Consider the following 57,671-nt stretch of genomic DNA (forward strand, 5'->3'; position numbering starts at 1 on the left):
CGCCGGTTGTCCGAGTCCGGGCACCATATTCAGAATAACCCGCCTATGGCGGGTTTTTCGCTTTCTGGGGTGCGGACTCTCCATCGAACTGCGTTCGATTATTCGGCCCAAAGGCCTCACCCTACGGGCCAGCGCTGAAGCGCTGTTCAACGCGGCGCCAGCGCCGGTTGTTCGAGTCCGGGCACCACTATTTAGAAGAACCCGCCTATGGCGGGTTTTTTGCTTTCTGGGATAAGGACTCTCCATCGAACTGCGTTCGATTATTCGGCCCAAAGGCCTCACCCTACGGGCCAGCGCTGAAGCGCTGTTCAACGCGGCGCCAGCGCCGGTTGTTCGAGTCCGGGCACCACTATTTAGAAGAACCCGCATATGACGTTTTTTTCTTTTAGGATTTACACTACCTGACCGTACAGGTTCTGATCGCTAAAACGACGCCTGCATTATTAGAATATTTTTCAGCCGGTAAATAGCGTGCAAAATTTCAGCTATATCTGCAAAGCCGGCGGCCAGAAAGGGGAATATTCCAGCATTAATTTGGACAATGCATTGCCCTACCCAGCGTGAATTTATCGGCGCCGAGCACCCTATTAATGACGTCCTTCAGACCGGAAAAGTGTTAACGGAATGCCGTAGGCAAGTTAATCAGGACAATAAAATTAATTGTTTGCAGATTAGTTGGCATACTAATAATCAAAAATAAATCCAACCACATTATCCTGTATCTTGTAATAATGAAGGAATTATGGCATTCCCTGGATTGCATGAGATTTTGGCGCTGGCAGCATAGCACGAGTTTCGATGTAATTTTACCGGGTGAGGTATTGAATGAGATGCTGATCCCCGCCAGATCTCTGCCACTACCATAAGCATTTCGACTTTCAAAAACGCAATCCTATTCATTCCTGTGATCCGGCAACTGTTTCGCCCTGGCTGAAGAGTAAGAATGCGTCGAATTAACTGAGGTATTTTTGTTGTCGTGGTCGGTTAACGTGCACCAAAATGATTGCCGGATAGGGCTTGCTCACTTCGCCGTCGTGGCCAGAATCTTTCATTTCCAGCTCAAAAAAACCCTCCTTTCCTGACAAACCTCGTCCCACGCAAGTTCAACAAACGGTAAACCAGGTAGTTAACGCAAATAATTCGCGTACATCGGTTTATGCCACTGAGGGTAAAATCTCACGGTGATCAACGGTAACAACACTGGGAAGCGTGCGCCCGCTCCGAAAAAACGGGTTTAACCCCTTCCGTAGAAAAGCGTCTAATACATTGAATAAATTAACAAAAAACAACTTAATCAACCGATTTCATAATTTCACTTCCGATTTCATCTTTGCAAAAAGCGCCCGGCTTTTAATATCACGTTATTTCACCTCCTCAGCGCCTATTTTAGGGTTATTCTAAGCAACGGAAACCCGATCCCGGAAATGCAAAACGAACGCAGGCTGGCACATACACCAGAAACCAGAAATCAGATGAGAACCCATACGATGAGTAGCCGCTTCAGGCGATCGTTTTCATGGCGTCGTGGCTCAGGGATATCGGATTTTTACTTAGGAATAGTCATTAAAACCACATGCAAGCTTTTATAGGGATTTTCATGGAAAGAAATTTGCCCGTAGCCTTTACCTGATGTGCTACCTAATTCTAAACGGGCATTTAAAAATTCGGTATTTCTGGCCCGTACACATTTTAATTCAATTTAATTCGTGAAGCTTACTTATAAGAAAAAGGCAGCCTGGTTGCTATAAGCCACCCTATCTGCAGCCGTATTTCTGGGTATTATTCTCATTATACTGGAGCTTATTAATGAATCAGCGTTTGGATATCATCGGTATTGGCCTTGGCCCGTCGAATCTTAGCCTGGCGGCCTTAGGCAGTGAAATAGAAGGGTTTACGGGGCAATTCCTGGAGCGCAAACCTCATTTCTCCTGGCACCCAGGGATGATCCTGGCGGATTGCAGCATGCAGACCAACTTTTTAAAAGACTTGGTGAGCGCGGTTGCTCCCACCAATCGCTACAGCTTTCTCAACTATCTGGTAAAAAACAGGAAGTTTTATCGTTTCCTGACGACGGAACAGCGCACCGCATCGCGTGAAGAGTTCGCCGATTACCTCACCTGGGCCGCCGGCGGGATGGGCTCGTTGGCATTCAACCAAGACGTTCAGCGGATTGAGTTCGATGATCGGCAGCGCCAGTTCGTGGTGACCACCTCGAATAAGGTCTTCCACGCCAGGCACGTAAGTATCGGTATTGGCAAGAAAATAAAGCTGCCTGATTGCGTGACGGCGCAAAGCGATCGCTGTTTCCACGCCAGCGAAATGATGCTGCGCAACCCCGATCTGACCGGCAAACGCGTGGCGATCGTCGGCGGCGGCCAGAGCGGTGCAGATCTGTTCCTGAATATTTTTAAAGGGGAATGGGGGCAACCGGAGCAGCTCGACTGGATATCGCGCCGCAACAACTACAATGCGCTCGATGAAGCGGCCTTTGCCAACGAATACTTCACGCCCGATTACGTCGAGAGCTTTTACTCACTGGATAGCGCGGCCAAACGGCATATGCTGGCCGAACAGAAGATGACCTCAGACGGTATCACCAGTGAGTCGCTGCTGGCGATTTATCGCGCCATGTACCACCGCTTCGACGTCCTGCGCGAGAAATTATGGGTGCGGCTGCTGCCCAGCCGTTCACTGACGGCCGTGAAACACACGCTGGATAACGCCTACCAACTCGAAACGCGTCATCATCTCGATCACGGCGAAGAAGCCTTCAAGGCGGACGTGGTGATCTTCGCCACCGGTTATCAGACGGCCACGCCAGAGTTCCTTGAGCCTCTGGCCCATCGCTTGCTGACCACTGCGGATGGCGAATACCGCATCGCCCCAGACTTTACCTTTGAGTGGGAAGGCCCGGCGGAGAACTGCTTATTCGCCATGAACGCCAGTATGCACAATCACGGCATTGCCGATCCGCAGTTAAGCCTGATGGCATGGCGGTCGGCCCGTATTCTTAATCGGGCGTTAGACCACAAGCCATTTGATCTTGGAACAACGCCGACGGCCATTCAATGGCGCAGTGAAAGCACGCCACCCGCGTTTTAAATACAAGAACGACTTAATCATTGTCACTACGCTTTGATGGAATTACGTATATGAAAAGACAAATCATTAAATTTATTACGAAGCAGCTGGCCGTATTGGCTCCCGAGTTCAAGGCCAGATTGCTCTACAAAAAAGCATTTGGCAAACCGTTAAACTTGCAGGCGCCGTCCACCTGGAATGAAAAGATCAATCACCTGAAACTGAATGGCTATAGTCACAATGCGTTGGTGAAGCAGTGCGCAGACAAATATGCGGTAAGGCAGTATATCAAAGATCAAGGGTGCGAAGAGATCCTTAATGAATTGTACTTTGCCTGTGATTCAGTAAACGATATTCCGTGGGACGCATTGCCGGATAAGTTTGTGATCAAAGGGAATCACGGTTCCGGGTATAACCTGATTTGCCAGAATAAAAAATTGCTGAATATCAAGAGCGCCAAAAAATTGATCGACGGTTGGATGAAAGACGATTATTGGAAAACTTATGTAGAGCTCAACTACAAAGGGATACAAAAAAAGATCATTGGGGAGAAGTATATCGAATCGGCCAATGGTCACGGGCCTGAAGACTATAAAATCTATTGTTTCCGCGGTGTGCCTTACTGCACGTTGCTGTGTGTCGGCAGAGATACCGGGTCGCCGAAGTATTACTTCTTTGACAAAGATTTCAAGTTTCTGTGCTACAGCGATGACTGTCTGGCATTGAACCAAGAGGAGATCGACGCCTTCGTGAAACCGCAGGGATACGATGAGCTGTTTGAGTACGCCTCACGCTTGTCCGCACCCTTCGAGTTTGTTCGCGTTGATTTCTACATCTCCAAAGGCCAGATCATATTCGGCGAATTGACCTTTACCCCCTCCGCCGGGCTGGATACGGATATCCTGCCGCCAACCGATGTTTTGCTTGGCGAGATGTTGACGTTGCAACAGCACTGATTTTCACCTGGCCCCACAGTGAAGATCGGCCGCGTCTGAGGAGAAATACCGGCCGGCACGTTTGCCGCCCGCCAGTCGGTATTGCCTTGAGGATTATCGGGCCGACGCTCTCGTCTGTTCTGCTGCCGTGACGGCAATATCCCCCGCCTCCCGCCCTTGGCAACCCGTACCAGCCCAAGGGCAATGCCTCAACAAAGGCTGCATAACCATTTGAAAAACAATGGCATTGAACGATTAATAAGAATCACTTACATATTTATAATAAAATGTTCTATATGTATAGGAAGCTATAATATAAGATACTGGAAAGTTTCCCTGGTGTTGTTGTGTGTCTTTGCCCTATTTTATAGGGCTTTTTTTGCTAAATATCGTTGATAACCGTATGTTTTCACCCTTCTTCGCAGTTTTCTCACCCACAAAAATCATAACCATTTCTAATTAATTGTAATCCTTGTTATTCCTGACTTATCAATAATAACAAGGGGTTGCTATTAACCCAACAAAGCAACCCGCAGCCTCTCCGGGATTCGGTCGTACTTCGCCGTCAGAATGCCCGCCGTAAAGGTAGGTTTTTGCCGGACCCGAACGAATGCTACTATCGGCCTTTTACAAAGATGTTGACCCGCATGTTATTGTCCAACCGGCATTTTATCTCTGCGATTCTGGCGCTCGCCATCGGCCTTTGGCTGCCGGGCTCCGTACTGGCCAGGCCCGATCTGGAACGCAAGATCGGCACTACCATAGCCGATAGCGATTCTGCAGATTACCACTTCAGCGATCTGCGCTTCACCTCCGCCGACGGCCAACGGCATTACCGCGTTCGCATCGCCCAGCCGCGCCAGGCCCCTGCACCTGAAGGCTATCCAACGGTTTATTTCCTCGACGGCAATGCAGTGCTGATGGGATTGAATCCCACCTTGTTGGCCAAATTGGCGGCGGCGAAACGACCGCCGGTGCTGGTGATGATCGGTTATGACAACGATCTGCGCATAGATGCCGCCGGCCGCGCCTACGACTATACGCTCCCTCTGCCGGTGGGCCTGAAGCAACCGCCGCGGGGCGGCGGGGGCGCGGATGCGTTCCTGCAATTGATTGAAACGCGGATCAAACCGGCGATCGCCGCCAAACTGGCGGTCGATCCGCAGCGGCAAACGCTATGGGGTCACTCCTACGGCGGGCTCTTCGTGCTGCACACGTTGTTCACCCATGCTACCGCCTTCCAACGCTACATCGCCGTGGAACCCTCGCTGTGGTGGGGCAACGGCATGATCCTGCAAGAAGCACAGCAGATGATGGGGCGGCGTCCGGTGCCGGTGGCGAAGCTGCAACTGTGGGTTGGCCTGGCGGAACGCGATCGTGCGGCCCCGCCCGGCGTGAAGCTCCCCACTCTGCCGGCGAACGCAACGCGTTTATTGGCCGAACACCTGGCACAGCTCGACGGTCTCGCCGTCGGCTATCGGGAGTGGCCCGCCTTAGGGCACGGCGCCATGCTGGATGCCACCATCGAGCCGGCGCTCAGCAGCGTCATAGCAGAGGACTAAATCAGCGGCTCGGAAGGTATCGGCCACATTTTCATCTGCGGCGCATATCTTCTGATGAGAAGAGTGTTTAATATCTGAGACAGCGAATGGCGGGCGCGGGTGGGTGCGTCAAAAAACAAAGTGGCTCCCCCGTCGGCAAGTGAGCTTGCTCTATCCGGTGGAGCCATACAGTACTGCAGTTTTCCCGGTGGGGCCCTGGTGAGGCGCAAGTAGGAAAAGATGGTGTAAGCAGGGCATTTCAGCGTTTTAATACCGCCTGTTTCACTATTTTCTTCTCCCTGTGGCACCTACTATAAGCGGCCTCTCACCTGGCGGAAAAGGGTGAAAACCACCCTTGAAATACATTAATGAAAGTGATATTAGAAGCGGTTAGGGCGAAAGCGCCTAGTTCAGTTTTGAATAATTAAATCAGGGAATTATATTAAAAATGAATATTAATATCACCGACAAACCCAACCCGCAGGATGAAGAGTTCGTTATCGACAGCCTCTGGGCTCACAACCATAAAACCCAGCCCGTAGACATTCACCCACTGTTCCTGACCGTCACCGACGACAACCAGCAGATCGTCGGCGGCCTGGTCGCACGCACCTGGTGGGGCGGCCTGGAAGTGCAGTATCTGTGGGTCGGCGATCAATGTCGCAAAAGCGGTTACGGCCGCCAGCTGATGCAACTGGCCGAAGAAGAAGCCCGCAAGCGCGGTTGCCATATGGCCTATGTCGATACTTTCGATTTCCAGGCCCGAGGCTTCTACGAAAAACTGGGCTACCGGGTCTACGGCGAGCTGGGCGACTACGCGCATCGCCACACCCGCCATTACCTGGCTAAAAGCCTGTAACGCGGCCTGAGCGGCGCAGAGGTAGGTATGGGTTCATCGCATAAAAATAATGAATCTTATTTTAAGGGCCTCATCACCATGATGGAGCACCTGAGCGAGCCCTGGGGCATCAAAGACCAGCTGTCCCGCCACCTTTATATGAATCGTGCCGCTTATCTCTATACCAATACGCCGCTGAATTTCGACGTCTCCGGCAAATATGACCACGAATTCCCCGCCGACTGGGCCGACTCAGCCGCCGACTTTATCGAGCATGACAAGATGACCGAAGCGGCGCGCGATCGGGTCACGGTCATAGAAACGCACTACTGGTACGGCAAAGACAGCCTGACGCCATTTATCAGCGAAAAGCTGCCGGTGTACAACGATGACAAACAGGTGATTGGCGTGATCTGGAACGCCAAGCCGATGAACAGCCTGTCACCGCTGAAATACATCAATCAGCAAAAACCCAGCGTATTGACCACCGAAGTCAATAACGAGCTGTTCACCCGTGCCGAACTCGATGTCATTTTTCTTATGCTTCAGCGATTTACGGTAAAAGAGATCGCAAAAATCTATAACGTCAGCAATAAGACCATCGAAAACCGCATTTATAACATTTACCAGAAGGCCAACGTGCATACTCAGCAGCAATTTGAGGAGTACTGCAAATACGCCAACCTGGATAACTACATTCCCGATCGCCTGATAACCAAAGGCATTCAGTTTATTTGAACCGCAAGGAAGATCTCACCGTGATAAAGATCGAAGATTATCCGCTCACCCGGGTGCCGCAGGATAAAAGAGTTTCGTTTTTAAGCGTGGCCATCGTGCATATGGGCATGTTGACCGCGCTGGACCAGTTCATGCTCGGCGCCGTGCTCGGCAACTCCATGACGCTGATTGACGCCTTCACCGCCATTTTTGTCGGCAGCCTGATCTTCGGCGTGGTGACCTACGGCCTGGGGCTGGCGGGCATGCGCGAAGGGATTTCCGGCAGCCCCAGGCCGCGCTGGTGCGGCTTCGGTCGCCTGGGCTCGGTGCTGATCGGCGTGGTGGTGGCCATCAGCCTGCTGGGTTGGTTCGGCATTCAAAACGCCATTTTCGCCAAGTCGCTCGATTTCGCGCTCGGCAATAAGCTGGGCTTCGGCCTGGCCGCCGGGCTCTCGGGCACGCTGTTGACCATCCTGGTGGCATTCGGCTTTAAGGCGCTGCGCATCGCCGCCCGTATCGCGGTGCCGATGTTCATCATGCTGGTGGCCTTTATTTCAGTGACCGCGCTTTCCGGGCATAACCTGCAGGAGATCATCCAGCTGGCGCCGCCGGGTGAACCGCTGACCATCAGCGCCGGCATCACCATCGTCGTCGGCGGCGCCATCGTGGCCAGCCTGATGACGCCCGACCTGACCCGTTACTCCAAAAACGGCAAGCACGTGCTCGGCGTCACGCTCTTCACCATCATCGCCGGCGAGTTTGTGGTGAACGGCCTGGCGATCCTGATCGCCAAAACCCTGGGCACCGCAGATGTGGTCACCATCATGTCGCAAGCGGCCGGCGGCGCCGGTTTGCTGGTCGTGGTGTTCTCCACCCTGCGCGTCAACGATCTCAACCTGTATTCCTCTTCGCTGGGCATCGTCAACGCGGTGGAAGGCATCACCGGCAAAAAGCTGAAGTACACCTACACCACCCTGGTGATCGGGATTCTGGGCACTACGCTGTCGGTGCTGGGCATTCTCGACCGCTTCGTCGACTTCCTGACGGTGCTTGGCGTGGTCTTCCCGCCAATTATCGGCATCATGCTGGTAGACTATTACCTGCTGCGCAGCCACCGCAAAATCCTGGACGAGAGCCGCCGAACGGGCCAGTTGCCGAGCGAAACCCCGACTATCGGCTGGGCGGCGATCGTCGCCAGCATCGCCGGCGGCGCCGTTGGCCAGGCGACCGAATGGGGCGTACCGACCATCAACTCTCTGGTGGCCGCCAGCCTGCTGTATTGGGTGCTCAAACTGGCCTTCAGCCGGGCACAAAAACCCTTGGCTTCGCAGAAGTCGCTCTGATTGTCGCGCATGCGTTAATGCACTCCTCCGGTAACGGGGGAGTGTTTTATGCTCGATAGCGGTGGAGTTCAACGCAAAAGAATAGGCCGATCGCGCAGATAAACGGCCATGGTAGTTAGGGTCCCTGGTGTCGGTAGCAAGCTATCTATTCATGCTCAGAGTGTGGCAATGCCCCCTCTGAGCTTTTTATTATAAAAATCGTTAGCTTCAGTGTTTTTATCGTAAAGAAAAACTTCAGCTTGCATGAACAGTAGCCCATGAAATCGGCTTTGGTCAACATAAAAGTACACATAAAATTGGCTTTTATGTTCACTTTTCCATAAGCAAAAGCTAATCAATTGATTTACACAGTTTTATCATCCTCGCAGGTCAATCCGATCTTCTGCGCTAACATCACTACGCTAAACGGCTGACAAGAAACAATAATTACCACCAATAATCAGCCGGTTACCTACCCCTCTGCGCCTTTTTATCTGGACAACGCCAACGCGTAAGATATAGTGAAGCCAGCGTAATGTTTGTAAGGACAGCCGATGAAAACCACCAACGCACAGCGCAAAATCAACATCATTAAAAATATTGAATATCTGATGCGTACCCGCGGTGAAACCAAGGCTTCCTTTTCCAACCGCAGCGGCCTGACGCGCACCACCCTCTACAAAATTCTTGACGGAAGAGTGAACAACGTTCAGCAATCCACCGTGAATCGGATTTCCGATTTCTTCGGGGTCTCCTGTGAAGAGATCGAAGACTACGATCTGGAAAAACTGGAGCTGCTCAATGAAACGCTGTCCACCGAGGGCAACAAGAACCCTTCCGCCATCCCGGTGATCCCGCAGTCGCGCTATCTGGCCGTCTCGCAGCGCAAGATAGGGCAACTGGTCACCGAGTTTCCTCTGACTTATTTCTTCGGCGATGAGTCGAACATGTTGGCAATGAAAATAGAGACCGAAATTAAAGGGTCATTTATTCCCGGCGAAGTCATCATCATCAAACGCCCGCCGGTACTGATTTGTGATTCACCTTTGCTGTATCACTCGGGAAAAAGCGGCTTCTTTGTGGTTGACGACAAAGACAGCGAAAGCATGGACAAACGCCCTCAGGACACCGTGCAATTCCTGGGTTACATCGTTGGAGAAAGGTTATAAATGGAACCGAATCAGAAGTTCAAGCTGTTGGGCTTCACCCGGCATGGCACCATCGCGGCCAATGTCATGGTATTGGCCACCGGCAAAACTATTACCATGGGGCTGAATGAGCTGGCCGACAGCGAAATTTCAGAAGATCTGAGCCGGCACGAACTGCAGGCGCTATACCGCAAACTCTATGGCGACAACAAACAAAAAACCGCCTACGAGCTCAGCGATCGCCACGAACGCTCTTGGTACGCCTACCTGATTATTACCGTGGCGCTCAGCGTGATTTATATTTTCTCAACGCTGTGCGGCGTCAAGCCGATCCAAATCCCGGTGCTGAATCTCATCACGCCGCCGGCGATCTTCATTTACCCGCTCACGTTCATTCTGGTGGACATCCTCAATGAATTCTATGGATTACGGCTGGCCCGGCGCACGATTATCATCTCGTTTATCGCCAACCTGACCTTCGTCCTGGGGGTCTGGGTAACGACGCTGGTGCCAAGCATTCCGCAGTGGGAGTACAGCGAGACCTACAACGGTATCGTGCACAGCATCATGGCGGTGCTGGTGGCCTCGTCGGCGGCCTATCTGATCTCCGAGAACGTCAACTCCTACCTGCTTTGCAAAATCAAAGAGTTGACCAACTCCCGTTACCTGTTTGTGCGCGTAATTACCAGTACCGTAGTGGCTTCGGCCATCGACAGCGTGGTGTTCTGTACGCTGGCGTTCTACAACGTGCTGAGCTGGGACATCATCAAAACCATGATCCTGTCGCAGTTCCTGATCAAGGTGGTTTACGCCCTGCTGGGCGTCGGGCCGATCTACGCCACCCGCAGTCTGTTTAACCGCTACATCAATACCGAACAAGCAAAGGGCAATGAATATGCATATCCAAAAGCAAGATAAGATCACCCATCTTGGCGCCAACTCCGATTATCCGGATCAATATGCTCCCGCATTGCTCGAAGCCTTGCCGCGCGCGCGCGGCCGCGATCTGATCGGCGTGGACGAGCGGCAGCTGCCGTTCAGCGGCTTTGATCTATGGACCGCCTTCGAGCTGTCCTGGCTCAACGCCAAGGGCAAGCCGGTGGTGGGCATCGGCGAATTTACCTTCCCACACTCCTCGTCGAACCTGATCGAGTCCAAATCGTTCAAGCTGTATCTCAACAGCTTCAACCAAACGCGCTTTGACAGCGTGGAACAGGTGAGCGCCGCCATGCAGAAAGATCTGTCGCAGGCGGCCAACGGCCAGGTCACCGTCAAGCTCTATCCGGGGCTGGAAGGTTACCCGGCGCAGATCGACCGCCTGCCGGGCATCAATATCGACGATCTGGATATCGCGGTCGACGATTTCGCCTTCAAACCGGAATACCTGAGTGGCGCGGCCGAGAGAGGGGAACCGGTGTCGGAGACGCTGTCTTCCAATCTGCTGAAATCCAACTGCCTGGTCACCAACCAGCCGGACTGGGGCAGCGTCGTGATCCGCTATGAAGGCCGTAAAATCGATCGTGAAAGCCTGCTGCGCTACCTGATTTCCTTCCGCCAGCACAACGAATTCCACGAACAGTGCGTTGAGCGCATTTTCAACGACATCAAGCAGAGCTGCCGCCCGGAAAAACTCAGCGTGTTTGCGCGCTACACCCGCCGCGGCGGCCTGGACATCAACCCCTTCCGCAGCGATTTCGAAACGGCGCCGACGCTCGGTCGCCTGATCAGGCAGTAAGCGTTATCCCCCAATGCTCCCGCCAGGGAGCATTGTTTTCCTCGCATTCATCTCCCTGTTATTTTTCGCCATTATCGTCGTCAGCGGCTATCTTCAAAGCACACTGACGGAGATTAACGACGCATGCCTGACCTTTCACGCAGAGACATCCTGCGGGCTGCCGCCATCGGATCGGCGTTCTCGCTGTTGCCCGCCTCGATTCGCAAAGCGCTGGCCATTCCCGCCAACAACCGCACCGGAACCCTGCGCGACGTCGAACACGTGGTGATCCTGATGCAGGAGAACCGCTCTTTCGACCACTACTTCGGCACCCTGCCGGGCGTGCGCGGCTTCAGCGATCGCTTTACCATTCCACTGCCCGGCGATCGCCACGTCTGGCAACAACAGGGCGCCGAGCGGCTGGTGCTGCCCTACCACCTGGACAGCAAACGCGGCAACGCCCAGCGCGTCACCGGCACGCCGCACTCGTGGGTGGATGAGCAAGCCGCCTGGGATCACGGCCGCATGAGCGCCTGGCCGACCTACAAAACGCCGGCCTCGATGGGCTACTACCGCCAGCATGAGCTGCCGTTCCAATTCGCGCTGGCCAACGCCTTTACCCTCTGCGACGCCTATCACTGCGCTATTCACGCGGGCACCAACACCAACCGGCTGTTCCACTGGACCGGCACCAACGGCCCGTCCGCCGCCAACGTGGCGGTGGTGGTCAACGAATGGGACAGCCCCGGCCCGGCGGACATCGGCTACCAGTGGACAACCTATCCGGAACGGCTGGAGGCGAGCGGCGTCAGCTGGAAGGTGTATCAATTCCTGCCGGACAACTTTACCGACAACCCGCTGGCGGGTTTTCGCCAATACCGCGCCGCCAGCATTCAGGTGGGCAACCCGGCGCGGCCGCCGAAAGACTTCAACGCTTTCGTGCCCTATCGTGATGCGCTCAACGAGGCCGCGCCGCTGTACAAGGGCAACGGCAATACCCTGCCGGCCGCCGACGGCAACGATCTGGACGCCATGCTGGCCGGGTTCCGCGACGACGTGCAGCAGGGCAAACTGCCACAGGTCAGCTGGATCATCGCGCCGGCGGCCTATTCGGAACACCCCGATCCTTCCAGCCCGGTGCAGGGCGGCTGGTTCACCCAAGAGATCCTCAACGCGCTGACCGACAACCCGGAGGTGTGGAGTAAAACCGTCCTGCTGGTCAACTACGACGAAAACGACGGATTTTTTGACCATATGCCTTCGCCTTCCGCACCGTCGCTGCGCGAGGACGGCAGCTTCGCCGGTAAATCGACGGTGCCGTTCGACACCGAGATCTTCCAGCACGTGGCGCCGCCTGGCTCGCAGGATCAACCGCCGCCGGACGGCCGCATCTACGGCCCCGGCCCGCGGGTGCCGATGCTGGTGCTGTCGCCCTGGAGCCGCGGCGGCTGGGTCAATTCGCAGGTCTTCGATCACACCTCGGTGCTGCAATTTCTGGAAAAGCGCTTTCAGGTGCATGAACCCAACATCAGCGCCTGGCGCCGCGCCGTGTGCGGCGATCTCACCTCGGCGTTCAACTTTGTCGACCCTAACGGCGAAGCGCTGCCGAGCCTGCCCGCCACCAGCCGCCACGCCGCCGATGGCCTGCGCCAGCGCCAGGAACAGCTGCCGCAGGTGCCGCTACCATCGCCCGCCCACCAGAGTTTGCCGCACCAACGCCGCCTGGCGCGCCCTTCCCGCGCACTGCCCTACCAGCTGCACGTCGAGGCCAGCGTCGCGGCCGAGCAGCGCCGCGTGACGCTGAACCTGTTCAATACCGGCGAGCAGGGAGCCGTGTTTCACGTCTACGATCGGCGAGATCTGGCGCAGATCCCGCGCCGTTTTACCGTCGAGGCGGGCAAGGCGGTCAGCGACGACTGGCAAACGGAGGATGAGTACCATCTGTGGCTGCTCGGCCCTAACGGCTTTCATCGTGAACTGCGCGGCGCCCTGAACCGGCCGCAGCCGGAGGTGCGTTTGCGCCCGACGGGCCGCAGCCTGCAGCTGCAGTTGAACAATCCGGGCACCGAAGCGATAGCGGTCACCCTCGAACGCTGTCCCTATACTCGGCAGGGCCCGTGGCACATCACGCTGCCGGCGGGCGGCAGCCACCAGCAAACGTTTGACGCCCGCGCCAACGGCGGTTGGTATGACCTTACGCTGCAAAGCCCGGGAGGTTGGCTGCGCCGCCTGGCGGGCCGATTGGAGGATGGCGCGCACAGCGTCAGCGACCCGCTGATGGGCCTGGGATAATCTATCGGCATCAAGGGAGTTCAAAAAGCGAAAGGATATCGCTTATCATTGCGTTCTCGTTCCTCGCCGATTACCCAAGGATCTCCATGCCCGCTGTTCTTATCGCCAAAGCCGGCCGCTGGCTGGCCGCCTGCATTCTGTTGTTGGCCGGCGCCGCTCAAGCCGCGCCGATCGTCGTCACCGATGTCGCCGGCCGCCAGGTCACCCTGCCGCAACCGGCCAAACGCGTTATCCTGGCCGATGCCCGTGCGCTGTTGGCGCTGAATATTCTGCATCCGCAGGAGCCACTGAAAAACATCATCGCCTGGGACAACTCGCTGAAGGTCAAAGCGCCGGATCTGGTGGAAGCCTACGCGAAAAAATTCCCACAGGTCATGCAGATCCCCACCTTCGACAACCCCTACACCAGTGATTTCAGCGTGGAAAGCGCGGTGGTGCGCCAACCGGATCTGATCATTTTCGACATTGGCCTGCTGAGCAAATTGAAAGACAGCGGCGTGCTGACCCAGCTGGAAAAAGTCGGCATCCCGGTGCTGATCGTCGATTTCCGCCAGCAGCCGCTGACCAACACCGTCGCCAGCATGGCGCTGTTGGGCAAAGTGTTTGACGAGCAGCCCAACGCCGACGCCTTTATCCGCCTCTATCAGCAGCGTCTCGAACTGGTGCGCCAGCGGGTCGCCACGCTGAAACCGGAGCAGCGCCCCAGCGTCTTCATCGAGCGCAGCGCCGGCATCAAAGGCGAACAGTGTTGCAACACCTTCGGCAAAGGCAGCTTCGGGCAGTTCATCGATACCGCCGGCGGCAACAATATCGGCAGCAAGCTGTTTTCAGACATGGGCGGAGAAGTGAACGTCGAGCAGGTGATCGGCAGCAACCCGGATTTCTATCTGCTGACCGGCGCCGACTGGAGCCGCGGGCATCGCGGCACGCTGGCGGTGCCGCTGGGTTACACCACCGATATGGCCACCAGCCAAAAGAAACTGGCGCATCTGCTGGATCGCACCGGCATTAATGTGCTGAAAGCGGTGAAAGAAAAACGCGTGATGGCGATTTACCATCAATTTTACGACACGCCACTCAACTTTATCGCCGTCGAGGCGATCGCCAAATTCCTGCACCCGGCGCTGTTTAAAGATATTGATCCGCAAGCGGATATCGAAATGGTGCACCAGAAATTCACCGCGCTGGATTACAGCGGCGTCTTCTGGCTTACGCCACAATAACCCCCGCCAGGGCCCGCCAGCCGGGCCCTGTTTCCCGCCTTCATTATTTAGTTACCCGCTTAACTATCCCGTAACAATTCTATTTACTTGCCAATAATTATCATTAAGATTGTCTTTTCTAAAAAAACACATCCGGGTCTGAAACTCTTAAGGCATTATTATGTCACCTCTTTTTCGGCTTTCACTGCTGACGGCTTCCATCGCCGTCGCGTTCCCTGTCCTTGCTACTGATAACTCATCTCAAAACGATGCCGACACCGTGACCGTCGTCGGCAACTGGCTGGACAACCCTGATACCAGTTCGGTGCTGCTCAACCATCCGGGCGCGCGTTCCATCGTCACCCAGCAGCAGATGCATGAACAAGGCGACCAGACCATCGCCGATAGCCTGCGCGGCGTGCCCGGCGTGCAGGTGCGCGACAGCAACGGCACCGGCGGCAGCGACATCTCGCTCAACGTCGGCGTGCGCGGCCTGACTTCGCGTCTTTCTCCACGCTCCACCATTCTGATGGACGGCGTCCCGCTGGCGGTAGCGCCTTACGGCCAGCCGCAGCTGTCGATGGCTCCGCTGTCTATCGGCAACCTGCAATCGGTGGACGTGGTGCGCGGCGGCGGTGCGGTGCGCTACGGGCCGCAAAACGTCGGCGGCGTGATCAACTTCGTTACCCGCGACATTCCCAAAACGTTTGGCGGCACCGCCAGCGTACAAACCCAGGGCGCCAGCCACGGCGGTCTGAAGACCCTGACCAGCGCCTCCGTGGGCGGCACCGCAGACAACGGCTTCGGTGCCGAGCTGCTCTACTCCGGCCTGCACGGCCAGGGCTACCGCGATAACAACGACAACACCGACATCGACGATTTCATGCTGAAAACGCGCTATGCGTTTACCGATCGCGACGAACTGCTGGCCAATTTCCACTACTACGACGCCAAAGCCGGCATGCCGGGCGGGCTGAGCACCGCGCAGTACGCGCAGAACCCGTTCCAGTCCACGCGGCCGTGGGACCAGTTCGAAGGCCGCCGCAAGGATATGTCGTTCAAATACAAACATCAGGAAGACGACAAGCAGTTCGAAGTGTTGACCTACTTCACCGACAGCTACCGCGGCAGCAACATCGAATCGGAAGGCACCGGCAAAAACGCGGGCCAGCGGCGCATGGTGTCCTACCCTCGCCATTATTCGACCTGGGCGATCGAGCCAAGCTATTCGCAGCTGTTTCGCTTCTGGGATATGGCGCACGAGATCACCCTCGGTTACCGCTATCTGAATGAAACCATGGACGAAAAGGCGTCGCGTTCCGCCTGGTATAATCCGGCGAATATCGGCTCGACGCCGGATACCCCGGACTATTACCAACACACCTCCGGCGGCACCGCTGCCAACGCGTTCTATATCGACGACACCATCAACGTCGGCAACTGGACGGTCACGCCGGGCTTGCGTTATGAAAGCATTCGCACCCACGTGGACGATTCGTTCAACAACATCAGCCGCGAGAAAAGCTACAGCGAGCCGCTGCCGTCATTGAACGTGATGTACCACCTGTCCGACGCCTGGAAACTGTTCGCCAACGCCAACACTTCGTTCGGCAGCATGCAGTATTTCCAGTTGACCAAAGGCGGCAACGGCAACCAGCCGGCGCCGGGGCTGACGGCGGAAAAAGCGCACACCTATGAGTTCGGCACCCGCTACGACGACACCGTGGTCAAGGCCGAGGCCACGCTGTTCTACATCGACTTCGATAACCAGCTGCAGTACATCAGCAACGACGTGGGCTGGACCAACATGGGCGCCACCAAGCACAAAGGCATCGAGCTGGCGCTCAGCTACGATCTCAGCGAGCTGAACCGCGCGCTCGACGGCGCCAGCGTCTACACCAGCTATACCTATACTAAGGCCAGCACCGACAAGGGCGACTTCGCCGGTAAAGACCTGCCGTTCTACTCGCGCCAGGTGTATACCGTCGGTACGCGTTACGCCACCGGCAGCTGGGTATGGAATCTGGACGGTTACGCGCAGTCCAAACAGCATTCGCCGGGCACCGGGCCGGAGTACGTCACGCAGGAAAGTGCCGATGGTCAGTTCGGCGATATCGCCGGTTACATGGTGTGGAATATGCGCGGGGAATATAATTTCGGGCCGCAGTTATCAAACCTGACGCTGGGCGCCGGGGTGAAAAACCTGTTCGATCAGCGCTACTTCACCCGCTCCAACGACAATAACTTCGGCAAGTACGTCGGCGAACCGCGCACCTTCTTCGTGCAGGGATCGATCGTTTTCTGACACGCCAGCGCTCACCACAGGCGCTTCGCTCATCAAACCGCCCGACCGAATCGCGGGCGGTTTTCCCGCATCTTGCCCATCCTGTTTTTGATCTTCCTCACTGACCAAGCAACTTGGAGCATTATTTCATTGCCTTGCTAAACCGGTTCTTCTATTTTAGCACCCCATCTGACAAGGACAAAAACAGGGATTAAGCATGATGAATCGCGTATGGGTACTGGGCGACGCCGTGATCGACCTGGTGCCGGAAAATGCCAACGGTTATCTCAAATGCCCCGGCGGCGCGCCGGCTAACGTAGCGGTGGGTATCGCCCGGCTCGGTGGCGACAGCGCTTTTATCGGGCGAGTGGGGCAAGACGGCTTCGGCGCCTTTCTGCAGCAGGTGCTGAGCGATGAAGGGGTGGATATCGGCCATATGCGGCCAGACCCCGAACACCACACCTCCACGGTCGTGGTGGATCTCGATCTGCAGGGTGAGCGCTCATTCACGTTTATGGTGCAGCCCAGCGCCGATCTGTTTTTGCAGCCTGACGATCTGCCGGATTTCCAACGGGGGGAATGGCTGCACCTCTGCTCCATCGCGCTCTCGCAGGAGCCCAGCCGCAGCGCGGCCTTTGCCGCGATGGAACGCATCCGGGCGGCCGGTGGCCGGGTCAGTTTCGATCCCAACATCCGTGAAGAGGTCTGGCGCCAGCCGGAAGCGCTGCGACCCTGCCTGCAAAAGGCGCTGATGCTGGCGGACGTGGTGAAACTGTCGCGCGAAGAGCTGGCTTTCATCAGCCATCTTGACGATCTGGAGAACGCCATTCGCTGGATGATGCAAACCTATCCGCTGCGCCTGCTGCTGGTGACGCTGGGCGGCGACGGCGTCTATGTGCATGACGGCCAACGGCTGCGTCATTTCCGCGCAGCGCCTGTCGTTCCGATCGATACCACCGGCGCCGGCGACGCCTTCGTCGCCGGGCTGTTAGCGGCGCTGGCACGCCTTCACGAATTACCGCAGGAAGCGCAGTGGCCTGCGGTTATCGCCCAGGCGCAGGCCTGCGGCGCGCTGGCCACCACCGCCAAAGGGGCCATGACCGCCCTGCCCCACGCCGACGAGCTGGCGGCTTTCCTCCGTTGATCCTCTGCATTCACGGCGATCCTCAGGTTCGCCGTGGTCTTTTGCCCACGATTTGCGCGCTCGATCACAATAGCTGAATCGGGTTAGCTAACTGAGTTGCCAGCTCGCCTCCCTCTCGTTATCTTTCGCCATGAAAAACCGGTTTAGCAATTTAGCAAACAATAATAACAACCCTTACCCGGATGATAGACGATGATGAAAAAACGCAGCTATTTGGCGATAACAACAGGGATTTTCCTCTCCGCTTCCAGCGCAGCGGCATCGGGCAGCGGCGGCATCGAGGCGCGCCTCAACGCCCTGGAGCAACGTCTGGCGCTGGCGGAACGGCGCGCCGCACAGGCTGAAACCCGCGCGACGGCGGCGGAACGCCGGGCGCAACAGCTGGAACAACGCACCGCCAACACCGAACGGCAAACCGCGCAGATTGCGCAGCATGCCGCCACGCCGATTGCCCCGGCCAGCGCGCTGAAATTGAGCGGATTCAATGAGCTGAAGCTGTACGGCGACGTGGAGTTCAACCTGGACGGCGCCAGCCGCAGCGGCCAACTGACGTCGCTGAAAGGCAGCGACCACAAGGACTGGAAGCCCGGCAACAAAGAACGTTGGGATATCAACGGCCGCATTCTGGTCGGGCTGGACGGCTACCGCCGCAATCAGGACGGCAACTTCTCCGGCTTCAGCGTGCAACCGCTGGCGGACATGACCGGCAAAATGAATCTGGATGACGCCGCCTTCTTCTTCGGCAATGAAAAGAACTGGCAAGCCAAAATCGGCCGCTTTGAAGCCTACGACATGTTCCCGTTGAACCAGGACACCTTCATTCAATACTCCGGCAATACCGCCAACGATCTGTACGCCGACGGCTTCGGCTATATCTACATGATGAAAGAAGGCCGCGGCCGCAGCAGCAGCGGCGGCAACCTGATGTTGAGCAAATACGCCGGTGATGTCTATTTCGAGCTGAACACGCTGGTGGAGGACGGCACTTCGCTGTTCCAAGACAACAGCTACCACGGCAACGCCCTGGACAATAAGAAAAACGTCGCCTATTTGCGCCCGGTGATCGCCTGGAAAAAAGACGCCTTCAGCATCGCGGCGGCAATGGAAAGCAACGTGGTGAATAACGCCTACGGTTATCAGGACAGCCAGGGCCGCTTCGTCGATCAGTCCAAGCGCAACGGCTACGGCATGACGATGAGCTGGAACAACAGCGCCGCCGATCCGGACAACGGCGTGGTGGCCAACCTGAGCACCGCCTATCTGGATGCGTCAGGCGAGCAAGACTTCACCGCCGGCGTGAACGTGCTGTGGCGGCGCTTCGAACTGGGTTATATCTATGCCCATAACAATATCAAAGAGTTCAATACCGCCGGGATCGCCGCCGATATCCACAACCCGCTCAGCGAACCGGGCAACTACGACATCCACACCGTTCATGCGTCGTATCAGATACCTAACATTATGAATATGAAGAATTTCAATTTGTATTTGGGGGCCTATGTCTCGCTGCTGGAAGCCAACGCCGACAACAAGATAGCCAACGGCGACAACGACCAACGTTACGGCATGCGCGCCAGATTCAAGTATTTCTTCTGACATCGATTCACGTCGCTGCGCCGCAAACTGCGCAGCGGCATTTTTATTTAGCAAGGGGACAACATGGACATTACCGCAACCGCCAACGCGCTGTTGCCGCTGCTCGGCGGTAAAGAGAATATCGCCAGCGCCGCCCACTGCGCCACGCGCCTGCGCCTGGTACTGGTGGACGACAGCAAAGTGGATAAAGAGGCCATCGGCAAACTGGACGGCGTCAAAGGCTGCTTCAGCAACGCCGGTCAGATCCAGGTGATCTTCGGCACCGGGCTGGTCAACAAGGTGCATGCGGAATTCATCAAGGCGGCGGGCGTCAGCGAATCCAGCAAGGCCGAAGCCGCCGATATTGCGGCGAAAAAGCTCAACCCGCTGCAGCGCATCGCCCGCCTGCTGTCGAACATCTTCGTGCCGATCATCCCGGCGATCGTCGCTTCCGGCCTGTTGATGGGGCTGCTCGGCATGGTGAAAACCTATGGCTGGGCCGATGCCAACAGCGCGCTGTTCATCATGCTGGATATGTTCAGCTCGGCGGCGTTCATTATCCTGCCGATTCTGATCGGCTTCACCGCCGCACGCGAATTCGGCGGCAACCCCTACCTGGGGGCCACGCTAGGCGGCATTCTGACGCATCCGGCGCTGACCAACGCCTGGGGCGTCGCCGGAGGGTTCCACACCATGAACTTCTTCGGTCTGGACATCGCCATGATCGGCTATCAGGGCACCGTGTTCCCGGTGCTGCTGACGGTGTGGTTCATGAGCGTGCTGGAAAAGCGGCTGCGCAAGGTGATCCCCAACGCGCTCGATCTGATCCTGACGCCGTTCCTGACGGTGGTCATCTCAGGCTTTGTCGCCCTGCTGTTTATCGGCCCCGCCGGCCGGGCGCTGGGCGACGGCATCTCCTTCGTGCTCAGCACGCTGATTGCCCATGCGGGGTGGTTCGCCGGGCTGCTGTTCGGCGGCCTCTATTCCGCTATCGTCATCACCGGCATTCACCACAGTTTCCATGCGGTAGAGGCCGGGTTACTCGGCAACCCCAATATCGGCGTCAACTTCCTGCTGCCGATCTGGTCGATGGCCAACATCGCTCAGGGCGGTGCCTGCCTGGCGGTGTATTTCAAAACCCGCGACGCCAAAATCAAAGCCATCGCGGTGCCTTCGGCCTTTTCCGCCATGCTCGGCATCACCGAGGCGGCGCTGTTCGGCATCAACCTGCGCTTCGTGAAGCCTTTCCTGGCGGCGCTAGCGGGCGGCGCGCTCGGCGGCGCCTGGGTAGTGGCCAACCATGTCGGCATGAACGCGGTCGGGCTGACGGCGATCCCCGGCATGGCGATCGTGCAGGCCAGTTCGCTGGTCAGCTATATCATCGGCCTGGCAATCGCTTTTGGCAGCGCCTTCGTGCTCTCCCTGCTGCTGAAATACAACACGGACGCGCAATGATGGAAGAACTCAGCTTAATCAAACAGGCACTGCGGGCGATCATGAACGGCCAGCCACTCGCGCTGCGCGATCCCCACCGCCCGGCCTGGCATCTGGCGCCCAGCGTTGGCTTGCTGAACGATCCCAACGGTTTTATCCAGCACAACGGCGTTTACCACCTGTTCTATCAGTGGAATCCGCTGGGCTGCGATCATCGCAACAAGTGCTGGGGACACTGGCAGTCGATCGATTTAGTGCGTTGGGAACATCAGCCGCTCGCCCTGGCACCGGGCGCCTGTTATGACAGCCACGGCTGTTACTCCGGCTCGGCGGTGGTAGCGGAAGGCAAAATCACGCTGATCTACACCGGCAACGTGAAATATCCCGACGGCTCACGCACGGCTTTCCAATGCCTGGCTCAGGAAAGCGATCGGGGCGAATACCGCAAACTCGGGCCGGTGCTGCCGCTGCCAGAGAGCTACAGCGGCCACGTACGCGACCCAAAAGTGTGGCGTCATCAGGATGCCTGGTACATGGTGCTCGGCGCGCGTGACTTGCAGGATCGCGGCAAGGTGCTGCTGCTGCGTTCCAGCGATCTGCGCGACTGGCAAGCGCTGGGAGAGATCGCCGGTTCCGGCCTGAACGACCTGGACGAACTCGGCTACATGTGGGAGTGCCCGGATTTGTTCTCGCTGGACGGCGACGACGTGTTGATCTGCTGCCCGCAGGGGCTGGCGCCGCAGCCGGAACGCTATCTCAACCGTTATCAGGCCGGCTATCTGCTCGGCGAGCTGGATTATCGGCAGGCGGCCTTCAGCCACGGCGAATTTCACGAGCTGGACGCGGGCTTCGAGTTCTACGCGCCCCAGACGACGCTGACGGAAGATGGCCGCCGCCTGCTGTTCGCCTGGATGGGCGTGCCCGAGCAAGATGAAGAAGCCCATCCGACGCGCCGTTATGGCTGGATCCACACCATGACCTGCCCACGCGAGCTGTCGCTGCGGCATGGCCGCCTCCACCAGCGCCCGGCGCGCGAGTTGCAACAGCTGCGCGGCGAGCGAGAAGACTGGCGAGGCCGCGCCGATGACGCCCCCGCCTATGCGCTGGGCGCCGCGGAGCTGCAGCTGACGCCGCAGGGCGCGTTCAGCGCCGCCTTTGGCGACGCGATGACGCTGAACTGGGACGGCGAGCGGCTGCAGCTGACGCGTGCCTCTCTGGCCGACGGCCGGCCGGAGCACCGTTACTGGCGCGGCCCGGTCACGCATCTGCAGCTGCTGTTCGATCGCTCCAGCGTGGAGATCTTCATCAACCAAGGCGAGGCGGTGATGAGCGCGCGCTACTTCCCGGCAGGTGAACCGCAACTGCGGCTGAACGGGAGCACAGCGCTGGCGTTGGAATACTGGCCGCTGACGCCATGCATGCTAGAATGACGCATCCTCCGATGACTTCAGATGGCGTCAGTGAAAAAAAATAAACGCATTACCATCAGTGACATCGCCACGCTGGCCGGGGTGTCGAAATCGACCGCCAGCCTGGTGCTGAACGGCCGCAGCAAGGAATACCGGGTGTCCGACGACACCCGCGATCGCATTCTGGCGCTGGCGCACGAACACCATTATCAGCCCAGCATCCACGCCCGCTCTTTGCGCTCCAACCGCAGCCACACGCTGGGGCTGGTGGTGCCGGAAATGACCAACTACGGCTTTGCGGTGATCTCGCGCGAGCTGGAAACGCTGTGCCGCGAAGCCGGTCTGCAGCTGTTGATCGCCTGCACCGATGAAAACCCGGCGCAGGAGATGATGGCGGTGAACAGTCTGGTGCAGCGGCAGGTCGACGGTTTGATCGTCGCCTCCAGCCAGCTAAACGACGCGGAATATCAAAAGATCAACGTCGGGCTGCCGGTGGTGCAGATGGACCGCCTGATCGCCGGTTCCGAGCTGCCGCTGGTGATCACCGACTCGGTTAATGCGACCGCCAACCTGGTGGAAAAGGTCGCGCGCCAACATCCGGATGAGATCTATTTTCTCGGCGGGCAGCCGCGCATTTCGCCGACCCGCGATCGGCTGGCCGGCTTCCAGCTTGGCCTGGAGCACGCCGGCGTAACGTGCAAACCGGAATGGATCATCAACGGCAGCTACCACCCCAGTTCGGGTTACGAGATGTTCGCTCAGCTGTGCGCACAGCTGGGGCGTCCGCCCAAAGCGCTGTTCACCGCCGCCTGTGGCCTGCTGGAAGGGGTGTTGCGTTATCTGACGCAGCATCAGCTGATGGAGAGCGACATCCACCTGTGCAGCTTCGACGATCACTACCTGTTCGATTGCATGACGCTGAAGATAGATACGGTCGCGCAAGACTGCCGGGCGCTGGCGCAGCATAGCTTCGACCAGGTGACCGCGCTCATCGACGAGCGGCCGCTGGAACAGCATGCGCTTTATCTGCCGGGCCGCATCCACTGGCGCCATGCCGGTTCCCGAGCGTTGTTGGCCGGGGAGTGAATCAATAAAAAAGGGCGCCTGAGCGCCCTTTATCATCGTTTTGCTGCCGCTACTTGGCGGCGCCTTCCATGCCCACCAGCCCCACTTTCAGGTAGCCGGCTTTACGCAGGGTGTCCATCACGCTCATCAGCGTTTCATAGTCCACGCTCTTGTCTGCCTGGAAGAAGATGGTGGTTTCTTTGTTCGCCTGAGTGCGTTGATCCAGCACCGAAGTCAGCTGATCGGCATTCACCGGCTGATCGCCGACGTAGAGCTGCTTGTCGGCCTTCACCGACAGGAACACCGGTTTCTCCGGCCGCGGCTGCGGTTTGGCGGAGGAGGCCGGCAGATCGACGCGGATATCTACCGTTGCCAGCGGCGCGGCCACCATAAAGATGATCAACAGCACCAACATAACGTCGATAAACGGCGTCACGTTGATTTCATGCAGTTCGCCGCTGTCGTCCAGATCTTCATTTAAGCGCATCGCCATGACTCACCCCGCCCGCAGTTGGTGTGCGTGCTGTGAGCGCTTGGCTTCCGCCGTTGCGGCCAGATCCAGATCGCGGCCCTGCAGCAGCAAGACCTGCGCCGCCACGTCGCCTACCTGGGCGCGATGGCCGCTGATAACGCGGGCGAAGATGTTGTAGATAACGACCGCAGGGATTGCCGCCACCAGGCCCATCGCGGTCGCCAGCAGCGCCTCTGCGATGCCCGGCGCCACGACCGCCAGGTTAGTGGTCTGCGAATGGGCGATGCCGATGAAGCTGTTCATGATGCCCCAGACGGTGCCGAACAGGCCGACGAACGGCGAGATGGCGCCGATGGTGGCCAGGAAGCCGTTGCCGCGGCCCATGTTGCGGCTGTAGGCCGCCACGCGGCGCTCGAGGCGGAAACCGGTACGTTCTTTGATGCCGTTGTTGTCATTGGATTCCGCAGACAACTCCAGCTCATTTTGCGCATCGTTCAGCAAGACAGCACTGACGCTCTCCGGGGAGAAGTTTTGCGCCAGCTCGGAAGCCTCATCCAGCGAACGCGCTTCGGCCAGCGCCAGCTGCTCGCGGCGCAGACGGCGCTTGGCGCGCAGCAGTTCGCTGCCTTTGGCGAACAGAATGGTCCAGGTCACGATAGACGCCAGCACCAGGCCGATCATCACCGCTTTCACCACCGCGTCGGCGTGCTGGTACATGCCCCAAATAGACAGGTCCATGCCGCGGGTTTCCGGTGGCTGGATCGTCGGTGCCGGGTTCACCGGCGTGATGCTCTCCGGCGCGGCGGCTGCAGGTGCCGGCGCGGTGGTCGGCGCAACGCTTTCGGTAACGGCCGGATTGGCCGCCGGCGCTGCCTGCGCGCTGCCGGCCAGCCCCACGACCAGCACCATAGAAGCCATCAGGCTGCGGCCAAAGGCCTTGCCCCACTGCGCCCGGCCCTGGCCGAACGATCCTTGATTTAAATTCTTGCCAGCCGTTTTCACGCTGTGCCTCCACCCATTACCGATCAAAATTAAGGAATAATTCAGCGTGCGATCATATCAAACCAACCGGGGATTGATAGTAGTTCTCATTATTATTTACGAAATAAACGAGAAAATTTTAGCCAACCCTGCGGCAAAGCGCCAATCCGCGCCCGTTCACCGCTAAACGCCCCTTTTATGGGGTTATTTCGTTACTTTTCTCCCACAACGACGCAACAAGGCCACGCTGCCGAACGGCGTCTTGACCGAGGAATGGGCTTCTCTCTCGCACCACGGCAGAAGGATGAGGCGAGAAAGGCGCGCCCGGCAGCCAATTATAGCCGTTTCTGTATCTGGAAGTTAAAACGTCTGGATGGCTATATTAACTCATGCTAACGTAAGGGCTATCGCAAACGGGCACGTGCAGAGCAACCAGAGGTGAGCCAGGTACCATGACGTCAAAACACATCGAAACCACGCTGATCGGCGCCGGCCGCGGCAAACGCTACACCCAGGGCTCCGTCAATCCCGTCACGCAACGCGCCTCTTCCTTGGTCTTCGACTCCGTCGCCGCCAAAAAGCACGCCACCGCGCAACGCGCCCACGGTGAGCTGTTTTACGGTCGACGCGGCACGCTGACCCACTTCGCCCTGCAGGATGCGATGGTCGAGCTGGAGGGCGGCGCCGGCTGCGTGCTGTACCCCTGCGGCGCGGCGGCGGTGGCCAATGCGATCCTGTCGTTCGTCGGCGCCGGCGATCACCTGCTGGTCACCGGTTCGGCGTACGAACCGACCCAGGATTTCTGCACCCACATCCTCGGCCGCATGAACGTCAGCACCACCTATTTCGATCCGCTGATCGGCGCCGACATCGCCACGCTGATCCAACCCAATACCCGCGTGGTGTTCCTGGAATCCCCCGGCTCCATCACCCTGGAAGTGCAGGATATTCCGGCGATGGTGCAGGCCATTCGCGCCGTGGCGCCGGAGGTGGTGATCATGATCGACAATACCTGGGCGGCAGGCGTGCTGTTCAAGGCGTTGGATTTCGACATCGACATTTCCATTCAGGCCGGCACCAAATACCTGATCGGCCATTCCGATTACATGCTCGGCACCGCCGTCGCTAACGCGCGCTGTTGGGATCGGCTGCGCGAATACTCCTATTTGATGGGGCAGATGGTGGATGCCGACACCGCCTACATGGCGAGCCGCGGCCTGCGAACCCTGAGCGTGCGCCTGAAACAGCACGAGCGCAGCAGCATCGAAGTCGCCAACTGGCTGGCGGCACGACCGGAGGTGGCGACGGTCAATCACCCGGCCCTGCCCAGCTGCAAGGGCCACGAGTTCTACCGCCGCGACTTCAGCGGCTGCAACGGGCTGTTCTCCTTTGTGCTGAAAGAGCGGCTGGATGATGCACAGCTGGCCGCTTACCTGGACAACTTCAGCCACTTCAGCATGGCCTACTCCTGGGGCGGCTTCGAGTCGCTGATCCTGGCCAATCAGCCGGAAGAGCTGGAAGCCATCCGTCCGGCGGGCGGGGTCGATTTTTCCGGCACGCTGGTGCGTTTGCATATCGGCCTGGAGAACGTCGAAGACCTGATCGCCGATCTGGCGGCCGGCTTCGATCGCCTCAACGGCGTGCGCTAAGGCGGATTCCGGTAATTTTCTTCGTCTCGTTTAATGTCGGCTTAAGCTATTAGCGGTACACTAACCGGGTAACTGTCAGATACGGTAACCGCCGCATCCTGGAGAACGTGACCCCGGGCGCAACCGGCATGCAACAGGACATAAAATGGATGTATTACGAGAGATTATTCATGCGCTTTGGCAGCAGGACTTTATCGCCCTCGCCGATCCCAGCGTGATTTGGGTGGTTTATGCCGTGCTTTTCACCACCCTGTTTTTGGAAAACGGACTGCTGCCCGCCTCCTTCCTCCCCGGCGACAGCCTGCTGCTGCTGTCGGGTGCGCTGATCGCCAAAGGCGTGATGGGCTTTGCCCCCACCCTGCTGATTCTGACCGCCGCCGCCGGCCTCGGCTGCTGGCTGAGCTATATTCAGGGCCGCTGGCTGGGCCACACCAGCCTGGTGAAAGGCTGGCTGCTGCAGTTGCCTGCGCAATACCACCAGCGCGCACATAGCCTGTTCAACCGCCACGGGCTGACGGCGCTGCTGATCGGCCGCTTCCTCGGCTTCGTGCGCACGCTGCTGCCAACCATGGCCGGTATTTCCGGGCTCAACAGCTCGCGCTTCCAGGTATTCAACTGGCTGAGCGCGGCGATCTGGGTCTGTGCGCTGGTCGGCCTCGGCTATGCCTTCAGCCAAATTCCCTTGGTAAAACGCCACGAAAGCCAGGTGATGACCGGCCTGATGCTGCTGCCGCTGCTGTTGCTGTTCGTCGGCCTGCTGGGCGCCATGTTGGTGATCTGGCGTAAAAAACGCGCCTCCTCCTGAGTCCCGGCGCGCTACAGCGCTTTCTCGACCAACGCCAGGCTGGCAGGCAACTTGCTTACCAGCGTATCCACCGCCAGCCGCACCTTCAGCGGCAGGTGAGGCGCGTGCGGCCACACCGCATGCGCTTCAAAGGCGGCGCCCGGCCGGTCGCGCAGCAAACGCACCAACGTCCCGCTCAACAGCTGCTCACGCACCAGCCAGCACGGCAGCCAGGCAATGCCGAACCCCGCCGTCGCCGCATCCGCAATCGCCTGCAGATCGTCCATTTGCAGCCGGTTAGTCGGCATCACTTCCTGCGGCTTGCCGTCGTTATCCAATACCAACCAGCTGCGCCGCACACCGGCGCGCATATAGGTCACCGCCTCATGCTGCGCCAGCTGTTCGATGCTGTACGGCTCGCCGCACCGCTGCAGGTATGCCGGCGAGGCGCACAGCGTCATGCGATGATCGCCGATGCGGCGCGCCACCAGCCCACCGCTGTTAGCCAGCGTGCCGTTGCGGATTGCCATGTCGAAGCCGTCCTCAATCAGATCCACCACCCGATCGCTGAACGACAGCTCCAGCTCCAGGCCGGGGTGCTCGCGCGTCAGCTCGGTCAGCAGCGGCGCAATGCACATGCGGCCAAACAGCACCGGCATCGATACCCGCAGTCGGCCGCTGACCTGCCGCTTGCCTGACTCCAGCAACGTTTCCGCGCTGCGGATCTCCTCCAGCGCCCGCAGACAACGCTCATAGAATAACGCGCCGTCGTCGGTCAGACTCTGGCTGCGGGTGGTGCGATGAAACAGCCGCACGCCCAGCCGCTGTTCCAGCCGGGCGATGGTTTTCCCCACCGCCGAACGCGACAGGTGCAGCCGACTGGCCGCCAACGCAAAACTGCCCGCCTCCACGGCGGTGACGAATACCGAAATGCCGCTCAACCGATCGCTCATGATTTGTCGCCCTGAAAGAAACAATCTGCGGAAATCTTATCGCCACTGGCGAACCTCCATCAACGATATTATCGACTGGTCGTTAATCGCTGACTTTGGAGAGCATCATGACCGACACTATGCAACGCTGGACGATGGACGCCCTGGGGCGTGAACACCTGCGGTTGACCGCCGACGCAATCCCGCTGCCGGGGCCACACGAGATCAGAGTGAAAGTGAAAGCGGTAGCGCTCAACTACCGCGACAAACTGATGATTGAAAGCGGCATGGGGCTGACGCTGCCGCAGCCGTTTACCCCCGCCTCGGACATGGCCGGCAAGGTCGACGCTATCGGCCCCGGCGTCAGCCGTTTCCAACCCGGCGCCCGGGTTATCTCTACCTTCAGCCCCGGCTGGCTCGACGGCCGGCAAAAACCGTACGGCGATGCGCGCCAGGTGCCTTACCACACCCTCGGCGGCTTCTATCAGGGCGTGCTGGCGGAATATGTGATTTTGCATGAGGACTGGCTGGTGGCGGCGCCGGCGTCGCTGGATGACGTGCAGGCCAGCACCCTGCCGTGCGCCGGGCTGACCGCCTGGTTCGCCCTGGTAGAACAAGGCAAACTGCATGCCGGCGAGACGGTGCTGGTGCAAGGCACCGGCGGGGTGGCGCTGTTCGCGCTGCAGATCGCCAAAGCGCACGGCGCCGAGGTGTATGTGACCTCCGGCAGCGATGAAAAGCTGGCGCGTGCCCGGGCGCTGGGCGCCAGTCACGGCATCAACCGGCTGAACGGCGATTGGGTGGAGGCGGTTTATGCGCTGACGCAGGATCGCGGCATCGACCATGTGATCGACACCGTCGGCGGCCCAAATTTGGGCAACTCGGTGCGCGCCGTGGCGGTGGGCGGCCGCATCTCGGTGATCGGCGTGCTGGCGGGCGCCGAGATTTCCGCCCCCGCCGGCCTGCTGCTGCTGAAATCGGCGCAGATCCAGGGCATCGGCGTCGGCCATCGCCGCGCGCTGGAAGATCTGGTGCGCGCCGTGGACGCCGTCAACCTGCAGCCGGTGATCGACCAGGTGTACCGTTTCGATCAGCTGCCGCAGGCGTTGGATCATCTCGATCGCGGGCCGTTCGGCAAGATCGTCCTGACTCCGTAAACGCGGTTCAGCCCTCCAGCAGCAGCGGGTTGGCGTCGCGCAGCCGGGCGATCTCATCGCTCGGCGTCATGCCGAACAGCCGCTTGAATTCACGACTGAACTGCGACGCGCTCTCGTAACCGACGCGGATCGCCGCCGTGCTGGCCTTCAGGCCGTCATGCACCATCAACAGGCGCGCCTTATGCAGCCGGTACGACTTCACGTACTGCAGCGGCGAGGTATTGGTCACCGCCTTGAAGTTATGGTGAAACGCCGACACGCTCATGTTGACCTCGCCGGCCAACTGCTCGACGTTGAGGTTGTCGGCATACTGATTTTCAATGCGCCGCAGCGCCTTGGCGATCTGACTGAAGTGGGTATGGCGGTTGACCAGCTCCTGCAGCGATGCGCCGCAGCTGCCGCGCAGCACGTAGTAGAGGATCTCACGCACGATCTGCGGCCCCAGCACCCGGGCGTCGAGCGGCTTGGCCATCACGTCCAGCAGGCGTTCGGTGGCGCACAGCAGCGCTTCCGTCAGCTCGGCCAGGTTCACCCCATTGCTCTCCGCCCGTGGTTGCATCAGGTAGTCGTCGTCGCCGATGTCGATCAGCAAGTCCTGCAGCATTTGGGTATCGATATTGACCGCCAACCCCACCAGCGGCAACTCCGGGCTGGCGAAGGTTTCGCACTCGAACGGCAGCGGCACCGTCATCAGCAGGTAGTTGCGCGGATCGTATTGGAACACCTTGTTGCCACAATAGCCGACCTTGTGCCCCTGAAAGATGATGACGATCCCCGGTTCGTACATCACCGGTTGACGCGGGCAGTGGCGATCGACATACAGGATCTTCACCCGCGGCACCGGTGACGGCGTGTAGCCGTTGCCGGTGGCGATAGCCATCGCCTGGCGCGCCATGCGGCTGCGCAGCGCATCGATTTCAATCACGGAAACACCCTCTTACAGTCAGAACGATTCGGCATAAATCATAATTTAAAACTCTCCATTTCTACAGACACTTGTAGAAATAGGCAAGAACCAGACAGGAATGTGCATTGTGCGTTGCCGCCAGGTTACTGACAATACAGGCCAGAAACCTTTGCGCCACTTTGGCGCCCGCCTGACAGAAAGAGAGAAATCAACCATGCAAAACTTCATTCTGCATACCCCAACCAAAATCCTGTTCGGCAAAGACCAGATTGCCGACGTGGCCGGCCAGATCCCGGCGGACGCACGCATCCTGATCACCTACGGTGGCGGCAGCGTGAAGAAAAACGGCGTGCTGGATCAGGTGTACAGCGCGCTGGCCGGCCGCGACGTGCGGGAGTTCTCCGGCATTGAGCCGAACCCGACCTACGAAACGCTGATGAAAGCGGTCGAGGTGGTGAAGGCGGAAAACATCGATTTCCTGCTGGCGGTCGGCGGCGGTTCGGTAGTTGACGGCACCAAGTTCATCGCCGCCGCCGCGCGTTACACCGCCGACGGCGATGCCTGGCATATCCTGCAGACCGTCGGCAGCCACATCGCCGACGCGGTGCCGATGGGCTGCGTGCTGACGCTGCCGGCCACCGGTTCCGAATCCAACAGCGGCGCGGTGATCACCCGTAAAAGCAGCGGCGACAAGCAGCACTTCTTCTCGCCGCTGGTGCAACCACGCTTCGCCGTGCTGGATCCGGTGGTGACCTACTCGCTGCCGCCGCGCCAGGTAGCCAACGGCGTGGTCGATGCCTTCGTACATACCCTTGAACAGTATCTGACCTACCCGGTCGACGCCAAGGTGCAGGATCGCTTCGCCGAAGGCCTGCTGCTGACCCTGCTGGAAGATGGCCCGCGCGCGCTGGCCGAACCGGAAAACTATGCGGTGCGCGCCAACGTGATGTGGAGCGCCACCATGGCGCTGAACGGCCTGATCGGCGCCGGGGTGCCGCAGGACTGGGCGACCCACATGCTGGGCCACGAGCTGACCGCCATGCACGATCTCGACCACGCACAAACGCTGGCCATCGTGCTGCCGGCGCTGCTGCACGAGAAGAAAGCGCAGAAGCGCGAAAAACTGCTGCAGTACGCTGACCGCATCTGGGGCCTGCGCGAAGGCAGCGAAGACAGCCGCATCGACGGCGCCATCGCCGCCACCCGCGCCTTCTTCGAACAGATGGGCGTACCGACCCGCATGGCGGATTATCAGCTCGACGGCAGCAGCATTCCGGCGTTGCTCGACAAGCTGCATCAGCACGGCATGACCGCCCTGGGCGAGCATCAGGACATCACCCTGGACGTCAGCCGCCGCATTTATGAAGCGGCGCGTTAATCGCAAAACGGGGATTTTTTGCTAGGCTTTAGTCTCCGTCAGCCATGTTTCGCCGCATCCGGCGCCCGGCCGATCGCCGGGCGCCGCCGATCGTTTCGCACCACCCGTCTTACCGCTCATTCGCAGGGAGAGCGGGGAGAAAGTCGCCCTCCCGCCACCGCTGAAATTAGGCTGGCAAACCCGGCAACCGCCCATTTTGCCAACTAGAATTTATCTATAGCCGTTTCGGTGCCGCAGGCGCCGCAATCCGTACACAAGGAGATGCGCATGACAACGCAACAACCCATCATCAAACTCCACGATGGTAATCTGATGCCGCAGTTGGGTCTCGGCGTTTGGCAGGCGAGTATTGAAGAGACCACCCGCGCGGTGAGCAAAGCGCTGGAGATCGGTTACCGCTCCATCGACACCGCCGCGATCTACAAGAACGAGGAAGGCGTCGGTGCCGCGCTGCAGTCCAGCGCGGTACCGCGCAGCGACCTGTTCATCACCACCAAGCTGTGGAACGACGATCAGGGCGATCCGCTGGCGGCGCTGGAAACCAGTTTGGAAAAACTCAAGCTGGACTATGTGGATCTGTATCTGATCCACTGGCCGCGCCCACAGCAGGATCAATACGTCTCCGCCTGGCGCGAACTGATCAAGCTGCGCGATCAAGGCCTGGTGAAAAGCATCGGCGTATGCAACTTCCATACGCCGCACCTGCAGCGCCTGCTGGATGAAACCAACGTGGCGCCGGTCGTCAACCAGATAGAGCTGCACCCGCTGCTGCAACAGCGCCAGCTGCGCGCCTGGAACGCCACGCACCATATCGCCACCGAATCCTGGAGCCCGCTGGCGCAGGGCGGTGAAGGGGTGTTCGACCAGCCGCTGATCAAGGCGCTGGCCGAAAAGTACGAGAAAACCCCGGCGCAGATCGTGGTGCGCTGGCACCTGGACAGCGGCCTTATCGTGATCCCGAAATCCGTCACGCCGTCGCGCATCCGCGAAAACTTCGAGGTGTTTGATTTCAAACTCGATAAGGACGAACTGGGCGAGATCGCCAAGCTGGACATCGGCAACCGCCTCGGGCCGGATCCGGATACCCTGTAACCCCTCCCCAAGCCCTCTCCCGCCGGAGGGGGCTTTTCCTTTCTGCACGTTGCTCCCTTGCGCCGCCTGACGTTATGATGACGACGCCGGAGGTCTCGCCCGCCGGTTAACGCCGTTAAAAAACAGACAAGCACGGAGCACCATGAAATTCTCTTTCTCACACGGGTTACGGCTGGGCATGCTTTGCGTCATGCTGGTGCTGGCGGGTTGCGCCGGCAAGAAACAGCGCGTCAGCTACGATCGCCACGCTTTCGATAGCGCCATTAAAGACGCCGCCAGCGAATACGGCGTGGACGCCAAGCTGATCACCGCCATGATCCAGGTGGAGTCCGGCTTCAACCCCGCTGCGGTGAGCAGGTCCAACGCTATCGGCCTGATGCAGCTGAAAGCCGATACCGCCGGCTGCGATGCCTACCGCTACAAAGGCAAACGCGGCTGCCCGGACGATGACGACCTGCGGGATCCCGACACCAATATCGATCTCGGTGCCGCCTACCTGGCCACCTTGCAAAAACAGCAGCTTAAAGGAATCACCAATCCCGTCACGCTGCGCTACGCCACCATCATCGCCTACGTCAACGGCACCGGCGCGCTGCTGCGCACCTTCTCCAGCAACCGTCAGCAGGCCATCGCGATGATCAATAACCTGTCGCCGGAAGCCTTTAACTGGCACGTGCGCAAATACCATCCCGCTCCACAGGCGCCGCGCCATTTGATGAAAGTGGAAGCCGCCTACGATCGGCTGTGATGAGTAAAAGTAAAAAGGAGAACCCGGGGGTTCTCCTTTTTGTTTGCGCACGCGACGTGGTCGTTACGGCTTGGCTTTGCGAATCGGTTTGCGCGGCGGCCGGTTGGACGGCGTGCGCTGCCGATTAATATCGGTATGCTTGGTCAGCGCCGGCCGGGTATGGCGCTGCAGGCGTTTCGCTTCGCGCTGCTCGTCGATGCTCGGCGCCGGCACCAGACACTCGCGGCGGCTGCCGATCAGGTGCTTCAGCCCCATCTCTTCCAGCGCGGTGCGGATCAGCGCCCAGTTGGCCGGATCGTGGTAACGCAATAGCGCCTTATGCAGGCGACGCTGGCGATCGCCACGCGGCACCACCACGTCTTCGCTCTTGTACCCCACCTTGCTCAGCGGGTTTTTGCCGCTGTAATACATGGTGGTGGAGTTGGCCATCGGCGAAGGATAGAAGTTCTGCACCTGATCGAGGCGGAAACGGTTCTTCTTCAGCCACAGCGCCAGGTTCACCATGTCTTCATCGCGGGTGCCCGGGTGCGACGAGATGAAGTACGGGATCAGGTACTGCTCTTTGCCCGCCTGCTTTGAATAGTGATCAAACAGCTGTTTGAAGCGATCGTAGCTGCCCATGCCCGGTTTCATCATCTTCGACAGCGGGCCTTCTTCGGTGTGTTCCGGCGCGATCTTCAGGTAGCCGCCGACGTGGTGGGTCGCCAGCTCCTTGATATAGCGCGGATCTTCCACCGCCAGATCGTAACGAACCCCGGAAGCGATCAGGATCTTCTTGATGCCCTCCAGCGAACGCGCGCGGCGATACAGCTTGATGGTCGGCTCGTGGTTGGTGTCCATGTAGGTGCAGATCTCCGGATACACGCACGAGGCGCGGCGGCAGGTCTGCTCAGCGCGCGGGTTGGTGCAGCGCAGCATATACATGTTGGCGGTCGGGCCGCCCAGATCGGAGATCACGCCGGTAAAGCCCGGCACCTTGTCGCGGATCTCTTCAATTTCGCGAACGATCGAATCTTCCGAACGGCTCTGGATGATGCGCCCTTCGTGCTCGGTGATCGAACAGAACGAGCAGCCGCCGTAGCAACCGCGCATGATGTTCACCGAGAAACGGATCATGTCATAGGCCGGAATGCGATCCTGGCCGTAGGACGGATGCGGCACGCGCTGATAAGGCAGCGCGAAGACACTGTCCATCTCCGGCGTGGTCAGCGGGATCGCCGGCGGGTTGATCCATACGTAACGATCACCGTGTTTCTGCATCAGCGCGCGGGCGCAGCCCGGGTTGGTTTCATGGTGCAGAATGCGCGAGGTGTGCGCATACAGCACCTTGTCGCCCTTCACTTTCTCGAAGGACGGCAGCAGCACGTAGGTCTTCTCCCACGGCTTCGGCTTGGCGGCGCGCACGGTGACAGGCTTGGCCTCCGGCTCTTTCGGCTTGGCGCCGTCGGCGCACGGCAGATCGTCGCCGTACGGGTTCGGGATAGCTTCAATACGGCCCGGCTTGTCGAGGCGGGTGGAATCCACACCGCTCCAGCCCGGCAGCGCTTCTTTGCGCATCACCGCGGTATTGCGAATATCGTGGATGTCGCCGATCTTCTCACCGGCGGCCAGGCGATGCGCCACTTCCACCAGCGGGCGTTCGCCGTTGCCGTAGATCAGCATGTCTGCTTTGGAATCCACCAGCACCGAGCGGCGCACGGTATCCGACCAGTAATCGTAGTGGGCAATGCGGCGCAGGCTGGCTTCGATGCCGCCCAGCACGATCGGCACGTCTTTGTAGGCTTCTTTGCAGCGCTGGCTGTAGACCAGGGTGGCGCGATCCGGGCGTTTGCCGCCGACGTTGCCGGCGGTGTAAGCATCGTCGTGGCGCAGTTTGCGATCGGCGGTATAGCGGTTGATCATCGAGTCCATGTTGCCGGCGGTGATGCCGAAGAACAGGTTCGGTTTCCCCAACCGCATGAAGTCTTCTTTGTTGCTCCAGTCCGGCTGCGCGATGATGCCGACGCGGAAGCCCTGCGCTTCCAGCATGCGGCCGATGATCGCCATGCCGAAGCTCGGGTGATCGACATAGGCGTCGCCGCTGATGATGATCACGTCGCAGCTGTCCCAGCCCAGTTGATCCATCTCTGCCCGCGACATCGGTAAAAACGGCGCGGTGCCATAACATTCCGCCCAATAAGGCTTATAGGAAAACAGTTCACGATCGGGTTGGATCAGGCTGGTGGTGCTCATTCTGCTGCTCTTTTTACAGGTTAATTAATCGCCGGGCGGCGATTATACGCACTAGTGACAAAAAGAGCATGGTTATTTCGCTAACCATTCACCTCGAATTCATAAACGTCGCTGCGGCACAAGATATCGCTGAACTCCAGCGCCTCGCCCTGGGCATTGCGGCTGGTCTGGGTGATGTGCAACAACGGCGCGCCGCACGGTACGTTGAGCAATTCGGCGACTTCGTCGCTGCAGGACACCGCCTTCAGCAGAAAGTGTTTATCTTCAGGCACGATGCCGCGCGATTGCCAGAGCGCATACAGCGAATGCTCCAGCTGCGCCGGTTCGGGCAGGAAGCGCGGCGGAATATAGGTGGTTTCCAGCGAGACCGGGCTGCCGTTCAGCAAGCGCAAACGCCGCAGTTTGATCACTTCATCTCCTTCCGCCAACCCCAGCGCCGCCGCGGCCTTGGCCGGCGCGCCGACCCGGGTGCGCAGCAACCATCGGTTACTGACGCTGCTGCCGTGGCGCAGCGCCTGAGCGGTGAAACCGCTGTCCTTATCGAGGGAATAGCCGATGCGCATCGCCACGCGGGTGCCAACGCCCTGCTGCCGCGAAATCAGCCCCTTCTCCTCCAGCAGCTTCATCGCCTTGCTGACGGTGACGCGCGACAGCGCCAAGCCTTCCGCCATCTGTCGTTCCGGCGGCAAAAACGCCTCGGCCGCCAACACCTGCTGCCTGATTGCGGTTTCTATCGCCGTCGCCAGCTGAATATAACGCGGCGCTACCGCCCCCTGCGCCAGATGGCCACGCAGCCAGGCCATAAAATCCGTCATTCGCCCGCCCTCTTACCTATGCCATTTGTCTGGATTTCGTTTTTTATCCTATCGCCGATCTGACGATAAGCCCCTCACCTTAACTAAAATATCGCTAATGTTTTCAGAGTGGCATCACAATTTTTGCCTAATGGACTTTCATTGGATCTAGATCGCGCGTAATCTGTGCTTATTGATGTTGATACATCAATCGCACCAACACCAGGGACCCACTTTAAAAACAATAAAAAACCCGCTGCCAGCCCTAAAGGATACCCTTGATGGCCGGCAGCGGGCATATACTGTCAGCACAAACGGCCGAGAATAAGCAACGTAGCTAATGGATAGCTTGCTCACTGCTCATAGCCGCATCACAGGATCCCTTCGCGGTGGGCGAACCGGATCGATGTCGGCAAATAGAAACGTTCCCACTTCGCCAAACCCCGCTGCAGACCCACTCTTTGACTACACTCATTGGCGCCGTGCGGCCGACGTGCCTCACCCGATAAGGCGGATACCGCCCTCACTTTGACAAACTCGGCGGTATCAGCTGCTACATACTGCGCGGAATCGGCGTCTTCACCGACAACGGGATAGCCGGCCTCAACCGCGCCAACGGAATCGATTTTCAGTCAACTGCGGCGGCCCTCGCGGCCCTGCGCTACAGGGATCATTTGCTATGACCGATATCAATCGCACTGAAGCATGGAAGGTAGAAAGCACCGGAATCGACCGGGTGCCAGACGCAGAACAGACCGGCAAGCCCATCGAGCTGTTTTGGATCTGGTCGGCGGCCAATATCGGCATCCTCGGCGTGGTGTACGGCGCCATTATCGTCGGCTTCGGCTTATCCTTCCTGCAATCGGTACTCGCCGCGCTGGTCGGCGTGGCCAGCTTCGTGCTGGTCGGCCTCACCAGCTTCGCCGGCAAGCGCGGGCGCACCTCTACACTGACGCTCTCGCGGGTGATTTTCGGCCTGAAGGGCAACGTGGCGCCCACCCTGTTCAGTTGGATCAACCTGATGGGCTGGGAAGCGGTCAATGTGATCACCGGCACCCTGACGCTGGCGGCGCTGTTCGAGGCCTTCGGACTGGGAACCAGCCACCTGCTGACCGCGCTCAGCCTGCTGCTGTTCGGCGGACTCACTGTCGTCGTCAGCCTGCTGGGGCAGAATACCGTGGTCTGGATGCAAAGCTGGTTCAGCCGCATTTTCGGCACCATGACGCTGATCGTGGTGCTCTATATCCTGTTCAACACCGAATGGAGCCAGGTGCTGGCGCTGCCTTCCGGCAGCTGGTTGACCGGCTTCCTGCCGGCGGTATCGGTGATCGCCGCCGGCACCGGCATCAGCTGGGCGATTGCCGGCGCCGATTACAGCCGCTATCAAAGCCCGAGCTCGTCGAGCAAAAGCATTTTCGCCGCGGTGATGGGCGGCGCCTGTTTGCCGCTGATGCTGCTGATGCTGGCCGGCATCCTGCTTTCCGTGCAGCTGCCCGATCTGGCCAGCGCCGCCAACCCCATCGCGCTGATAGGCTCAGTGCTGCCCGCCTGGATGGCGATCCCTTATCTGCTGGCCGCCACCGCCGGCATCGTCACCATCGCGGTGCTTAGCCTGTATTCCGCCAGCCTTAACCTGCTGACCATCGGCGTGCAGGTCAAACAGTGGCTGGCGGTGTCGATCGACGCAGTCGTGGTGCTGGGCATCGCCCTGTATGTGCTGTTCATCTCCGGCGACTTTATGGGGCCGTTCATCTCCTTCCTGGTGTTCTGCGGGGTGTTCCTGGCGGCCTGGGAGGCGATTTTCCTGCTCGATTACCTGTGCCTGCGCCGCCGCCACGGGTATGATGGCAACGCTTTGTACGGCCTGCATGGCCAGAACCGCGGCGTGCGCAAAGCCCCGCTGTTTTGCTGGTTCCTCGGCGCCCTGTGCGGCCTGCTGGTCACCAAAACCGGTTTTATCGACGGCCCGCTGGCCAAAGGCTTGTTCGCCGACTCCAGCCTGGGGCTGTTTGTGTCGTTTGCGGTGAGTCTGATCGCTTACGGTCTGTACCTGACCCAACGCAGAGAACATCAATGAATGAGTGGGAAGCTGTAACACCTGTCCTGGTGATTGGGGGCGCGGTCGGCGATCTGGTGATGACGCTGCCGCGCCTGCCGACCAGCGGCGAAGATGTCGAAGCCCAGCCGCAGGCGCGGCAAATCGGCGGTTGCGCGTTCAACGTGGCGCGCGCGCTGGTGCGCCTTGAGGTGCCAGTGATCAACGGCATGCCGGTTGGCAACGGCGAATGGGGCGCGGCTGTCGAAGCCGCCATGGGCGAACTGGGGCTGGAGGTGCTGCTGCGCCACGGCCAGATGGACAACGGCTGGTGCCTGGCGCTGGTGGAACCGAACGGCGAACGCACCTTCATCACGGTTTCCGGCTGCGAAAGCCAATGGAATAAAGCGCAGCTGGCGACGCTGCCGCTGACGGAGCACACCCTGATCTACGCCAGCGGCTACGAGCTGGCGGGCGAAAGCGGCGAAGCGCTGCGCGAATGGCTGACGCGCATGCCGTTCGACCAACCGCGTCTGATCGATCCCGGCCCGCGCATCGCCCAGCTCAGCGAAGATTTCTTCGCCATGCTCAGCGACAGCCACACCCTGCTGACGCTCAACCGCGACGAAGTGGCCGCGCTATGCGGCGCCGGCGACGCCGTGGAGGCCGCGCAGCGCTATGCCGCCGCCCGTAACCTGACGCTGATCTGCCGCCTGGATCGCGACGGCGCGTGGATCTGCGACGGGCGCACGCCGCCGCTGCACGTTCCCGCCTATCCGGTAGACGTGGTCGATACCATCGGTGCGGGCGATGCCCACTGCGCCGGTTTGCTGGTGGGGCTGTCCGCCGGCTGGCCGCTGCCGCAGGCGGTCGATCTGGCCAACCGGGTCGCCGCCTGCGTGGTGGCCAGCCTCGGCGCCGCCAATCCGCCGGACTGGCCGCAGTTGCAACAGCGCTTCCCGCAGGCCTGACGTTTCAGGGCGCAGCCAGGCTGCGCCCCCTGCCTTAGTGCGCCGCCACCGCGCTCTCCTGCGGCGAGTGGCGGTAGTTGAAGCTCAACGCGAACACGATCCCCAGCACCAGCGTATACAGCGCAAACACCAGCCAGATGCTCTGCCAGTCTTTCACGCCGTCATGGCTGAAGAAGTCCACCACCTCGCCGCTGGCGAGCGCCCCCAGATAGGCGCCCAAACCATTCACCATGGTCATGAACAGCCCCTGCGCGCTGGCACGGATGCGGTGATCGGCCTCTTTCTCGACGAAGATGGCGCCGGAGATATTAAAGAAGTCGAACGCACAACCGTAGACGATCATCGACAGCAGCAGCAGAACGAAACCAAAGCCGACCGGCGTGCCGTACGCCAGGAACAGGAAACGCAGCGTCCAGGCCGCCATGCTGATCAGCATCACCTGCTTGATGCCGTAACGGCGCAGGAAGAAGGGAATGGTGAGGATAAAGAACACTTCGGAGATCTGCGACAGCGACAGCAGCACCGCCGGATACCGGACGCTGAGGCTGTCCTGATACAGCGGATTGAGCGACAGATCGTGCAGGAACGGGTTGCCGAAGGTATTGGTTATCTGCAGCGCCGCCCCAAGCAACATGGCGAACAGGAAAAACAGCGCCATGCGCCGCTGGCGAAACAGCACCAGCGCATCCAACCCCAGCACGCTCACCCAGCTCTTTGACTCGGCCGCGCGGTTGGTCGGGCAGCGCGGCAGCGTCAGCGAATAGGCGGACAGCAGCAGCGACGCCGCAGAAGCCAGGTACAGCTGCAGATTGCTGAGTTCGATTTGGCTAAAGCCGACCAGCCACATCGCCAGAATGAACCCCACCGTGCCGTACACCCGCACCGGCGGAAAGTCCTTCACCGTGTCAAAGCCGTGCTTCTCGAGGCAAAAATAGGAAATAGCGTTGGAGAGCGCGATGGTCGGCATATAGACCATCGCGTTGAACAGCATTACCCAGAACATCAGCATCGGTTGCTCGACCTGCGCCGCGCAGTACAGCGCCAGCGCCCCGAACAGGTGGCAAAGCGCATACAGAGAGTTGGCCTTCATCCACCGATCGGCGATGATGCCCGCCAGACCCGGCATGATCAGCGCAGCGATGCCTTTGGCGCTGTAAACCATCCCCACCTGCATGCCGCTGAAATGCAGCGTGTTGATCATGTAGGAGCCCAGCGTGACCAGCCAGGCACCCCAGATAAAGAACTGCAGAAAAATCATGACTTTCAATCGTGTTTTTATCGCCATCGCCATCACCTTGTTATTATGCTTTCAACGATGATTGGTGCAGCAGGCCCCTGCAGCCCGCCGCCGGTTTGCTTGCGGTCTTACAGCGTTTTGAACAGCTCGCGGATCAGGCGCATGAAATCGTCCGCCGCCAGCGCCGCGCAGCTGAGCGTTTGTTCATGGGAGAGCGGCGTATCCGACAGCCCTTCGGCGTAGTTGGTCATCGCGGACACCACCAGCACCTTGAGGCCGCAGTGGCGCGCCGTCAGGACTTCCGGCACGATCGACATCCCCACCACGTCGCAGCCCAGAGTTTGCATCATGCGGATCTCCGCCGGCGTTTCGAAATTCGGCCCGGTGTAGGCGGCGAATACCCCTTCCGCCAGCGGAATGCCCGCGCTTTCGGCCACCGCCGCCAGCTGGGCGCGCAGATCGCGATCGTAGGCGTTCGCCAGGCTGAAGAAGCGCGGCCCGAAGCGCTCGTCGTTGGCGCCGACCAGCGGCGACTCCGGCATGAAGTTGATGTGATCGGTAATGGCCACCAGGCTGCCCGGCGCCACCGAGCGGCGCAGAGAACCGGCGGCGTTGGTCGCCAGCAGGAATTCGCAGCCCAGCAGTTTGAAGGTGCGCACCGCGGTGGTCATCACCTGCATGCCGCGCCCTTCATAGAAATGACCGCGCCCTTTCATGCACAATACCGGTACGCCCTCCAGCTTGCCGGCGACCAGCTGCCCGGCATGGCCGGCGACGCCGCTCACCGGAAAGCCCGGCAGCTCCGCGTAGTCGATGGTGACGGTTTCGGTCATCACCTCCGCCAGGGCGCCAAGCCCGGAGCCGAGAATCAAGGCCGCTTTCGGCTGGAAACCCGGCAGGCGTGCGCGGACGACATCGGCGCAGGTAAAAGCATCTTCTTGATTAAACATCGTATTCTCTCTTTCAGCGGGGGATAATAATCCCCATAGTAGAGAGCGAGGCTCAGCCGAGACCAATACATTCTTGGCGGCCGATTTATTCCATTTACCTATAAGTTGAGCTGCGTCACAAGGAGACGATATCCCGGATGAATCAGCCCCATACCCTGCCCGATCCCGGCCGGATTAACTTCCGCCTGCTGCACTATTTCCGCGTGGTGGCGGAAGAGATGAACTTCACCCAGGCGGCGCGGCGGCTGAATATGTCACAGCCGCCGCTCAGCAAGCACATCAAGGAGCTGGAGAGCCAGCTCGGCGTGGTGCTGTTCAAACGCACCACCCGCTCCATGACGCTGACGCCGGCCGGCCGCACGCTGCTGCGTAACGTCGAGCGGCTGCTGGATCAGGCCGACAGCGCGCTGCATCAGGTGCAACAGATGGGACGCGGCGAAGGCGGCCACATGGTGGTCGGCATGGTCGGCACCTCGGCCTGGGGCGGCCTGATCGCGGCGCTGCGGCGATTCAGCGAGCAAAGCGCCGGCGTCACCTGGTCGTTGAACGAACTGACGCCCAGCCAGCAAATCGCCGCGCTGCAAAAGCGGCATATCGATATCGGGGTCTGGCGAGAGGCGCAGCAGCAGACGCTGCCGGGGTTGACCTGCCAACGGTTGGCGAGCGAAAGCATCGCCGTGGTGCTGCCGCTCGATCATCCGCTGGCGCAGCAGGAAAACATCCCGCTGGCGGCGCTGCAGAACGATAGCTTCATCGTGCTGCCGCCGCATGAGGCCAGCCTGGGGCTGTATCTGCACAATCTATGTCTGCAGCAGGGATTCTTGCCGGACGTCGCTTATCAGGTCAACGAGCCACAAACCCTGCTGGCGCTGGTGGCGGAAGGCTGCGGCATTACGCTGCTGCCGGACAGCTACGGCCGCATCCCGTGGCCCGGCGTACGCTTTTGCTCGCTGCAACAGGCGCCGCCGGCGGATCTGTATGCGGTTTACCGCGCCGACAGCGTCACGCCAGTAGTGCAGGCCTTTCTGGAGATGCTGCGGGCGCCGTAAGCGGCCCGCAGCGCAGATTACATCGTCGGCTGCACCATCAGCTGGCCGGCGGTGCCGCGATCGGCCATTTCCAGCGTCTGGCTGTAATACAGGAACGGGAAGTGTTCGGAGGTAGGTTGGTTGAAATACACCAGCAGCTCGACGTCGCCATCGACCCAGACGGTGTCCTTCCAGCCGCGATCTTCCGCCATCGGCTGCGCGCCGTTGACGCGTTTGATCAGGAACTGCACGCCCTGAATATGGAACGACTGCGGCGTATCCGCATGAATGTTCCAGCGTTCCCAGGTGCCTTGCTGCGCCTGCACGTCGATGCGGTTCATGTCCCAAATCGCGCCGTTGATGCCAACGCCGCCGTCGCCCAGGCGGAAATCGCGGGTGCGGCTGGCGCTGCCGTCCAACAGCTGATCCGCCAGCAGGCGCATCGGCAGGTTGTCGGTCACCAGCGGCAGCAGGCCGGTCGGGCGCAGCGTCAGCACCTGGGTGGACACCAGAATGCTCGACGGCTCGAACAGGCCGCGCAGACGATCCATGATGCCCGCCGCTTCACCGGCGGTGATGGTCACCTCGTCGCCCTTCGACATGTCGATCAGCACTTCCCGGCGTTCGCCCGGCGCCAGCGACAGCTGCTGCACCGCGACCGGCGCGGGCAGGAAGCCCTGATCGCTGGCGATCACGTTAAATGGGCGCCCGTCGCTGAGCTGCAGGGTATAGCGGCGCGCGTTGGAGGCGTTAAGCAGGCGCAAACGCACCCAGCCGCGCGACACCTCGACATACGGATTTTGCACGCCGTTGACCAACAGCGTATCGCCGACGAAGCCGCCCTGCGACGGCGCATCGTATTGCGGCGTGCCGAAGTTATCGAAACGCTTGTCCTGAATGATCAGCGGGAAATCGTCGACGCCGTAGTGGTTGGGCAACGGCAGCGCTTTGCTGACGGCATCTTCCACCAGCCACAGCCCGGCCAGCCCGTTGTAAACGTGCGGCGCCATGCGGTTCGGCGTATTGGCGTGATACCAGCAGGTGGCCGCCGCCTGACGGATAGGCAGCACCGGCGACCAGTCGACGTTGGGCGACATCATGCGCGGCGCGCCGCCCATCAGCGTGCCCGGCACCTGCAGACCGCTGATGGTCATCGCCACCGGTTCCTGCAGGCGGTTGCTGTAGATCAGTTTGACGTCGTCGCCGCTGTAAACCCGCACCGTCGGCCCCAGGTACATGCCGTTGATGCCCCACACCGCCGCTTTGCGGTTATCCATAAACGCCCAGTGGGCGCGCTGCAAGGTCAGGAATAGCGGCTGACCGCGGCGAGACTCCAGCAGCGGGGGAATGGGTAATGGGGTCTGCGTTCCGCTCGCTTCAGCCCTCAGCGGCACGGCGCCCGCGCACAGCGCCAGGCCCGATGCCTGTAAAAACTGACGTCGACTGAGTGACATATCTTCTCCATGAAAAGCAATAACTAAACCGTGTGCAAAACCCAAACGCCCGCCAATCAAGATTAGCAGGCGTTCAGGCGTTAACGGCGCTGAACGCCAATTAAAACCTTATTCTTTGAAGCCGGTAGACTCTTATTTTTTGGCGGCGTTGCGCTGGGCGACTTCAGCGTCCAATTCGGCGATTTTCGCCTCCATCAGCTCGCGGCAATGGGCCGCCAGCTCGCGCACGTTTTCTTTGCCGTATTTGCTGGTATCCACCGGCGCCAACATCTCGACGATCACATGACCGTTATTCCAACGGTTAAGATTTATATTACCGCTGGTGGTGGATACACAGATCGGCACAATCGGCACGCCGGCGGCGATGGCCGCGTGGAATGCGCCGGTTTTAAACGGCATCAGCCCACGGCCACGGCTGCGGGTCCCTTCCGGGAACATCCAGATCGAAATGTCTTTCTTCTTGAACTGCTCCGCCACCTGGGCGATGGTGCCGTGCGCCTTGGCGCGATTATCACGGTCTATCAGCAGGTTACCGGTCAGCCAATACAACGGGCCGAAAAACGGAACCCACACCAGACTTTTTTTACCAACGGTCACGGTGCGCGGCTGCACGATATTGGAGGCCGTCACCATATCGTAGTTATTTTGGTGGTTGGCGATATAGATGCAGTTGCCGTTGTTGGCCGCATCGGCCGGCACGCGGGTTTCAACCTTGATGCCGAACAGCGTCGACAGGCGGCCGAAAAGATGGCCAAAGGTCGCCACATGGCGAGGGTTACGCGGGCTGAACAAGCAATAAACAGAACCGAAAATACACACCAGAATACAGAAAAGAGTGGCGAGAACGGCACGCAAAATCAATAACATAACAACCTCATTAGCACACTGCCAACGCAGTTTACTTCGCTGCGCAGATTCCTTTACTCATTATTTGCCGGCAAGGCGGAAAGCACGCCCACGTCGCCTGCATTTCTCGCTATTTTCCCGCCAGGCGGCAGTACGCACAATAATTTTATGCGCAGAAATGTTAACTATTTGGAAAATAAACGCCAGCAAAAATAAATAAGGCGGCCACAGCATGCTGCGACCGCCCGTTAACGCTAGCGCCAACGCTTACTCTTCGCTGTCGCCGCCCGATACCCGCACCGGCGCATCCACTTCGACGCGATCGATACGCTGCAGGCCGCGCGGCAGCTGGGTGCCCTTGCGACCGCGCTCCGCACGGAACTTCTGCAGATCTTCCGGCCGCAGCGTCAGCTTGCGTTTGCCGACGTGCAGCGTGACGGACGCCTGCGGCGGCAGCACGAACAGCCAGGCCAGCTTGTCTTCACCGGCCGCCGCCTGGGCTGCCGGAATGGAGACGATCTTGTTGCCTTTGCCCTTCGACAGCTGCGGCAGATCGGCGACCGGGAACATCAGCATGCGCCCGGCGGCGGTGATCGACAGCAGCATATCGTCTGCGCCGTGAATTTCCATCGGCGGCAACGCTCTGGCGTTGTCCGGCAGCGTGATCATCACCTTGCCGGCGCGGTTGCGCGCCACCAGATCGTTGAAGGTGCAAACGAAGCCGTAACCGGCATCGGACGCCATCAGCAGCTTCTGATCGTCGGCCGCCATCAGCACCTGCTCAATGGTGGCGCCCGGCGGCGGCGTCAGCTTGCCGGTCAGCGGCTCGCCCTGCCCGCGCGCCGACGGCAGCGTCATCGGATCGAGCGCATAGCTGCGCCCGGTAGAGTCGATGAACACCACCGGCTGGTTGCTCTTGCCGCGCGCCGCGCCGCGGAAACTGTCGCCGGCCTTGTAGCTCAACCCGGTCGGATCGATGTCGTGGCCCTTGGCGCTGCGCACCCAGCCCATTTCCGACAGCACGATGGTCACCGGTTCGGACGGCACGAAGTCGTGCTCGCTCATCGCCTTGGCTTCCGCACGCTCGGTCAGCGGCGAACGGCGATCGTCGCCGTAGGTCTGCGCGTCGGCCTGGATCTCTTTCTTAATCAGCGTGTTCAGCTTACGCTCGGACGCCAGCAGCGCCTGCAGCTGATCGCGCTCTTTCGCCAGCTCATCCTGCTCGCCGCGGATCTTGACCTCTTCCAGCTTGGCCAGGTGACGCAGTTTCAGCTCGAGGATCGCTTCCGCCTGGGTATCGGAGATGCCGAAACGCTGCATCAGCACCGGCTTCGGCTCATCCTCGCTGCGGATGATGTGGATCACCTCGTCGATGTTGAGGAACGCCACCAGCAAACCTTCGAGGATATGCAGACGCTTGAGCACTTTCTCGAGGCGGTAGTTCAGGCGGCGGCGCACCGTATCGCGACGGTAGGCCAGCCATTCGGTGAGGATCTCAACCAGCCCTTTCACCTGCGGGCGGTTGTCCAGACCGATCATGTTCATGTTGATGCGGTAGCTGCGTTCCAGATCGGTGGTGGCGAACAGGTGATTCATCACCTGCTCCAGATCGATACGGTTGGAACGCGGCACGATCACCAGACGCGTCGGGTTTTCGTGGTCGGATTCATCGCGCAGATCCTCGACCATCGGCAGCTTCTTGGCGCGCATCTGGCTGGCAATCTGCTCCAGCACCTTGGCGCCGGAGACCTGATGCGGCAAGGCGGTGATCACCGCACTGCCGTCCTCTTTCTTCCACACGGCGCGCATGCGTACCGAACCGCGGCCGCTCTGGTAAATTTTGCGAATTTCATCGCGCGGAGTGATGATCTCGGCTTCGGTCGGGAAGTCCGGCCCCTGCACGAACTCGAGCAGGTCATCGAGCGAGGCGCCCGGCTTGTCGAGCAGCGCCACCGCCGCCGCCGCGACTTCGCGCACGTTGTGCGGCGGAATGTCGGTCGCCATGCCGACCGCGATGCCGGTGGTACCGTTCAGCAAGATGTTCGGCAGACGCGCCGGCAGCATCTTCGGCTCTTGCAGCGTGCCGTCAAAGTTCGGGATCCAGTCGACCGTGCCCTGGCCCAGTTCGGCCAGCAAGACTTCGGCGTATTTGGACAGGCGCGATTCGGTATAACGCATCGCCGCGAACGACTTGGGATCGTCCGGCGCCCCCCAGTTCCCCTGGCCGTCCACCAGCGGATAGCGATACGAGAACGGCTGCGCCATCAGCACCATGGCTTCATAACACGCGCTGTCACCGTGCGGGTGATATTTACCCAGCACGTCGCCCACGGTACGGGCGGATTTCTTGAATTTGGCGCTGTTGTTCAGCCCCAGCTCAGACATGGCGTAGATGATGCGGCGTTGTACCGGCTTCAAACCGTCGCCAATGTACGGCAACGCCCGATCCATGATGACGTACATGGAATAGTTCAGATAGGCGTTTTCAGTGAATGTGTGCAGCGGTAAACGCTCTACACCGTCATGAGTCAGATCACTCATTACTCAATTATCCTCAGACCGTGGCTTGGCAATCCCTTGGACGACAAAAGGCATCGCTTGTCGATTCTGCCCGCGATAGTAACCCATCTGCGGGGTAGCTGTCACAGTTGGCGCAAGGATCGCCGGCGACGACCGATTCCGCCCTGCGGTTTATGCAAAATTTCGCTATCTGGCGGCCGCTTTATTGACTGGCAGTCAACACTGTTGTGCGCCGGATCGCATTTTTACTTGCCTGACTAACGATTACACTCGTCGCCAGCGAGATGGTTTCCGCCTTTTCAGCGGGAAGCATGCCATATCTTAACTCTGACGGGAGCCGCGAAAGATGAGCAATATCCTGATTATCAACGCTAAAAAACAATTCGGCCATTCCAACGGCGAACTCAACCAAACCCTGAGCGACGTGGCGGAAAGCTTCCTGCGCGATCTGCAACACGATGTGCAGGTCACCGTGGTCGACGACGGCTATGACATCGAAGCCGAGGTACAGAAGTACCTGTGGGCCGACGCGGTCATCTATCAGATGCCGGGCTGGTGGATGGGCGAACCCTGGATCCTGAAAAAATACATCGATGAAGTGTTCACCGCCGGCCACGGCAGCCTGTATGCCAGCGACGGTCGCTCTCGTTCCGACGACAGCAAAAAATATGGCTCCGGCGGCCTGATCCAGGGCAAAAAATACCTGCTGAGCCTGACCTGGAACGCCCCGCTGGAGGCCTTCACCGATCCCGATCAGTTCTTCCACGGCGTCGGCGTCGACGGCGTTTACCTGCACTTCCACAAGGCCAACCAGTTCCTGGGGATGGAGGCGCTACCGACCTTTATCTGCAATGACGTGATAAAACAACCGGATATCGAAGCGGACATCGCACATTATCGCGAGCATCTGGCGAAAATTTTTGCTTAACTGACGCAGAACATACTCATCAACGAGGTAAGCATGATCACCGTAATCGCAGAAATCAAAGTGAAGCCCGGCCACCGCGCCACCGTACTGCAAGCCATTGAAAAACTGGTGCCGCTGGTACTGGCGGAAGACGGCTGCGGCGAATATACGCCGATGGTCGACAGCAATACCCAGGCGCCGTGGCAGAAGCGGTCGCCGGATTCGGTGTTCATGCTGGAGAAATGGGAAAGCATGGCGCATCTGGAAAAACACCTGGCCATTGAGCACATGCTCAAACACCGTGACACCCTCAAGGACAGCGTGCTGGACACCGAGATCTACATCTTGGAAAACGCCCTGTAATCCGCGACTTATAACGTCTGCGCGTCGATGTGCGCGCTGACGTAGTCCAGAAAACAGGTGATACGCGCCGCCAATTGCGTATTGCGGTAATACACCGCATTGATCGGCTGGCGCACGTCCAGCGTCTCCTGCTCCAGCAACGTCACCAGCTTGCCTTCTTCCCGATCGCGCCGGGTCATGAAGTCCGCCAACTGTACGATCCCCTCGCCCCGCAGCGCCAATTGCCGCAGCGTTTCACCGCTGGAGGCGGCAATGGTTGGCGTGATGGTGAAATGTGGCGCCTGGCGATAACGCAACGGCCACTGATTCAGCGATTCTGGCTGGGTAAAACCCAGCAGACAGTGCCGATGCAACTCCTCCACGCTCTGCGGCGTGCCGTGCTGCTGCAGATAAGCCGGGCTGGCGAGGATGCGCAACCGGCTGGCGCCCAGCGCGCGCGCATGAATGGTCGAATCACGCAACGCACCGATGCGAATGGCAATATCCGTGCGTTTTTCCAGCAGATCGATAACCAGGTTGTCAGTGTTCAGCTCGAGCGAAATTTGCGGATACCGCTCCCTGAACCCCGCCACCAGGGGCACGATGACATGCTCCATAAAAGGCGCAGCCGCGTTTATCCGCAGTCGCCCGGCCGGCATCTGCCGGCGCACCGCCATTTGTTCTTCGGCATTTTCCACCGAGTTGATGATCGTACGCGCATGGCTCAGGAAGCTCTGCCCTTCTTCGGTCAGCTCTAACCGGCGCGTAGTGCGGCGCATCAGGGTGGTATCGAGCTTATTCTCCAGGCGGCTGAGCGCACGGCTGATGCCGGAGGTCGTCTGGCCGAGCTGATCGGCGGCGGAGGTGATGGAGCCGCTGTCGACCACCGAGGTGAACGCCAGCAATTCTTCGAGCGTGATCTTCATGCATTCCGGCCCTGGTTATCGGGCGCCGCATGCACGCCCTGCGGGAAAGCAGGCCCGGCGTTCACCGGGCCAGGGTCAGGCTCAGACCGCCAATTCGGCCATGTCGCCCTTGTCTTGCAGCCAGTTCCGGCGATCTTCCGAACGCTTCTTGGCCAACAGCATGTCCATCACCGCCAGCGTCTGATCGACGTCATCCTCTGCCACCGTCAGTTGCACCAGACGGCGGGTATTCGGATCGAGGGTGGTTTCGCGCAGCTGCAGCGGGTTCATCTCACCCAGCCCTTTAAAGCGTTGGACGTTCGGCTTGCCCTTCTTGCGCTTCAGCTGTTCCAGCACGCCGGCTTTCTCTTCTTCATCCAGCGCGTAGAACACCTCTTTACCGAGATCGATACGGTACAGCGGCGGCATGGCGACATAAACGTGGCCGCCTTTCACCAGCGAACGGAAGTGGCGCACGAACAGCGCGCACAGCAGCGTGGCGATATGCAGGCCGTCGGAGTCCGCATCCGCCAGGATGCAGATTTTGCCGTAGCGCAGCTGGCTGAGATCTTCGCTGTCCGGATCGATGCCGATCGCCACGGAAATGTCGTGCACTTCCTGCGAGGCCAGCACTTCATCCGAGGAGACTTCCCAGGTATTCAGAATCTTACCCTTCAGCGGCATGATCGCCTGATATTCGCGATCGCGCGCCTGCTTGGCCGATCCGCCCGCCGAGTCCCCTTCCACCAGGAACAGTTCGGTCATGGCCAGATCCTGCGAGGTACAGTCCGCCAGCTTGCCCGGCAGCGCCGGCCCGCTGGTCAGCTTCTTGCGCACCACTTTCTTGGCGGCGCGCAGACGGCGCTGGGCGCTGGAAATCGCCAGCTCGGCCAGCTGTTCCGCCGCCTGAACGTTCTGGTTCAGCCACAGGCTGAAGGCGTCTTTCACCACGCCGGAAACGAAGGCCGCGCACTGACGCGAAGAGAGACGTTCTTTGGTCTGCCCGGCGAACTGCGGATCCTGCATCTTCACCGACAACACGTAGGCGCAGCGATCCCAGATATCCTCCGCCGACAGCTTCACGCCGCGCGGCAGGATGTTGCGGAATTCGCAGAACTCGCGCATCGCGTCCAACAGCCCCTGACGCAGGCCGTTGACGTGGGTGCCGCCCTGCATGGTCGGGATCAGGTTGACGTAGCTTTCGGTCAGCAGCTCACCGCCTTCCGGCAGCCACAGCAGCGCCCAGTCGACCGCTTCGGTGTCACCGGCGAAATTGCCGACGAACGGCGCTTCCGGCAAGGTGATCAGGCCATTAACCGCTTCCATCAGGTAGTCGGTCAGGCCGTCCTGGTAGCACCAACGCTGCTCGGTGTTGTTCACCTTGTCGATGAAATAGATCTCGACGCCGGGGCACAGCACCGCTTTGGCTTTCAGCAGGTGAGTCAGGCGCGATACCGAGAAACGCGGGCTGTCGAAGAACTGTTCGTCCGGCCAGAAGTGCACGCTGGTGCCGGTGTTGCGTTTGCCGCAGGTGCCGATCACCGTCAGGTCTTGCACTTTGTCGCCGTTTTCGAAGGCGATGCCGTAAACGTTGCCGTCGCGGCGCACGTTGACTTCCACCCGCTTCGACAGGGCGTTGACCACCGAGATCCCCACGCCGTGCAGGCCGCCGGAGAACTGGTAGTTTTTATTCGAGAATTTACCGCCGGCGTGCAGCCGGCACAGGATCAACTCAACCGCCGGCACGCCCTCTTCCGGGTGGATGTCCACCGGCATGCCGCGGCCGTCGTCGATCACTTCCAGCGACTGATCGGCGTGCAGAATCACGTCGATACGCTTGGCGTGACCAGCCAACGCTTCGTCGACGCTGTTATCGATCACCTCTTGGCCGAGGTGGTTTGGGCGCGTCGTGTCGGTATACATGCCGGGACGACGGCGCACTGGTTCTAGACCGCTGAGTACTTCAATGGCATCAGCGTTATAGCTGGATTGAGTCATCGTTGATTATTTTTTCGTGGTTAAAGGGAGGTGCCGGAACGGTCCGTCAGACCGCGTTTAGCCCTAAAAAATCCACAATCTGGGGGAAGTAGTGCTCGAAACCGACGAAGGCGTGGTTTCCACCCGACTCCACCGTTTGCCGACACGCGGTGTAATACGCCACTGCCTGGCCGTAATCGAGAATTTCATCGCCCGTTTGCTGCAGCAGCCAGATTAAATCCGGCGACTCCAAGGGATCGATCTGCATCACTTTCAGATCGTAAACGTGCCGAGACTCTAACACATATTGCTGGCCGGTGTAGGGGTTCTCGTTGGCGCCGAGATAGTCCACCAGCAGCTCAAACGGCTTGACCGCCGGGTTGACCACCACCGCCGGCAGGGAAAAACACTGCGACAGCCAGGTGGCGTAATAGCCACCCAGCGATGAGCCGACCAGCCCGAGCGTTTGCCCGGCGCGTTCCAGCACCATATTTTCCAGCATCTCGGCGGCCGCCGCCGGAAAGGCCGGCAGCTGCGGCACCAGCATCTCGATATCGGGATGGTGCTCGGCCAGCCAGGCTTTAAAGGCCACGGCCTTGGCCGACTGCGGCGAGCTGTTGAAACCGTGCAGGTAGAGCAGTGTCGAAGGCATCAGTATCCATCCGAGTCCATATCGGGGCGGAAATCGTCGTTTTCCAGGCGGAACACCTGCGTCTCGACGCGGCCGTCCGGCAGCAGATCGAGGTAGCGCCAGCCGGGGGAAACGTCGTCGATGGTAAAGTTAGTGCAGTGCGGCTTGAATTGCACGCAGGTCGAGGGCGTCGCCAACAGGCGCCGGCCCTGCCATTCCAGATCCAGGTCCTGGTGAATATGCCCGCACACCACGGTATTCACCTTCGGGTAGCGCAGCAGGATCGCGCCCAGCATATGCGGGTTGCGCAGGCTGTGCTGATCGAGCCAGGTACAGCCGGATGGCAGCGGATGATGGTGCAGCAGCAACAGCGTATAGCGCTCGGGGTGAGCCTGTAGACAGCGCTCCATCCACTCGAGCTGGTATTCGCTCAATTCGCCGTGCGGTACGCCGAACACCTGGCTATCCAACATCAGCACCTGCCAGCTGTCGCCCAGCAACACCTGTTTGGAAGGGGCAATGCCGGCGGCGGCCAACGCGTCGACCATCGCCGGTTGGAAATCGTGGTTACCCGGCAGCCACACGCAGGGGGCCGGCAATTGCGCGATACCGGCGGCGAAGTGGCGGTACGCCTCTTGCGAATGATCCTGCGCCAAATCTCCCGTGGCGACGATCAAATCAACGTCGCGGCGCTGCGCCTGGATGGCGTCCAGCACCGCGTGATAGCTGCGATAGGTATTGATGCCGAGCAACGTCTCGTGTTCGCCGGCAAAAAGGTGGGTATCTGTTATTTGTAGAATCCTGACCGCGGCCCCACTCGCCACAGGCAGTTTAAACAGGCTTTCCAAATGGTGTCCTTTGTTATTTCAGTCTGTCTAACAAACCGGAACCGCCATCGCTCCATGCGCCAAACAGTAGCGCAGCCAATCAGCAAGAAACTGGTTAATTTGATGCTTTTCGTCGCGTTGATGCAACTTTTTATTAGGATAATCATAACGCGCTTTAAAGCGGTAGATCTGCTGACTGGAACACACTTCCGCAACCATGGCGTCATGGTATAACCGCACCGTCATCGCGGGCAGGCTCCAGTAGCTGACCGCCGGAAAGATCTGCTCGATCTCCACCAGCGACGTGTAACGCGTGGACTCAACGATGGTCAAACGATAGCCGGCGCCGTTCACCTGATAAGTCACCGTTTCGCCCACTTCGTCGTTGCGCGGCAGCAAGCGGCGCAATTGCGCGAAGTTGGTTTCGCACAATCTCATCATTTCGGGGAAATCAGGGGTATAGCGCTGTTTCATTAGTTGGCCCACTCTTTTCTCAACGATTCATGGTGCAACGCCAGCCATTGCAATGCAATCACTGATGCGGCGTTATCGATCGCGCCCTCCTCCACCCAGCGGTAAGCCTGCTCGCGGCTGACCACGTGGACGCGGATATCTTCATGTTCTTCCGCCAGGCCATGGATGCCTTCGGCGGTGCCGGCGTCCACCTCGCCGACCATGATCGACAGACGTTCGCTGGTGCCGCCCGGGCTGGCCAGATAGCTCAGCACCGGCTTGCAGCGCCCGACCACCACGCCGGCCTCTTCCTGCGCTTCGCGGCGGCACACGTCTTCGACGCTTTCGCCGGTTTCGATCATACCCGCCACCATTTCCAGCAGCCAGGGCGAATTACTGGTATCGACCGCGGCGATGCGCAGTTGTTCAATCAGTACCACTTCGTCGCGCACCGGATCGTAGGGCAGCAGCACCGCCGCATGGCCGCGCTCGAAAATTTCACGCGTGATTTCAGGACTCATTTCGCCATTGAACAAGCGATGGCGAAACCGGTATAAATTGAGTGAAAAAAAACCACGGTACAGCGTCTCGCGTGCAATAATTTCTACATCTTTTTTATCGAAAGTGACGGGTGACGGCTGCGAACGGTTCATGCGCGAATTCTCCTGCGTGAGTATGCCGATAAAATAAACGGTTTTGATGACAGAAACAGCGGGTCTCACCGCCGCCGCTTTATGTTAGGCTGTTTTTCGCCGCCGGACGCGGCGCGTTTGTGCGCTCGCAGGTAATAGCGGGAAACAATCCGGATTGTCAGCCATAATATCAGCTGCAGTCGACCCGGGCAGTACGCCAAGGTAAATGGACGGTCTGAAAGGTAAAAGTTACGTGAGATGGCACATTCAGCCACCTGATGCGTACCGCAGACTCTGCTAGAATCGGCAACTATTTCGTCTATCGTCAGCGCTAACATAGCAATATTGCTGCACAACAAGGAATGCAAATGAAGAAACTGCTCCCCCTTCTTATCGGACTGAGCCTGGGCGGCTTCAGTGCAATGAGCCAGGCAGAGAACCTGCTGCAGGTCTACAAACAGGCCAGGGAAAGTAACCCGGATCTGCGCAAAAGTGCTGCTGACCGCGACGCCGCATTCGAAAAAATCAATGAAGCGCGCAGCCCGCTGTTGCCACAGCTCAATCTGGGTGCCGGTTACAACTACAATAATGGCTACCGCGACAGCAACGGCGTCAACAGCAATGTGAGCAACGCGTCGCTCACGCTGACGCAAACCATTTTCGACATGTCGATCTGGCGCCAACTGACGCTGCAGGAAAAAACCGCCGGCATTTCCGACGTCACCTTCCAGACCGCGGAACAGCAGCTGATCCTCAACACCGCCACCGCCTATTTTAACGTGCTGAGCGCCATTGACACGCTCTCCTATACCCAGGCGAACAAACAAGCGGTTTACCGCACGTTGGATCAAACCACCCAGCGCTTCAACGTGGGCCTGGTGGCAATCACCGACGTGCAGAACGCCCGTTCCGCCTACGACACCGTGCTGGCGGCCGAAGTGACCGCCCGTAACAACCTGGACAACGCGCTGGAAGCGCTGCGCCAGATCACCGGTGCCTTCTACCCGGAGCTGGCCTCACTGAATACCGATCGCTTCAATACCCAGCGCCCTGAAGCGGTGAACAACCTGCTGAAAGAAGCGGAAGCCCGCAACCTGAGCCTGCTGTCCGCACGCCTGAGCCAGGACCTGGCGCGTGAACAGATCCGCGCAGCGCAGACCGGCTACATGCCGACGATCAACCTCAATGCATCGACCGGGATCACCAACACCCGCTACAACGGTTCCGCGACTGGCGCTAACAGCCGCTTCACCAACTCCGATGCTGGTCAAAACCAGGTCGGAGTGTCCGTCAGCGTGCCGCTGTATAGCGGCGGTGCGACCAACTCGCAGGTAGAACAGGCGCAGTACGGCTTCGTCGGCGCCAGCGAGCAGCTGGAAAGCGCCCACCGCGGCGTGGTGCAGACCGTGCGTTCGTCGTTTAACAACGTCAACGCCTCGATCAGCAGCATCAACGCCTACAAACAGGCGGTGATCTCCGCGCAGAGCTCGCTGGATGCGATGGAAGCCGGTTATCAGGTGGGTACCCGCACCATCGTCGACGTGCTGAACGCCACCAGTACCCTGTATAACGCCAAGCAGCAGCTTTCCAGCGCGCGTTATACCTACCTGATCAACCAGCTGAACATCAAGTCGGCACTCGGCACGCTGAACCAGAACGATCTGCTGACGCTGAACGGCGCGCTGGGCAAACCGGTATCGACCGCGCCTGACGCCGTCGCACCGCAGAACCGCTCTCAGGACGCCTACGCAGACGGTTATCAGGACAACGCGCCGATGCAACAGGTCGCTGCGCCGGCACCAAGTGCCACACGCGCTGCGGCACCGGCCGTCAGCCAACCGACTCGCAACAGCGGCAACCCATTCCGCAACTGATGCGCGCGCGTTGATAAACACGGGGTTCGGCCTGCGCCGCACCCCGTTTTTTTTACCCCGATTTCCCCACTTCTGCCCGCCACCTCACAGCCGTCGCTGCGCCAGGTGGTATCATCGTCACTCTCGTTTTCGCAGTCTGGATGGGGTTCGATGGACAACGATTCACGCTGGCAGCGCTTGATTCACGACGGCGAACTGCCGCCGCCGCTGCGCCCGGCGCAGGCGGTTTACGCCTCCTGGCTGCGCTGCCGCAGCCTGATGCAGCCAGACGTTTGGCAAGCACCGCACCGCGCTCAGGGTGCCACCTTCGAATCGATTTGCCGCCGCAAGAATGACCTGCTGACGCTCGGCCAGGCAGCGCTGGAAGACGCCTGCGAATACATGGAGCCGCGGCGTTGCCTGTTGATGATCCTCGACGAGAGCGGCTGCATGCTGTGGCGCTGCGGCGACGCCCAAACCTGGGAGCATTTGCAGCCATTGGGATTTGCCCCCGGCGCTTACTGGGCCGAGGGGCAGATCGGCACCAATGCCCCGGCGCTGGCGGCGGTGGAAGGCCACCCGGTACGGGTGAGCGGCGAAGAGCACGTGCGCCGGGCGCTGCACGGCTGGTCGTTCTGCGCTACGCCGGTCTACGACAACAGCGGCCGCCAGCGCGGCTCGATCGCCTTGGGCTGCCTGCTGGCCGATTGTGCCGCCGGCGATCTGTCGCTGACGTTGGCCATCGCCCGCGAAATCGGCAATTCGCTGAACGCCGACAGTCTGCTGGCGGAATCCAACCGTCATCTGAATCAGCTTTACGGTCTGCTGGACGGCGTAGACGACGGCGTCATGGCCTGGGATCACCGCGGTTACCTGCAATACATCAACCAGCGCGCCGCCGGCCTGCTGAAGCTGGACGAACAGCAGAGTCAGGGCAAACCGCTGGCACAGCTGCTGACGCTGCCCGCGCTGCTCAAACGCGCCATCGCCGATCGCCAACCGCTGCAACACGTCGAAGTCACCTTCGAAAGCCAGCGGCAGTTTATCGCCGCCTTGCTGACGCTCAAGCCGATTTTCGACGGCGAACGCTGCAGTTTCATCGCCCTGCTGCACCCGCTCGAACGGCTGCGCCAGTATGTCAGCAGCCAGCTGGGGCGCGTCAGCCACAGCTTCGAACAGATGCCTTCCGCCTCGCTGGAGATGCGACGGCTGATCCGTTACGGGCAACAAGCGGCCAAAGGCCAGCATCCGATCCTGTTGCGCGGAGAAGAAGGCG

The 57,671-nt window shown here is 59.6% G+C and carries 47 protein-coding genes (1 of these 47 running past the window's edge); 30 read left to right on the plus strand and 17 right to left on the minus strand.

What is annotated here, in order from left to right; translation table 11 throughout:
* Window positions 1–1,806: 1,806 nt before the first annotated feature.
* The 17 genes from FUU19_RS20685 (at window position 1,807) to FUU19_RS20765 (ending at window position 23,722) form a co-directional block, all read left to right on the plus strand.
* On the plus strand, window positions 1,807–3,102 hold the full coding sequence (locus FUU19_RS20685; RefSeq protein ID WP_202670303.1) for a lysine N(6)-hydroxylase/L-ornithine N(5)-oxygenase family protein: 1,296 nt from the start codon (window positions 1,807–1,809) through the stop codon (window positions 3,100–3,102).
* A gap of 50 nt (window positions 3,103–3,152) precedes the next feature.
* Window positions 3,153–4,037, plus strand: a complete 885-nt coding sequence (locus tag FUU19_RS20690; protein WP_141972592.1) for an ATP-grasp fold amidoligase family protein — start codon at window positions 3,153–3,155, stop codon at window positions 4,035–4,037.
* Between the two features lie 626 nt (window positions 4,038–4,663).
* Window positions 4,664–5,578, plus strand: coding sequence for an alpha/beta hydrolase (locus FUU19_RS20695; RefSeq protein ID WP_141972590.1), 915 nt, complete (start codon window positions 4,664–4,666; stop codon window positions 5,576–5,578).
* A gap of 427 nt (window positions 5,579–6,005) precedes the next feature.
* Window positions 6,006–6,416 (plus strand): GNAT family N-acetyltransferase, encoded by a 411-nt coding sequence (locus tag FUU19_RS20700; protein WP_019453029.1) that lies wholly within the window; start codon window positions 6,006–6,008, stop codon window positions 6,414–6,416.
* Window positions 6,417–6,443: 27 nt separating this feature from the next.
* Window positions 6,444–7,133, plus strand: a complete 690-nt coding sequence (locus tag FUU19_RS20705) for a helix-turn-helix transcriptional regulator (protein ID WP_141972588.1) — start codon at window positions 6,444–6,446, stop codon at window positions 7,131–7,133.
* 20 nt (window positions 7,134–7,153) lie between these two features.
* A complete protein-coding gene (locus FUU19_RS20710; RefSeq protein ID WP_230507340.1) occupies window positions 7,154–8,455 on the plus strand; it encodes a cytosine permease in 1,302 nt (433 codons plus the stop codon).
* A 533-nt stretch (window positions 8,456–8,988) separates the two neighbouring features.
* The gene (locus FUU19_RS20715) at window positions 8,989–9,603 is read left to right on the plus strand and encodes a helix-turn-helix domain-containing protein (protein WP_004937341.1); all 615 of its coding nucleotides are present in this window, start codon (window positions 8,989–8,991) and stop codon (window positions 9,601–9,603) included.
* Window positions 9,604–10,500: a queuosine precursor transporter gene (locus FUU19_RS20720; protein WP_019453032.1), complete on the plus strand. Its 897-nt coding sequence runs from the start codon at window positions 9,604–9,606 to the stop codon at window positions 10,498–10,500.
* Complete coding sequence (gene queF / locus FUU19_RS20725; protein WP_141973090.1) at window positions 10,478–11,317, plus strand: NADPH-dependent 7-cyano-7-deazaguanine reductase QueF; 840 nt, start codon at window positions 10,478–10,480, stop codon at window positions 11,315–11,317. The genes FUU19_RS20720 and queF overlap by 23 nt, the downstream gene beginning before the upstream one ends.
* 123 nt (window positions 11,318–11,440) lie before the next feature.
* Window positions 11,441–13,588 carry a phosphocholine-specific phospholipase C gene (locus FUU19_RS20730; protein WP_202670302.1) on the plus strand — a complete coding sequence of 716 codons (2,148 nt, stop codon included), beginning with the start codon at window positions 11,441–11,443 and terminating at the stop codon, window positions 13,586–13,588.
* Window positions 13,589–13,674: 86 nt separating this feature from the next.
* Entirely contained in the window at window positions 13,675–14,811 is a 1,137-nt protein-coding gene (locus FUU19_RS20735; RefSeq protein WP_230489633.1) for an ABC transporter substrate-binding protein, read from the plus strand.
* A gap of 160 nt (window positions 14,812–14,971) precedes the next feature.
* Window positions 14,972–17,095, plus strand: coding sequence for a TonB-dependent receptor family protein (locus FUU19_RS20740; protein ID WP_202670300.1), 2,124 nt, complete (start codon window positions 14,972–14,974; stop codon window positions 17,093–17,095).
* Between the two features lie 196 nt (window positions 17,096–17,291).
* Entirely contained in the window at window positions 17,292–18,218 is a 927-nt protein-coding gene (gene cscK / locus FUU19_RS20745; protein ID WP_197833774.1) for a fructokinase, read from the plus strand.
* A 195-nt stretch (window positions 18,219–18,413) separates the two neighbouring features.
* Complete coding sequence (locus FUU19_RS20750) at window positions 18,414–19,814, plus strand: carbohydrate porin (protein WP_202670317.1); 1,401 nt, start codon at window positions 18,414–18,416, stop codon at window positions 19,812–19,814.
* A gap of 63 nt (window positions 19,815–19,877) precedes the next feature.
* Window positions 19,878–21,248 carry a sucrose-specific PTS transporter subunit IIBC gene (locus tag FUU19_RS20755; RefSeq protein WP_049198446.1) on the plus strand — a complete coding sequence of 457 codons (1,371 nt, stop codon included), beginning with the start codon at window positions 19,878–19,880 and terminating at the stop codon, window positions 21,246–21,248.
* A complete protein-coding gene (locus FUU19_RS20760; RefSeq protein ID WP_230489704.1) occupies window positions 21,248–22,657 on the plus strand; it encodes a sucrose-6-phosphate hydrolase in 1,410 nt (469 codons plus the stop codon). The genes FUU19_RS20755 and FUU19_RS20760 overlap by 1 nt, the downstream gene beginning before the upstream one ends.
* A gap of 21 nt (window positions 22,658–22,678) precedes the next feature.
* Entirely contained in the window at window positions 22,679–23,722 is a 1,044-nt protein-coding gene (locus FUU19_RS20765; protein ID WP_230489634.1) for a LacI family DNA-binding transcriptional regulator, read from the plus strand.
* 49 nt (window positions 23,723–23,771) lie between these two features.
* Here FUU19_RS20765 and exbD read toward each other — a convergent pair whose 3' ends face one another.
* Complete coding sequence (exbD, locus tag FUU19_RS20770) at window positions 23,772–24,194, minus strand: TonB system transport protein ExbD (RefSeq protein WP_004937307.1); 423 nt, start codon at window positions 24,192–24,194, stop codon at window positions 23,772–23,774.
* Between the two features lie 3 nt (window positions 24,195–24,197).
* Complete coding sequence (gene exbB, locus FUU19_RS20775; RefSeq protein ID WP_072269874.1) at window positions 24,198–25,175, minus strand: tol-pal system-associated acyl-CoA thioesterase; 978 nt, start codon at window positions 25,173–25,175, stop codon at window positions 24,198–24,200.
* A gap of 431 nt (window positions 25,176–25,606) precedes the next feature.
* Between exbB and metC the strand changes: the two genes are divergently transcribed.
* Window positions 25,607–26,803: a cystathionine beta-lyase gene (metC, locus tag FUU19_RS20780; protein WP_141972569.1), complete on the plus strand. Its 1,197-nt coding sequence runs from the start codon at window positions 25,607–25,609 to the stop codon at window positions 26,801–26,803.
* A 145-nt stretch (window positions 26,804–26,948) separates the two neighbouring features.
* Entirely contained in the window at window positions 26,949–27,608 is a 660-nt protein-coding gene (locus tag FUU19_RS20785) for a DedA family protein (RefSeq protein ID WP_141972567.1), read from the plus strand.
* A gap of 11 nt (window positions 27,609–27,619) precedes the next feature.
* On the opposite strand, the gene FUU19_RS20790 is transcribed toward FUU19_RS20785, so the two are convergent.
* A complete protein-coding gene (locus FUU19_RS20790; RefSeq protein WP_141972565.1) occupies window positions 27,620–28,540 on the minus strand; it encodes a LysR family transcriptional regulator in 921 nt (306 codons plus the stop codon).
* 107 nt (window positions 28,541–28,647) lie between these two features.
* Here FUU19_RS20790 and FUU19_RS20795 point away from each other — a divergent pair, with 107 nt between their 5' ends.
* Window positions 28,648–29,676 (plus strand): zinc-dependent alcohol dehydrogenase family protein, encoded by a 1,029-nt coding sequence (locus FUU19_RS20795; protein WP_141972563.1) that lies wholly within the window; start codon window positions 28,648–28,650, stop codon window positions 29,674–29,676.
* A gap of 7 nt (window positions 29,677–29,683) precedes the next feature.
* Here FUU19_RS20795 and FUU19_RS20800 read toward each other — a convergent pair whose 3' ends face one another.
* A complete protein-coding gene (locus tag FUU19_RS20800) occupies window positions 29,684–30,571 on the minus strand; it encodes an AraC family transcriptional regulator (protein WP_237731088.1) in 888 nt (295 codons plus the stop codon).
* 226 nt (window positions 30,572–30,797) lie between these two features.
* Between FUU19_RS20800 and yqhD the strand changes: the two genes are divergently transcribed.
* From yqhD to FUU19_RS20815, 3 genes are all read left to right on the plus strand, one after another.
* Window positions 30,798–31,961, plus strand: coding sequence for an alcohol dehydrogenase (yqhD, locus tag FUU19_RS20805; protein ID WP_197833772.1), 1,164 nt, complete (start codon window positions 30,798–30,800; stop codon window positions 31,959–31,961).
* Window positions 31,962–32,228: 267 nt separating this feature from the next.
* Window positions 32,229–33,053, plus strand: a complete 825-nt coding sequence (gene dkgA, locus FUU19_RS20810) for a 2,5-didehydrogluconate reductase DkgA (protein ID WP_230489635.1) — start codon at window positions 32,229–32,231, stop codon at window positions 33,051–33,053.
* A gap of 142 nt (window positions 33,054–33,195) precedes the next feature.
* Window positions 33,196–33,801: a transglycosylase SLT domain-containing protein gene (locus tag FUU19_RS20815; protein ID WP_141972554.1), complete on the plus strand. Its 606-nt coding sequence runs from the start codon at window positions 33,196–33,198 to the stop codon at window positions 33,799–33,801.
* Window positions 33,802–33,864: 63 nt separating this feature from the next.
* On the opposite strand, the gene FUU19_RS20820 is transcribed toward FUU19_RS20815, so the two are convergent.
* Both FUU19_RS20820 and FUU19_RS20825 read right to left on the minus strand, forming a co-directional pair.
* Window positions 33,865–36,033 carry a YgiQ family radical SAM protein gene (locus tag FUU19_RS20820; RefSeq protein ID WP_141972552.1) on the minus strand — a complete coding sequence of 723 codons (2,169 nt, stop codon included), beginning with the start codon at window positions 36,031–36,033 and terminating at the stop codon, window positions 33,865–33,867.
* 80 nt (window positions 36,034–36,113) lie between these two features.
* Window positions 36,114–36,848 carry a GntR family transcriptional regulator gene (locus tag FUU19_RS20825; protein ID WP_230489636.1) on the minus strand — a complete coding sequence of 245 codons (735 nt, stop codon included), beginning with the start codon at window positions 36,846–36,848 and terminating at the stop codon, window positions 36,114–36,116.
* A gap of 658 nt (window positions 36,849–37,506) precedes the next feature.
* Here FUU19_RS20825 and FUU19_RS20830 point away from each other — a divergent pair.
* Complete coding sequence (locus tag FUU19_RS20830; protein ID WP_230489637.1) at window positions 37,507–38,904, plus strand: purine-cytosine permease family protein; 1,398 nt, start codon at window positions 37,507–37,509, stop codon at window positions 38,902–38,904.
* Entirely contained in the window at window positions 38,901–39,833 is a 933-nt protein-coding gene (locus tag FUU19_RS20835; RefSeq protein ID WP_230489638.1) for a PfkB family carbohydrate kinase, read from the plus strand. The genes FUU19_RS20830 and FUU19_RS20835 overlap by 4 nt, the downstream gene beginning before the upstream one ends.
* Window positions 39,834–39,867: 34 nt before the next feature.
* Here the strand turns inward: FUU19_RS20835 and FUU19_RS20840 are convergent, their stop codons facing one another.
* Together FUU19_RS20840 and xapA are read right to left on the minus strand one after the other, a co-directional pair.
* On the minus strand, window positions 39,868–41,118 hold the full coding sequence (locus FUU19_RS20840) for a nucleoside permease (RefSeq protein WP_230489639.1): 1,251 nt from the start codon (window positions 41,116–41,118) through the stop codon (window positions 39,868–39,870).
* Between the two features lie 80 nt (window positions 41,119–41,198).
* Window positions 41,199–42,020: a xanthosine phosphorylase gene (gene xapA / locus FUU19_RS20845; RefSeq protein WP_047729825.1), complete on the minus strand. Its 822-nt coding sequence runs from the start codon at window positions 42,018–42,020 to the stop codon at window positions 41,199–41,201.
* Window positions 42,021–42,157: 137 nt separating this feature from the next.
* On the opposite strand from xapA, the gene FUU19_RS20850 reads away from it, so the two are divergent.
* Window positions 42,158–43,069, plus strand: coding sequence for a LysR family transcriptional regulator (locus tag FUU19_RS20850; RefSeq protein WP_230489640.1), 912 nt, complete (start codon window positions 42,158–42,160; stop codon window positions 43,067–43,069).
* Between the two features lie 17 nt (window positions 43,070–43,086).
* On the opposite strand, the gene ftsP is transcribed toward FUU19_RS20850, so the two are convergent.
* The 3 genes from ftsP to parC form a co-directional block, all read right to left on the minus strand.
* Window positions 43,087–44,502 carry a cell division protein FtsP gene (ftsP, locus tag FUU19_RS20855; protein WP_141972540.1) on the minus strand — a complete coding sequence of 472 codons (1,416 nt, stop codon included), beginning with the start codon at window positions 44,500–44,502 and terminating at the stop codon, window positions 43,087–43,089.
* A 132-nt stretch (window positions 44,503–44,634) separates the two neighbouring features.
* Window positions 44,635–45,369, minus strand: a complete 735-nt coding sequence (locus FUU19_RS20860; RefSeq protein WP_141972538.1) for a 1-acylglycerol-3-phosphate O-acyltransferase — start codon at window positions 45,367–45,369, stop codon at window positions 44,635–44,637.
* A 246-nt stretch (window positions 45,370–45,615) separates the two neighbouring features.
* Window positions 45,616–47,889, minus strand: coding sequence for a DNA topoisomerase IV subunit A (gene parC, locus FUU19_RS20865; RefSeq protein WP_197833764.1), 2,274 nt, complete (start codon window positions 47,887–47,889; stop codon window positions 45,616–45,618).
* A gap of 325 nt (window positions 47,890–48,214) precedes the next feature.
* Between parC and FUU19_RS20870 the strand changes: the two genes are divergently transcribed.
* Together FUU19_RS20870 and FUU19_RS20875 are read left to right on the plus strand one after the other, a co-directional pair.
* Window positions 48,215–48,796, plus strand: coding sequence for an NAD(P)H-dependent oxidoreductase (locus FUU19_RS20870; RefSeq protein ID WP_141972536.1), 582 nt, complete (start codon window positions 48,215–48,217; stop codon window positions 48,794–48,796).
* Window positions 48,797–48,829: 33 nt separating this feature from the next.
* Window positions 48,830–49,138 (plus strand): putative quinol monooxygenase, encoded by a 309-nt coding sequence (locus tag FUU19_RS20875; RefSeq protein ID WP_025304303.1) that lies wholly within the window; start codon window positions 48,830–48,832, stop codon window positions 49,136–49,138.
* A gap of 8 nt (window positions 49,139–49,146) precedes the next feature.
* Here FUU19_RS20875 and FUU19_RS20880 read toward each other — a convergent pair whose 3' ends face one another.
* The 6 genes from FUU19_RS20880 to nudF form a co-directional block, all read right to left on the minus strand.
* Window positions 49,147–50,043, minus strand: a complete 897-nt coding sequence (locus FUU19_RS20880) for a LysR substrate-binding domain-containing protein (protein WP_141972534.1) — start codon at window positions 50,041–50,043, stop codon at window positions 49,147–49,149.
* A gap of 81 nt (window positions 50,044–50,124) precedes the next feature.
* Window positions 50,125–52,020 (minus strand): DNA topoisomerase IV subunit B, encoded by a 1,896-nt coding sequence (gene parE / locus FUU19_RS20885; RefSeq protein WP_073534115.1) that lies wholly within the window; start codon window positions 52,018–52,020, stop codon window positions 50,125–50,127.
* 46 nt (window positions 52,021–52,066) lie between these two features.
* Complete coding sequence (yqiA, locus tag FUU19_RS20890) at window positions 52,067–52,651, minus strand: esterase YqiA (RefSeq protein ID WP_141972532.1); 585 nt, start codon at window positions 52,649–52,651, stop codon at window positions 52,067–52,069.
* Window positions 52,651–53,478: a 3',5'-cyclic-AMP phosphodiesterase gene (gene cpdA, locus FUU19_RS20895; protein ID WP_033636061.1), complete on the minus strand. Its 828-nt coding sequence runs from the start codon at window positions 53,476–53,478 to the stop codon at window positions 52,651–52,653. Before cpdA ends, yqiA begins: the two co-directional genes overlap by 1 nt.
* A gap of 27 nt (window positions 53,479–53,505) precedes the next feature.
* Complete coding sequence (locus FUU19_RS20900; RefSeq protein WP_141972529.1) at window positions 53,506–53,931, minus strand: DUF1249 family protein; 426 nt, start codon at window positions 53,929–53,931, stop codon at window positions 53,506–53,508.
* Window positions 53,931–54,563: an ADP-ribose diphosphatase gene (nudF, locus tag FUU19_RS20905; protein ID WP_004937242.1), complete on the minus strand. Its 633-nt coding sequence runs from the start codon at window positions 54,561–54,563 to the stop codon at window positions 53,931–53,933. The genes FUU19_RS20900 and nudF overlap by 1 nt, the downstream gene beginning before the upstream one ends.
* Window positions 54,564–54,910: 347 nt before the next feature.
* Here nudF and tolC point away from each other — a divergent pair, with 347 nt between their 5' ends.
* Window positions 54,911–56,416: an outer membrane channel protein TolC gene (gene tolC, locus FUU19_RS20910; RefSeq protein ID WP_202670293.1), complete on the plus strand. Its 1,506-nt coding sequence runs from the start codon at window positions 54,911–54,913 to the stop codon at window positions 56,414–56,416.
* 150 nt (window positions 56,417–56,566) lie between these two features.
* Window positions 56,567–57,671, plus strand: partial view of a dihydroxyacetone kinase operon transcriptional regulator DhaR gene (gene dhaR / locus FUU19_RS20915; RefSeq protein ID WP_230489641.1) — the 5' portion only. Its footprint extends 845 nt past the window's final position; only the first 1,105 of its 1,950 coding nucleotides appear in the window; it begins with the start codon at window positions 56,567–56,569; its stop codon lies beyond the right edge, outside the window.

The organism is Serratia montpellierensis (genome assembly GCF_020858655.1).
In the GTDB taxonomy this organism is placed as follows: Bacteria; Pseudomonadota; Gammaproteobacteria; order Enterobacterales; family Enterobacteriaceae; genus Serratia; species Serratia montpellierensis.

Coding starts and splice junctions, on each gene's coding strand:
- ftsP (WP_141972540.1), bottom strand. CDS start 44,502: ATGTCACTCAGTCGACGTCAGTTTTTACAGGCATCGGGCCTGGCGCTG.
- FUU19_RS20820 (WP_141972552.1), bottom strand. CDS start 36,033: ATGAGCACCACCAGCCTGATCCAACCCGATCGTGAACTGTTTTCCTAT.
- FUU19_RS20880 (WP_141972534.1), bottom strand. CDS start 50,043: ATGAAGATCACGCTCGAAGAATTGCTGGCGTTCACCTCGGTGGTCGAC.
- tolC (WP_202670293.1), top strand. CDS start 54,911: ATGAAGAAACTGCTCCCCCTTCTTATCGGACTGAGCCTGGGCGGCTTC.
- FUU19_RS20795 (WP_141972563.1), top strand. CDS start 28,648: ATGACCGACACTATGCAACGCTGGACGATGGACGCCCTGGGGCGTGAA.
- FUU19_RS20825 (WP_230489636.1), bottom strand. CDS start 36,848: ATGACGGATTTTATGGCCTGGCTGCGTGGCCATCTGGCGCAGGGGGCG.
- FUU19_RS20730 (WP_202670302.1), top strand. CDS start 11,441: ATGCCTGACCTTTCACGCAGAGACATCCTGCGGGCTGCCGCCATCGGA.
- FUU19_RS20750 (WP_202670317.1), top strand. CDS start 18,414: ATGAAAAAACGCAGCTATTTGGCGATAACAACAGGGATTTTCCTCTCC.
- FUU19_RS20835 (WP_230489638.1), top strand. CDS start 38,901: ATGAATGAGTGGGAAGCTGTAACACCTGTCCTGGTGATTGGGGGCGCG.
- FUU19_RS20830 (WP_230489637.1), top strand. CDS start 37,507: ATGACCGATATCAATCGCACTGAAGCATGGAAGGTAGAAAGCACCGGA.
- nudF (WP_004937242.1), bottom strand. CDS start 54,563: ATGAACCGTTCGCAGCCGTCACCCGTCACTTTCGATAAAAAAGATGTA.
- FUU19_RS20740 (WP_202670300.1), top strand. CDS start 14,972: ATGTCACCTCTTTTTCGGCTTTCACTGCTGACGGCTTCCATCGCCGTC.
- parC (WP_197833764.1), bottom strand. CDS start 47,889: ATGAGTGATCTGACTCATGACGGTGTAGAGCGTTTACCGCTGCACACA.
- FUU19_RS20850 (WP_230489640.1), top strand. CDS start 42,158: ATGAATCAGCCCCATACCCTGCCCGATCCCGGCCGGATTAACTTCCGC.
- FUU19_RS20900 (WP_141972529.1), bottom strand. CDS start 53,931: ATGAAACAGCGCTATACCCCTGATTTCCCCGAAATGATGAGATTGTGC.
- FUU19_RS20840 (WP_230489639.1), bottom strand. CDS start 41,118: ATGGCGATAAAAACACGATTGAAAGTCATGATTTTTCTGCAGTTCTTT.
- dkgA (WP_230489635.1), top strand. CDS start 32,229: ATGACAACGCAACAACCCATCATCAAACTCCACGATGGTAATCTGATG.
- FUU19_RS20735 (WP_230489633.1), top strand. CDS start 13,675: ATGCCCGCTGTTCTTATCGCCAAAGCCGGCCGCTGGCTGGCCGCCTGC.
- FUU19_RS20875 (WP_025304303.1), top strand. CDS start 48,830: ATGATCACCGTAATCGCAGAAATCAAAGTGAAGCCCGGCCACCGCGCC.
- FUU19_RS20685 (WP_202670303.1), top strand. CDS start 1,807: ATGAATCAGCGTTTGGATATCATCGGTATTGGCCTTGGCCCGTCGAAT.
- FUU19_RS20700 (WP_019453029.1), top strand. CDS start 6,006: ATGAATATTAATATCACCGACAAACCCAACCCGCAGGATGAAGAGTTC.
- FUU19_RS20760 (WP_230489704.1), top strand. CDS start 21,248: ATGGAAGAACTCAGCTTAATCAAACAGGCACTGCGGGCGATCATGAAC.
- yqhD (WP_197833772.1), top strand. CDS start 30,798: ATGCAAAACTTCATTCTGCATACCCCAACCAAAATCCTGTTCGGCAAA.
- FUU19_RS20860 (WP_141972538.1), bottom strand. CDS start 45,369: ATGTTATTGATTTTGCGTGCCGTTCTCGCCACTCTTTTCTGTATTCTG.
- metC (WP_141972569.1), top strand. CDS start 25,607: ATGACGTCAAAACACATCGAAACCACGCTGATCGGCGCCGGCCGCGGC.
- parE (WP_073534115.1), bottom strand. CDS start 52,020: ATGACTCAATCCAGCTATAACGCTGATGCCATTGAAGTACTCAGCGGT.
- FUU19_RS20705 (WP_141972588.1), top strand. CDS start 6,444: ATGGGTTCATCGCATAAAAATAATGAATCTTATTTTAAGGGCCTCATC.
- yqiA (WP_141972532.1), bottom strand. CDS start 52,651: ATGCCTTCGACACTGCTCTACCTGCACGGTTTCAACAGCTCGCCGCAG.
- exbD (WP_004937307.1), bottom strand. CDS start 24,194: ATGGCGATGCGCTTAAATGAAGATCTGGACGACAGCGGCGAACTGCAT.
- FUU19_RS20720 (WP_019453032.1), top strand. CDS start 9,604: ATGGAACCGAATCAGAAGTTCAAGCTGTTGGGCTTCACCCGGCATGGC.
- FUU19_RS20785 (WP_141972567.1), top strand. CDS start 26,949: ATGGATGTATTACGAGAGATTATTCATGCGCTTTGGCAGCAGGACTTT.
- FUU19_RS20800 (WP_237731088.1), bottom strand. CDS start 30,571: ATGGCGCGCCAGGCGATGGCTATCGCCACCGGCAACGGCTACACGCCG.
- FUU19_RS20870 (WP_141972536.1), top strand. CDS start 48,215: ATGAGCAATATCCTGATTATCAACGCTAAAAAACAATTCGGCCATTCC.
- FUU19_RS20695 (WP_141972590.1), top strand. CDS start 4,664: ATGTTATTGTCCAACCGGCATTTTATCTCTGCGATTCTGGCGCTCGCC.
- FUU19_RS20790 (WP_141972565.1), bottom strand. CDS start 28,540: ATGAGCGATCGGTTGAGCGGCATTTCGGTATTCGTCACCGCCGTGGAG.
- queF (WP_141973090.1), top strand. CDS start 10,478: ATGCATATCCAAAAGCAAGATAAGATCACCCATCTTGGCGCCAACTCC.
- FUU19_RS20690 (WP_141972592.1), top strand. CDS start 3,153: ATGAAAAGACAAATCATTAAATTTATTACGAAGCAGCTGGCCGTATTG.
- cscK (WP_197833774.1), top strand. CDS start 17,292: ATGATGAATCGCGTATGGGTACTGGGCGACGCCGTGATCGACCTGGTG.
- FUU19_RS20815 (WP_141972554.1), top strand. CDS start 33,196: ATGAAATTCTCTTTCTCACACGGGTTACGGCTGGGCATGCTTTGCGTC.
- FUU19_RS20755 (WP_049198446.1), top strand. CDS start 19,878: ATGGACATTACCGCAACCGCCAACGCGCTGTTGCCGCTGCTCGGCGGT.
- FUU19_RS20715 (WP_004937341.1), top strand. CDS start 8,989: ATGAAAACCACCAACGCACAGCGCAAAATCAACATCATTAAAAATATT.
- xapA (WP_047729825.1), bottom strand. CDS start 42,020: ATGTTTAATCAAGAAGATGCTTTTACCTGCGCCGATGTCGTCCGCGCA.
- FUU19_RS20765 (WP_230489634.1), top strand. CDS start 22,679: ATGGCGTCAGTGAAAAAAAATAAACGCATTACCATCAGTGACATCGCC.